Annotated in this window: 43 protein-coding genes, 1 tRNA gene and 6 pseudogenes (2 of these 50 running past the window's edge); 21 read left to right on the top strand and 29 right to left on the bottom strand. The window is 59.3% G+C overall.

From position 1 onward, the window contains the following. On the top strand, positions 1 to 1,373 hold the 3' portion of the coding sequence (locus M0746_RS11880; RefSeq protein ID WP_258449310.1) for a mechanosensitive ion channel family protein. Its footprint begins 241 nt before the window's first position; 1,373 of the gene's 1,614 nt are visible here — the last part of the coding sequence; its start codon lies beyond the left edge, outside the window; the stop codon is at positions 1,371 to 1,373. A gap of 55 nt (positions 1,374 to 1,428) precedes the next feature. Here the strand turns inward: M0746_RS11880 and proP are convergent, their stop codons facing one another. The 6 genes and pseudogenes from proP to M0746_RS11850 all read right to left on the bottom strand — a co-directional run bounded on the left by proP (position 1,429) and on the right by M0746_RS11850 (position 12,194). After that, positions 1,429 to 2,931 carry a glycine betaine/L-proline transporter ProP gene (proP, locus tag M0746_RS11875; protein ID WP_208937535.1) on the bottom strand — a complete coding sequence of 501 codons (1,503 nt, stop codon included), beginning with the start codon at positions 2,929 to 2,931 and terminating at the stop codon, positions 1,429 to 1,431. A gap of 1,091 nt (positions 2,932 to 4,022) precedes the next feature. Continuing rightward, positions 4,023 to 5,322, bottom strand: a pseudogene (locus M0746_RS11870) (carbohydrate porin). Positions 5,323 to 5,407: 85 nt separating this feature from the next. Next, positions 5,408 to 7,813 (bottom strand): glucose/quinate/shikimate family membrane-bound PQQ-dependent dehydrogenase, encoded by a 2,406-nt coding sequence (locus M0746_RS11865; RefSeq protein WP_258449309.1) that lies wholly within the window; start codon positions 7,811 to 7,813, stop codon positions 5,408 to 5,410. A 271-nt stretch (positions 7,814 to 8,084) separates the two neighbouring features. Next, entirely contained in the window at positions 8,085 to 8,987 is a 903-nt protein-coding gene (locus tag M0746_RS11860) for a bestrophin family protein (RefSeq protein WP_090283337.1), read from the bottom strand. A gap of 89 nt (positions 8,988 to 9,076) precedes the next feature. Next, a complete protein-coding gene (locus M0746_RS11855) occupies positions 9,077 to 9,955 on the bottom strand; it encodes a ZIP family metal transporter (RefSeq protein ID WP_394597869.1) in 879 nt (292 codons plus the stop codon). Positions 9,956 to 10,370: 415 nt separating this feature from the next. Next, a complete protein-coding gene (locus M0746_RS11850; protein ID WP_258449308.1) occupies positions 10,371 to 12,194 on the bottom strand; it encodes an NAD(P)/FAD-dependent oxidoreductase in 1,824 nt (607 codons plus the stop codon). 242 nt (positions 12,195 to 12,436) lie between these two features. On the opposite strand from M0746_RS11850, the gene M0746_RS11845 reads away from it, so the two are divergent. The 6 genes and pseudogenes from M0746_RS11845 (at position 12,437) to M0746_RS11820 (ending at position 20,257) form a co-directional block, all read left to right on the top strand. Further along, on the top strand, positions 12,437 to 14,323 hold the full coding sequence (locus tag M0746_RS11845) for a sigma-54-dependent Fis family transcriptional regulator (RefSeq protein WP_258449307.1): 1,887 nt from the start codon (positions 12,437 to 12,439) through the stop codon (positions 14,321 to 14,323). A gap of 142 nt (positions 14,324 to 14,465) precedes the next feature. Further along, positions 14,466 to 15,197, top strand: a complete 732-nt coding sequence (locus tag M0746_RS11840) for a GntR family transcriptional regulator (protein ID WP_258449306.1) — start codon at positions 14,466 to 14,468, stop codon at positions 15,195 to 15,197. A 131-nt stretch (positions 15,198 to 15,328) separates the two neighbouring features. After that, a pseudogene (locus M0746_RS11835) lies at positions 15,329 to 16,625 on the top strand (MFS transporter). 23 nt (positions 16,626 to 16,648) lie between these two features. Continuing rightward, positions 16,649 to 17,485, top strand: a complete 837-nt coding sequence (locus M0746_RS11830) for an amidohydrolase family protein (RefSeq protein ID WP_258449305.1) — start codon at positions 16,649 to 16,651, stop codon at positions 17,483 to 17,485. A gap of 78 nt (positions 17,486 to 17,563) precedes the next feature. Further along, positions 17,564 to 18,082 carry a DUF3833 domain-containing protein gene (locus tag M0746_RS11825; RefSeq protein ID WP_258449304.1) on the top strand — a complete coding sequence of 173 codons (519 nt, stop codon included), beginning with the start codon at positions 17,564 to 17,566 and terminating at the stop codon, positions 18,080 to 18,082. A 117-nt stretch (positions 18,083 to 18,199) separates the two neighbouring features. Continuing rightward, a complete protein-coding gene (locus M0746_RS11820; RefSeq protein WP_258449303.1) occupies positions 18,200 to 20,257 on the top strand; it encodes a 2Fe-2S iron-sulfur cluster-binding protein in 2,058 nt (685 codons plus the stop codon). Between the two features lie 17 nt (positions 20,258 to 20,274). Here the strand turns inward: M0746_RS11820 and M0746_RS11815 are convergent, their stop codons facing one another. After that, positions 20,275 to 20,733, bottom strand: coding sequence for a winged helix-turn-helix transcriptional regulator (locus tag M0746_RS11815; RefSeq protein WP_258449302.1), 459 nt, complete (start codon positions 20,731 to 20,733; stop codon positions 20,275 to 20,277). Positions 20,734 to 20,829: 96 nt separating this feature from the next. Between M0746_RS11815 and M0746_RS11810 the strand changes: the two are divergent. Then, positions 20,830 to 21,758, top strand: a pseudogene (locus M0746_RS11810) (aromatic alcohol reductase). Between the two features lie 51 nt (positions 21,759 to 21,809). On the opposite strand, the gene M0746_RS11805 reads toward M0746_RS11810, so the two are convergent. Further along, positions 21,810 to 22,547 carry an alpha/beta fold hydrolase gene (locus M0746_RS11805; protein WP_446731296.1) on the bottom strand — a complete coding sequence of 246 codons (738 nt, stop codon included), beginning with the start codon at positions 22,545 to 22,547 and terminating at the stop codon, positions 21,810 to 21,812. Between the two features lie 340 nt (positions 22,548 to 22,887). Between M0746_RS11805 and M0746_RS11800 the strand changes: the two genes are divergently transcribed. Together M0746_RS11800 and M0746_RS11795 are read left to right on the top strand one after the other, a co-directional pair. Then, positions 22,888 to 23,100, top strand: coding sequence for a hypothetical protein (locus tag M0746_RS11800; protein ID WP_208937540.1), 213 nt, complete (start codon positions 22,888 to 22,890; stop codon positions 23,098 to 23,100). A gap of 138 nt (positions 23,101 to 23,238) precedes the next feature. Beyond that, positions 23,239 to 23,868, top strand: coding sequence for a glutathione S-transferase family protein (locus tag M0746_RS11795; RefSeq protein WP_258449300.1), 630 nt, complete (start codon positions 23,239 to 23,241; stop codon positions 23,866 to 23,868). Between the two features lie 48 nt (positions 23,869 to 23,916). Here M0746_RS11795 and M0746_RS11790 read toward each other — a convergent pair whose 3' ends face one another. Further along, complete coding sequence (locus M0746_RS11790) at positions 23,917 to 24,822, bottom strand: LysR family transcriptional regulator (RefSeq protein WP_258449299.1); 906 nt, start codon at positions 24,820 to 24,822, stop codon at positions 23,917 to 23,919. 112 nt (positions 24,823 to 24,934) lie between these two features. Here M0746_RS11790 and M0746_RS11785 point away from each other — a divergent pair, with 112 nt between their 5' ends. After that, the gene (locus tag M0746_RS11785) at positions 24,935 to 25,858 is read left to right on the top strand and encodes an SDR family NAD(P)-dependent oxidoreductase (protein ID WP_258449298.1); all 924 of its coding nucleotides are present in this window, start codon (positions 24,935 to 24,937) and stop codon (positions 25,856 to 25,858) included. Here the strand turns inward: M0746_RS11785 and M0746_RS11780 are convergent. The 7 genes from M0746_RS11780 to M0746_RS11750 form a co-directional block, all read right to left on the bottom strand. Further along, complete coding sequence (locus tag M0746_RS11780; RefSeq protein WP_258449297.1) at positions 25,855 to 27,309, bottom strand: TrkH family potassium uptake protein; 1,455 nt, start codon at positions 27,307 to 27,309, stop codon at positions 25,855 to 25,857. The two genes, M0746_RS11785 and M0746_RS11780, sit on opposite strands and share 4 nt — an antisense overlap. 140 nt (positions 27,310 to 27,449) lie before the next feature. Continuing rightward, positions 27,450 to 29,417, bottom strand: a complete 1,968-nt coding sequence (gene betT / locus M0746_RS11775; protein ID WP_258449296.1) for a choline BCCT transporter BetT — start codon at positions 29,415 to 29,417, stop codon at positions 27,450 to 27,452. Positions 29,418 to 29,552: 135 nt separating this feature from the next. Further along, entirely contained in the window at positions 29,553 to 30,497 is a 945-nt protein-coding gene (locus M0746_RS11770; RefSeq protein ID WP_258449295.1) for an alpha/beta hydrolase, read from the bottom strand. Positions 30,498 to 30,559: 62 nt separating this feature from the next. Next, positions 30,560 to 31,582 carry a transketolase family protein gene (locus M0746_RS11765; RefSeq protein ID WP_090283349.1) on the bottom strand — a complete coding sequence of 341 codons (1,023 nt, stop codon included), beginning with the start codon at positions 31,580 to 31,582 and terminating at the stop codon, positions 30,560 to 30,562. Further along, positions 31,579 to 32,427 (bottom strand): transketolase, encoded by an 849-nt coding sequence (locus M0746_RS11760; RefSeq protein WP_258449294.1) that lies wholly within the window; start codon positions 32,425 to 32,427, stop codon positions 31,579 to 31,581. Before M0746_RS11760 ends, M0746_RS11765 begins: the two co-directional genes overlap by 4 nt. A 17-nt stretch (positions 32,428 to 32,444) precedes the next feature. Continuing rightward, positions 32,445 to 33,743, bottom strand: coding sequence for an MFS transporter (locus M0746_RS11755; RefSeq protein ID WP_258449293.1), 1,299 nt, complete (start codon positions 33,741 to 33,743; stop codon positions 32,445 to 32,447). A 97-nt stretch (positions 33,744 to 33,840) separates the two neighbouring features. Continuing rightward, on the bottom strand, positions 33,841 to 34,590 hold the full coding sequence (locus tag M0746_RS11750; protein ID WP_208937549.1) for an SDR family NAD(P)-dependent oxidoreductase: 750 nt from the start codon (positions 34,588 to 34,590) through the stop codon (positions 33,841 to 33,843). Positions 34,591 to 34,783: 193 nt separating this feature from the next. Here M0746_RS11750 and M0746_RS11745 point away from each other — a divergent pair, with 193 nt between their 5' ends. Continuing rightward, positions 34,784 to 35,701, top strand: a complete 918-nt coding sequence (locus M0746_RS11745) for a LysR substrate-binding domain-containing protein (RefSeq protein WP_203417900.1) — start codon at positions 34,784 to 34,786, stop codon at positions 35,699 to 35,701. A 12-nt stretch (positions 35,702 to 35,713) separates the two neighbouring features. Here the strand turns inward: M0746_RS11745 and M0746_RS11740 are convergent, their stop codons facing one another. The 3 genes from M0746_RS11740 to M0746_RS11730 all read right to left on the bottom strand — a co-directional run bounded on the left by M0746_RS11740 (position 35,714) and on the right by M0746_RS11730 (position 38,777). Further along, the gene (locus M0746_RS11740) at positions 35,714 to 37,021 is read right to left on the bottom strand and encodes a CitMHS family transporter (RefSeq protein WP_208937550.1); all 1,308 of its coding nucleotides are present in this window, start codon (positions 37,019 to 37,021) and stop codon (positions 35,714 to 35,716) included. Positions 37,022 to 37,101: 80 nt separating this feature from the next. Beyond that, positions 37,102 to 37,425 carry an AtuA-related protein gene (locus M0746_RS11735; RefSeq protein WP_208937551.1) on the bottom strand — a complete coding sequence of 108 codons (324 nt, stop codon included), beginning with the start codon at positions 37,423 to 37,425 and terminating at the stop codon, positions 37,102 to 37,104. Beyond that, positions 37,425 to 38,777, bottom strand: coding sequence for an acyclic terpene utilization AtuA family protein (locus M0746_RS11730; RefSeq protein ID WP_258449292.1), 1,353 nt, complete (start codon positions 38,775 to 38,777; stop codon positions 37,425 to 37,427). Before M0746_RS11730 ends, M0746_RS11735 begins: the two co-directional genes overlap by 1 nt. 103 nt (positions 38,778 to 38,880) lie before the next feature. On the opposite strand from M0746_RS11730, the gene M0746_RS11725 reads away from it, so the two are divergent. Beyond that, positions 38,881 to 39,627: a LysR family transcriptional regulator gene (locus tag M0746_RS11725; protein WP_258449291.1), complete on the top strand. Its 747-nt coding sequence runs from the start codon at positions 38,881 to 38,883 to the stop codon at positions 39,625 to 39,627. Between the two features lie 185 nt (positions 39,628 to 39,812). Here the strand turns inward: M0746_RS11725 and M0746_RS11720 are convergent. Next, positions 39,813 to 40,382, bottom strand: a pseudogene (locus tag M0746_RS11720) (chloride channel protein); the annotation flags it as partial. Positions 40,383 to 40,619: 237 nt separating this feature from the next. On the opposite strand from M0746_RS11720, the gene M0746_RS11715 reads away from it, so the two are divergent. Both M0746_RS11715 and M0746_RS11710 read left to right on the top strand, forming a co-directional pair. After that, positions 40,620 to 41,504: a sensor domain-containing diguanylate cyclase gene (locus M0746_RS11715; RefSeq protein WP_258449290.1), complete on the top strand. Its 885-nt coding sequence runs from the start codon at positions 40,620 to 40,622 to the stop codon at positions 41,502 to 41,504. 61 nt (positions 41,505 to 41,565) lie between these two features. Continuing rightward, positions 41,566 to 43,242 (top strand): SulP family inorganic anion transporter, encoded by a 1,677-nt coding sequence (locus M0746_RS11710; protein WP_258449289.1) that lies wholly within the window; start codon positions 41,566 to 41,568, stop codon positions 43,240 to 43,242. Positions 43,243 to 43,248: 6 nt separating this feature from the next. Here the strand turns inward: M0746_RS11710 and M0746_RS11705 are convergent, their stop codons facing one another. The 6 genes and pseudogenes from M0746_RS11705 to M0746_RS11680 all read right to left on the bottom strand — a co-directional run bounded on the left by M0746_RS11705 (position 43,249) and on the right by M0746_RS11680 (position 48,697). Continuing rightward, positions 43,249 to 43,851 carry a TetR/AcrR family transcriptional regulator gene (locus tag M0746_RS11705; protein ID WP_258449288.1) on the bottom strand — a complete coding sequence of 201 codons (603 nt, stop codon included), beginning with the start codon at positions 43,849 to 43,851 and terminating at the stop codon, positions 43,249 to 43,251. Positions 43,852 to 44,052: 201 nt separating this feature from the next. After that, a complete protein-coding gene (locus tag M0746_RS11700) occupies positions 44,053 to 44,754 on the bottom strand; it encodes a glutathione S-transferase family protein (RefSeq protein ID WP_258449287.1) in 702 nt (233 codons plus the stop codon). Positions 44,755 to 45,041: 287 nt separating this feature from the next. After that, positions 45,042 to 45,497, bottom strand: a pseudogene (locus M0746_RS11695) (metallophosphoesterase family protein); the annotation flags it as partial. A gap of 184 nt (positions 45,498 to 45,681) precedes the next feature. After that, on the bottom strand, positions 45,682 to 46,134 hold the full coding sequence (aroQ, locus tag M0746_RS11690) for a type II 3-dehydroquinate dehydratase (RefSeq protein WP_258449286.1): 453 nt from the start codon (positions 46,132 to 46,134) through the stop codon (positions 45,682 to 45,684). 19 nt (positions 46,135 to 46,153) lie between these two features. Next, on the bottom strand, positions 46,154 to 47,548 hold the full coding sequence (locus M0746_RS11685) for an MFS transporter (protein WP_258449285.1): 1,395 nt from the start codon (positions 47,546 to 47,548) through the stop codon (positions 46,154 to 46,156). A 96-nt stretch (positions 47,549 to 47,644) separates the two neighbouring features. Next, positions 47,645 to 48,697, bottom strand: coding sequence for a Gfo/Idh/MocA family protein (locus tag M0746_RS11680; RefSeq protein WP_258449284.1), 1,053 nt, complete (start codon positions 48,695 to 48,697; stop codon positions 47,645 to 47,647). Between the two features lie 109 nt (positions 48,698 to 48,806). Between M0746_RS11680 and M0746_RS11675 the strand changes: the two genes are divergently transcribed. After that, the gene (locus M0746_RS11675) at positions 48,807 to 49,748 is read left to right on the top strand and encodes a LysR family transcriptional regulator (RefSeq protein ID WP_258449283.1); all 942 of its coding nucleotides are present in this window, start codon (positions 48,807 to 48,809) and stop codon (positions 49,746 to 49,748) included. 95 nt (positions 49,749 to 49,843) lie between these two features. On the opposite strand, the pseudogene M0746_RS11670 reads toward M0746_RS11675, so the two are convergent. Then, positions 49,844 to 50,259, bottom strand: a pseudogene (locus M0746_RS11670) (DUF4113 domain-containing protein); the annotation flags it as partial. 437 nt (positions 50,260 to 50,696) lie between these two features. Here M0746_RS11670 and M0746_RS11665 point away from each other — a divergent pair. Then, positions 50,697 to 50,771: transfer RNA gene (locus M0746_RS11665), tRNA-Lys, on the top strand. A 25-nt stretch (positions 50,772 to 50,796) separates the two neighbouring features. After that, a complete protein-coding gene (locus M0746_RS11660) occupies positions 50,797 to 53,118 on the top strand; it encodes a hypothetical protein (RefSeq protein WP_258449282.1) in 2,322 nt (773 codons plus the stop codon). Positions 53,119 to 53,305: 187 nt separating this feature from the next. Here the strand turns inward: M0746_RS11660 and M0746_RS11655 are convergent, their stop codons facing one another. Both M0746_RS11655 and M0746_RS11650 read right to left on the bottom strand, forming a co-directional pair. Then, positions 53,306 to 53,821, bottom strand: coding sequence for a cupin domain-containing protein (locus tag M0746_RS11655; protein ID WP_258449281.1), 516 nt, complete (start codon positions 53,819 to 53,821; stop codon positions 53,306 to 53,308). A 116-nt stretch (positions 53,822 to 53,937) separates the two neighbouring features. Beyond that, positions 53,938 to 54,921, bottom strand: a complete 984-nt coding sequence (locus M0746_RS11650; RefSeq protein WP_258449280.1) for an NAD-dependent epimerase/dehydratase family protein — start codon at positions 54,919 to 54,921, stop codon at positions 53,938 to 53,940. Between the two features lie 555 nt (positions 54,922 to 55,476). Here M0746_RS11650 and rfaH point away from each other — a divergent pair. The 3 genes in view from rfaH to M0746_RS11635 are tightly spaced (at most 36 nt apart) and all read left to right on the top strand, a layout consistent with a single transcriptional unit that may run on beyond the window. Continuing rightward, complete coding sequence (gene rfaH, locus M0746_RS11645) at positions 55,477 to 56,010, top strand: transcription/translation regulatory transformer protein RfaH (RefSeq protein WP_258449279.1); 534 nt, start codon at positions 55,477 to 55,479, stop codon at positions 56,008 to 56,010. 36 nt (positions 56,011 to 56,046) lie between these two features. After that, entirely contained in the window at positions 56,047 to 57,207 is a 1,161-nt protein-coding gene (locus M0746_RS11640; protein ID WP_258449278.1) for an outer membrane beta-barrel protein, read from the top strand. Between the two features lie 12 nt (positions 57,208 to 57,219). Continuing rightward, a protein-coding gene (locus tag M0746_RS11635; protein ID WP_258449277.1) for a polysaccharide biosynthesis/export family protein crosses the window boundary here: on the top strand, positions 57,220 to 57,671 show its 5' portion. It continues 82 nt past the right edge of the window; the window shows 452 of its 534 coding nt (coding positions 1-452); the start codon lies at positions 57,220 to 57,222; its stop codon lies beyond the right edge, outside the window.

Below are 57,671 nucleotides of genomic sequence, written 5' to 3'. Positions count from 1 at the left end.
CGGATTCGATCCAGAACAGCTACATCGTGCTGATCGGTGATAAACGCGCCTTTATCGTTGCCCCCAAGGACATCGACAGCCTCGAATATTCCTCGGTACAGGACGCCGCCGAAGGCGCGGCCGAGCGCCTGCGCCAGGTAGTGACGGAAACCCGCGAGGCGCGCAACCTGCAGATGATCGTGCGCTCGCTGGGGCTGGCGGCAGTGGCCACGCTGATTTATCTGGGGCTGCTCTGGTGCCTGGCGTGGTTGCGGCGCAAGTTGCTCAGCAAACTACCGGCGCTGATGGATCGCCACACCCGCGCATTGAAGGTCGGGCGCGTGCAACTGATCGATGCGAATTTTCTCTATCCGCTGGTCAGCCGCTTTCTGTTGCTGCTGCGCTGGTTGCTGATTCTGTTGCTCACCTACGAGTGGCTGGGTTTTATCCTCTCGCGGTTTCCCTATACCCGGCCGTGGGGCGAGAGCCTCAACAATTACCTGTTCGAACTGGCCGGTTATCTGCTGCAAGGGATTGTCGATGCGATCCCGGGCCTCGGCGTGGCCCTGGCGATTTTCTTTATCGCCCGTGGCGTCGTGGCTTTCACCCGGCGGGTCCTGCGCCGCATGGCCACGCCGGGCACGTTCAGCTGGCTCAACCACGAAACCCTGCAACCGACGCAGCGCCTGACCGCGCTGGCGGTGTGGCTGTTTGCGTTGGCCATGGCGTATCCGTACTTGCCCGGCGCCGGCACCGATGCGTTCAAGGGTTTGTCGGTGTTGATCGGTCTGATGATTTCGCTTGGCGCGACCAGCGTGGTCGGGCAGGCAGCGGCGGGGTTGATCCTGACCTACACGCGCACGCTGCGCCCCGGCGAGTTCGTGCGCATTGGCGAGTATGAAGGCACGGTGACTGAACTGGGCATGTTCACCACGCGGATTCGCACCGGTCTGGGCGAGGTGCTGACGCTGCCCAATTCAATGATCACCGGCACCGTCACCAAGAACTATTCACGCACCGTGCAAGGCCCCGGTTATGTGGTCGACACCGTGGTGACCATCGGTTACGACACACCTTGGCGACAAGTGGAGGCGATGTTGCTGGAAGCGGCAAAACGCACGCCGGGTGTGCTGGAAGATCCACCGGCGCAGGTGTTCCAGACGGCACTCTCGGACTTTTATCCCGAGTACCGACTGGTCGCCCAGGCTATTCCAAGCCAGCCACGCCCGCGCGCCGTGCTGCTGAGCATGCTGCACGCCAATATTCAGGATGTGTTCAACGAATACGGCGTGCAGATCATGTCGCCGCATTATCTGGGCGATCCGCCGGATGAGAAGCGCGTGCCGCCGGAGAAATGGTTCACCGCGCCTGCGCAAGCACCGCGGGACCAATGACCGACGCATAAAAAAGTCCGCCACAACGGGCGGACTTATGTGCTGGGTTTTCGCCTCAATCGATACGCGGATGCTGTTGCGCCAGTTCATTACGCTTGGCTTGCAATGTAGCGATTTCGGCATCGATGTCTTCGATTTTCTGTTCGATGTTGTCGTGGTGCTCTTGCAGCAGTTCCTTGGCTTCTTCAAGGTCGGAGGCCGCAGGGGCTGCTCCGCGCAGGGGTTTGTTGGCGGTTTCCTTCATGGTCACGCCCGTGACCAGACCGACCACAGCGATGACCATCAGGTAATACGCCGGCATGTACAGGTCGTTGGTGCTTTCCACCAGCCAGGCCACAGCGGTCGGGGTCAGACCGGCTATCAGCACCGAGACGTTGAAGGCACTGGCCAGTGCGCTGTAGCGGATGTGTGTGGGGAACATCGCCGGCAGGGTCGAAGCCATCACGCCGATGAAGAAGTTCAGCAACACGGCGAGAATCAGCAGGCCGGAAAAGATCAGGCCGATGCTGCCGCTGTTGATCAGCATGAACGCCGGAATGGCAAAGATGAACAGGCCGATACTGCCGACCACGATAAATGGCTTACGGCCGATCTTGTCACTGATGAAGCCAATCAACGGCTGCACGAACAGCATGCCGACCATGATCGCGATGATGATCAGCACGCCGTGGTTTTCGCTGTAATGCAGATTGTGCGTCAGGTAGCTCGGCATGTAGGTCAGCAGCATGTAATAGGTGACGTTGGTCGCCGCCACCACACCAATGCAGGTCATCAGGCTGCGCCAGTGCTTGGTCGCGACTTCCTTGAACGAGACTTTCGGGCCGCCGGCCAGACCTTCGCGGTCGCCTTGTTCGAGTTTTTCAACGTGCTGCTGGAACGCTGGGGTTTCTTCCAGGGCATGGCGCAAATACAGGCCGATCATGCCCAGCGGCAAGGCGAGGAAGAAGGGCAGGCGCCAGCCCCATTCCTCGAAGCGCTGCTCGCCAAGAATCGTCGAGATCAACACCACGACACCGGCGCCGAACACGAACCCGGCGATCGAGCCGAAGTCCAGCCAGCTGCCGAGAAAGCCGCGCTTGCGGTCCGGTGCGTATTCGGCGACGAAGATTGAGGCGCCGGTGTACTCGCCACCGACCGAGAAACCCTGAGCCATTTTTGCCAGCAACAGCAGAATCGGCGCCCAGATGCCGATCGAGGCGTAGGACGGGATCAGGCCGATGGCAAAGGTGCTCAGCGACATGATCACAATGGTCGCGGCGAGGACTTTCTGCCGCCCGTATTTATCGCCCAGCGCACCGAAAAACAGGCCGCCCAACGGCCGGATCAGGAACGGTACGGAGAAGGTGGCGAGTGCGGCGATCATCTGTACGCCGGGATCGGCACCTGGAAAGAACACTTTGCCGAGCACATAGGCGACGAAGCCATATACACCGAAGTCGAACCATTCCATGGCGTTGCCCAGCGCGGCGGCGGTGATCGCCTTGCGCATCTTGGCATCGTCGACAATGGTGATGTCTTTCAAACCGATGGGTTTGACGGTTTTCTTGCGTGGTTTCATCCGGGTCTTCTCTTTGCTGATCCATCGTGCCGCGTAGATGCCATCTCTTTGATGGCGCGTGCTCTTTGGCTCAGATACATGAGGACACGAAATAATTCACCAATGGCGGGAATTAATTTCGGCAGGCGGGTGGTGCAGCTCCGAGCCTTGTTGGAGCTGTATTGCCTGACCCACCGCTATCGCTGGCAAGCCAGCTCCCACAAGGGTTTTGGGTGTTGCCGGAATTTATGTCCGCCGCCAAATTCTGTGGGAGCTGGCTTGCCAGCGATGGGGCCGGATCAGACAAACTTGTATTGCCTGACCCACCGCTATCGCTGGCAAGCCAGCTCCCACAAGGATTTTGGGTGTTGCCGGGATTTTGTGTCCGCCGCCAAATTCTGTGGGAGCTGGCTTGCCAGCGATGGGGCCGGATCAGACAAACTTGTATTGCCTGACCCACCGCTATCGCTGGCAAGCCAGCTCCCACAAGGATTTTGGGTGCTGCCGGAATTTATGTCCGCCGCCAAATTCTGTGGGAGCTGGCTTGCCAGCGATGAGGCCGGATCAGGCAAACTTGTATTGCCTGACCCACTGCTATCGCTGGCAAGCCAGCTACCACAAGGGTTTTGGGTGTTGCCGGGATTTTTTGTCCGCCGGCAAATTCTGTGGGAGCTGGCTTGCCAGCGATGAGGCCGGATCAGACAAACTTGTATTGCCTGACCCACCGCTATCGCTGGCAAGCCAGCTCCCACAAGGTTTTTGGGTGTTGCCGGGATTCGGTGTCCGCCGCCAAATTCTGTGGGAGCTGGCTTGCCAGCGATGAGGCCGGATCAGGCAAACTTGTATTGCCTGACCCACTGCTATCGCTGGCAAGCCAGCTCCCACAAGGATTTTGGGTGTTGCCGGGATTTTGTGTCCGCCGCCAAATTCTGTGGGGGCTGGCTTGCCAGCGATGGGGCCGGATCAGACAAACTTGTATTGCCTGACCCACCGCTATCGCTGGCAAGCCAGCTCCCACAAGGTTTTTGGGTGTTGCCGGGATTCTGTGTCCGCCGGCAAATTCTGTGGGAGCTGGCTTGCCAGCGATGACGGCATGACAGCCACTAGAAGACTTACAGCGCAGCCTTCACCTGCAACCCAAACACCAACGCATTGTCGATGTCCTGCCCGGAAAACGCCCCCGGGTTCGATGATGTATTGCAGGTTCGGCCGCAGCGTCAGCCACGGTGTGGCCTGGTAACCGTAGCCGAGTTCGATCAGTTGCTCGGCGCTGTCCAGGTTGGGAAACGTGGTGCCATTGGCCAGCGCGGCGTCTTGCTGCACGTCGCGGCTGCGCGGGTTGGGCACGGCGCGGCCGTAGCCGAGTGCGAGGGTGTCACGCGGGCGACCTTCGAACGGTTTGTACAAAACCACGCCAGTGCCGTACCACTTGCTGAACGGCGATGCCGCTTGGCTGGCCGCCGAATACTGGCCGAAAGCATGCAGGCTGCGACCTTCGGAGGATGGCGAACGCCACACCGCTTGATCGATCAGCAGGTAATGCCCGCCACGACCGGAAACGTCGTCATCGCTGCCGATGCGTTTGACGTCGGAGCTGTCGTAGTAATAGCCGACCTTGTACTCGCCCGGCAGCGCGCCGGCGTGTTTGTACACCAGCTCGATCGGCACCACGGTGCCAGTGGTGTGTTTCGGCCCCAGGTGCCACGCGCGGCTGGAGTTGCCGTTGCTCGACGGGTCGACATTGAACGCGGCGACGCGCAGTTGCCAGGCTGGCGACAGGTCGTATTTGACCCGCACGCCCAAGTGCGCGTTGGGGTAATTGGCCCAGCCGCTGCCGCCGGACATGTTCAGCGGATGGCCGCAGAAACCGGCGTTCATGAAGTTGCACAGAATGCCGCTGTCGAGACCGCCGAGGTCGTTGCCCATGGCCATGTACCCGAGTTTGACGTTCAGCGCCGGGGTGAACAGGCTGCGCTCGTAACTCAGTTCGGTCAGGCGCGTGTACAGGCCGCCGTAGTTTTCCTGGATCGGCAAGCGGTTGCCGACCAGATCTTCGGAGGCGCTGTTGCCGCGTCGGTCGTTGATGTTCAGCTGGACCTTGCCGGCATTGTCGACGCCGTAGAGTTTGCTCAGGTCGAACTGCACACCGAGCTTGATGTTCTGCGAGTAACGCGCCGAGCGATGCAGACCACCGTCGGCGTTGTAAGCGGTTTCGCCGCTGTAGTCGCCGGTGAATTTGATGCCGTCTTCGTCGAGTTGATGACGCAGGCCACCCCAGTCACCGGTAAGGGTGCTGCGGCTCAACAGATCGGAATCGTCAGCGGCGAACGCGGGGAGGGTGGCGGTGCAGGTGAGGCCCAGCAACAGGCCCTGGAACAGTGTGGAACGGGAAAAGCCAACAGCCAAAAACATCAGAAACTTCCTGCTGAAAACTTGAGCGATAGGGGAAAAGCAGCGCGGCACCCGAAGGTGCCGCGCTTGACGTGGTCGCCGTGGGTTACGGCAGGGCGTAGGCCATCACGTAGTCGCCACGATCGGTCGACTGACGTGCGCCGCCGGCGGTGACGACGATGTACTGCTTGCCGGTTTTCGGCGAAACGTAGGTCATCGGGCCGCCCTGGCTGCCGACTGGCAGACGCGCTTTCCAGACTTCTTCACCGTTGCCGCTGTTGAAGGCGCGCAGGTAGAAGTCCTGAGTGCCAGCGATGAAGATCAGGCCGCCCTGAGTCGACAGCGTGCCGCCGAGGGTTGGCAGACCGATCTTGATCGGCAAGTGCATGCGGATGCCCAGCGGACCGGTGTCTTCAACGGTGCCGACTGGAACCTGCCAGGCGACTTTCTGGGTCTTCATGTCGATTGCGGTCAGGGTGCCGAATGGCGGCGCCTGGCACGGAATGCCGGCCACCGACAGGAAGCGGTTCTTGTTCACCGCATACGGCGTGCCCTTGAGCGGCACCGCGCCCATACCGGTGTTCAGTGCTTCACCACCGCCAGCGGCCTGGCCTTTGTTCTGCGACGGGATCATCTGAATCCACAGGCCCAGACGCATGTCGTTGACGAAAATGAAACCGTGCACCGGGTCAGTGGAAATGCTGCCCCAGTTCATGCCACCCAGCGAACCCGGGAAGCTCAGCGATTTGTCGGTACCCGGCGCGGTGTACAGGCCGTCGTAGCGCATGCTCTTGAAGTCGATGCGGCAGAGCAGTTGATCGTAAGGCGTGGCGCCCCACATGTCCGACTCGGTCAGGTGCTGCGCACCGATCTGCGGCATGCCCACCGATTTTGGCTGGGTTGGCGAGTACGGCTCGTTCGGGATGTTCGCTGCTTTGACCGGCACGTCCTTGACCTCGGTCAGCGGTTTGCCGGTGGCGCGGTCGAGCACGTAGATCTGCCCGGCCTTGGTGCCGATGACCAGCGCCGGAATGCTTTTGCCGTCCTTGTCGAAGTCGATCAGGCTCGGCTGCATCGGCAAGTCGAAGTCCCAGAGATCGTTGTGCACGGTCTGGTACACCCAACGCTCTTCACCGGTGCTGGCGTCCAGCGCGAGGATCGAGGCGCCGTACTTGTGGTCCAGTTGACTGCGCTCGACCCCGTAGATGTCGGTGGACGAACTGCCCATCGGCAGGAACACGGTGTTGGTTGCCGCGTCGTAGGACATTGGCGCCCAGCTGTTCGGCGTGCTGCGCACGTAGGTGCTGCCGTCGGCCGGAGCCTTGCGGTCCTGCGGGTTGCCCGGGTCGAACGCCCAGCGCATGGCGCCGGTGATCACGTCAAAACCACGAATCACGCCGCCCGGCATGTCGCTTTGCACGTTGTCGGCGACGCGACCGCCAACCACGACGGTGGTGCCGGCCATCAATGGCGCGGACGACAACTGATAATAGCTGTCCGGCACGTCACCCAGACCGGCCTTCAGATCGACCTGACCGTTGTTACCGAACCCCTGGCAGAACTCGCCGGTGTCGGCATCGACTGCGATCAGACGAGCATCGATGGTGTTGGTCAGCAGACGGCGCTGGCAATTGGCAGCCGGCGCCGGTTTGGCTTCGATAATCGGTGAATTGGCCGGCTGCGCGATGGCCGCAGTGCTATCGAAATACGCCATGCCACGGCAACGCTGCCAGACTTTCGACTGGGCGTTGATCTGGTTTTTCCAGATTTCCTTACCAGTGTCGGCGTCCAGCGCGATCAGGTTGTTGTGCGGGGTGCAGATGAACACCTTGTTGCCGACCTGCAGCGGGGTGAGCTGATCCTCGGCGCCATTGCCATCGCTTTCGGCGATGTCGCCGGTGTGGTAGGTCCACGCGACTTTGAGCTTGTCGACGTTGTTGCGGTTGATCTGATCAAGCGCGGCAAAGCGGCTACCACCTTCGGTATTGCCGTAGTGCGCCCAGTCTTTCTGCGCCTTGGCCGGCTCGACCGGGGTCAGGCCCGGGCCGGCGCCAGTGTCGGCAACGGTCGGGTGGGCGACGAACATGTTGCCGCCTGCCACCGCCACGCCCACCGCCAACACCGCAGCCACGGCATAGGCGCCGCGACCGGCAACCTCACCGTTGGCACGCTTGAGCAGGGGATAGACCAGCGCCACGACCAGACCGATCACGCTGAACATGAACAACCGCGAGAACACTGGCCAGAACACCAGCCCGGCATCGCTCACCGCCCAAATCGCGGTACCGACGAGAAAGGCTGCAAATAGCCAGGCGCCGGCAGTCTTGCAACGAGCGATCAGCAGGCCGGAAACCGTCATGACCAAACCACCGACCAGGAAGTACCACGACCCTCCCAGGCTGACCAACTTCACGCCGCCTGCGGCGAGCGCCAGGCCGAGCAGGGCGATGACCACACCGAGCCCGACCAGAATGAACTTTGATATGCCTGAGAGGCGTTGACTCTGGTTCACGTTGAATGTCCCCGTTGAAATGAGGTGCGCAGTATATCGTTAGGTAACTACCTAGTTAAAACACAAATTTTCACGATAAAGCGTAGCCCCGCGATTCAGGCGCGGGTTCGCTGGTGTGTTGCTGAATGAGTTTGCGCCGAGGCAGCGGAGGAAAAGCCCGGTTGTGTCAGCGTCGGTGGGATTAATGACAGCTATAAGTGATAAAGCTGTTCATCCGCGACGAGGATGAACAGCTTTTGACTGGCCGACGCACGGCGGTCGATGGGAGAGATCAGGCGTTTTCTTCAATCCGGCGCACATCGCCAAGCGAATCGCGCTGCATCGACTGCAGGTTTTTCTCGATGGTTTCGCACAGCGCTTCCATTTGAATCTGGTGTTCGCTGTGGCGAAACGGACTCTGCAGGTCGGTGCCGATGCGTTCGATGGCCAACAGCATGAAGCCGACCACGGTCGAGGCCAGCGGCGTGAACCAGCCCAGCGATTCGACCAGCCCGACCGGCACGATCAGGCAGAACAGCGAAATGAACAGCCGCGGAAAATACACATAGGGGTAGGGCAGCGGCGTATTGGCAATCCGCTCCATGCCGCCCTGGCTGTTGGACAGATCCACCAGCGTCGACTCCAGCCGCGCCAGACGAATGCTGTCCAGACGCCCGGCCTTGTATTCGCGCGCCAGCAATGCCGCTGAGCCGGTAAGAATGTCGTTGGCGAAATTGTTGGTGGTGCCGCTGCGGGCGAATTCATCAGCCGGAATGAATGCGCGGACTTCATCGGGGCAGGGCAGCCCTTGCAGATGCGCGGCGAGGCAATTGACGTAGGCGACGTGACGACGCAGCAACGTCGACTTGACCGGATTGACCTCACGGCCGCCATCATCGATCAGCGTCAGCACCTGACGGGCGAAGCTGCGCGAATTGTTGATCATCGAGCCCCACAGCGTGCGCGCCTCCCACCAACGGTTGTACGCGCTGCTGTTGCGGAAACTGATCAACACCACCAGCGCCGAACCGAGCAACGTCAGCGGCATCAATGGCAGGTTCAGCTTGGCATTGAGAAACAGCATGAAATCCACGGTGACGGCGATGTCCCAGAGCAACAGCCAGAACAGCGACCAGCCCACGTAGCCGAGGGTCTTGATGATCAGACGGTACTTTTTGGCGATGGCAGCTTTCAAACCGGAACCTCATGAGCGTTGGCGATCAGGAGTGACGCCTTAACTCCGACGCTGTTTTTGCGCTAAAGGTCCGCAGCCTGCTAAATCGATTAACCCAACGCGGTATCGAGGAACATCATCACCCCGAAGCCAAGCATCAGCCCCAGCGTTGCCGGGGTTTCGTGACCGTTGCGGTGGGTTTCCGGAATCACTTCATGGGAAACGACAAAGATCATTGCGCCGGCGGCCAGCCCCAGCGCGATCGGATAGCCCAGCGCAAAGCCGCTGGAAACCCCCAACCCGATCACAGAGCCCAACGGCTCCATCAGCCCCGAGCCAATGGCGATCAGCGCCGCGCGCCAGGCCGAAATACCGGTCACGCGCAGCGCCAGGGCGATGGCCAGACCTTCGGGGATGTCCTGAATGGCGATGGCGGTGGTCAGCGGCAGGCCGACTTTCATGTCGCCGTCGGCGAAACTCACACCGATCGCCATGCCTTCGGGCAGGTTGTGCAAGGTAATGGCGAGGACGAACAGCCAGACCCGGTTGATGCGCTGCGACTCCGGCCCACGGCGGCCGCTTTTCTGGTGCTCGTGAGGCACGAAGCGATCGAGCCCGATCATCAACGCCACGCCCAGCGCCAGACCGAATACCACCACACCGGCAGCCAGCAATGAATTGCCAGTCATTTTTTCCGCGGCGTCGATGCCCGGCAGAATCAGCGAAAACGAACTGGCGGCGAGCATCATGCCGGCAGCGAAGCCGAGCATGGTGTCTTGGGTACGTGAGGCAATGTCGCGCAGGACCATGGCTGCCACTGCGCCCAATGCCGTCGCGCCGAAACCCGACAAGCCGCCCAGCACGGCCAGCCGCAGGTTGTTTTCGTCCGCGCCGACCAATGCCGCGTAGCCGCTGATGAGCAGCAATCCGGTGACGACAATCAGCGTCGCCCAGAACAACAGCCCCGGCCAGCCGCCACTCGACGCCATGCTCCACCAGCTGCGCATGGTCGTGCTTGCGGAAGACGAGGGAAGTGACATGGGGCCTCCTGTGGTTTTGGGTCGAGAATGCGGGTGTGCTCACAGATATCAGAAGCGATCGTGTGGGGAGGAATTGCAAATTTTTTGCGGAGTCGGCGACGGACGGCTAAGCCAAAGATCAAAAGCCCCTCACCTAGCCCTCTCCCGGAGGGAGAGGGGAGTGACCGTGGTGGATGAAGGAGATACGCCGACCTGGGAAACCGAGTCGAACTGAAGTCCCGAGACGGGCCGAGATCTGGTCAACGACGAAGATCGGCTCCCTTTCCCCTCGCCCCCATGGGGGAGAGGGCTGGGGTGAGGGGATCGATACCGGCCACCACACAAAACCAGCGCCGCCCCCCCACAAGCATCGGCGCCCCACAACTCAATCAGCGCGATGATCCGCGCCATCCCCATAAACACTGACATCCAGCCCTTCAAGCCGCGCCTTCAACTGCAACGCCAGATACAACGAATAATGCCGCGACTGATGCAGATTACCGCCGTGAAACCACAGATTGTCCTGCCGCGTCGGCTTCCACATATTGCGCAATTCCCCCTCGTACGGGCCCGGGTCGTTGGTCGTGCCAGACCCCAGCCCCCAGCAGCGCCCGACCTTGTCAGCCACCTCCTGGGAAATCAGCTTCGCCGCCCAGCCATTCATCGAGCCATACCCGGTGGCATAGACGATCAGGTCCGCCGCCAGCCGGCTGCCGTCATTGAGCACTACGGCGTCCGCTTCGATGCGTTCGACGCCCAGCCCCGGGGCACTCTTGAGCTTGATCGTGCCATTGGCGATGAGCTCGGAGGCACCGACATCAATGTAATACCCGGAGCCACGGCGTACGTACTTGAGGAACAGACCGGATTCGTCATCACCGAAATCGAGCATGAAACCGGCCTTTGCCAAGCGCTCGTAAAAGTCTTTGTCGCGGGTTTTGATCGCGTCGAAGATCGGTTTGTGAAAGCTCGGCATGACTTTGTACGGAATCGAAGCGAACAGCATGTCGGCCTTGTCGGTGGTCAAGCCTGCCTCCAGCGCATCTTCGGAATAGAGACCGCCAAACACCAGTTCCATCAAGCTGTCGGAGCGCACGATGTGCGTGCTCGAGCGTTGCACCATGGTCACTTCGGCGCCGTTCTCCACGAGGTCGGCGCAGATATCGTGGGCCGAGTTGTTCGCCCCGATGACCACCGCACGCTTGCCGCGCCAGGCATCGCCGCCGGGGTGACGACTGGAATGATGCTGCTGGCCCTGGAATTCGTCGGCGCCGGAAAAACGCGGCACGTTGGGCACGCCGGACATGCCGGTGGCGAGAATCAGCTGCGTCGGTTTCAACGTCAGACGCTCGCCGTCGCGCAGCACTTCTACCGTCCAGGTCTGAGTCTGCTCGTCGAACCCGGCGCTCAAACATTCGGTGCGCGACCAGTAATCGAGTTCCATGACCTTGCTGTACATCTCCAGCCAGTCGCCAATCTGGTCCTTGGGCGTGAACACCGGCCAATGATCGGGGAAGGGCAGGTACGGCATGTGGTCGTACCAGACCGGGTCGTGCAGGCACAGCGATTTGTAGCGCCCGCGCCACTGGTCGCCGGGCCGTTCGGCCTTGTCGACAATCAATGTCGGCACGCCCAAACGCTTGAGCCGCGCGGCGAGGCCCAACCCGCCCTGACCGCCGCCGACAATCAAGCAATACGGTTGGGTGGTGATGCCCAGCGCCGCTTGTTCATCGCGGCGCCGCTCCAGCCAGTTGCGTTTGTCGGCATGAGCGTGGCCATGGTTGGCGCCCATTGGCCGGCGGCGACCACTGGGTTCTTCGAAGCCCTTGAGTTCGCGCATGGTCGTCAGCAGCGTCCAGCACAAACCGTCCTTGAGTCGCACGTAACCCTTGCCGCGCGCGGCCTCGGTTTCCAGGCTCATCCAGCCTTCGAGTACGCCGTCGGTCAGTGTGGCTTCACCATCGAGTTTCCATTGTTGTGGACGGGTCTGTTCAAGGCGAGTTTCGAGCAGGTCGCGAATCGCCGGTTTGCCTTCGAGCGTCACCAGGTTCCAGCTGAACAGCAGCAGGTCACGCCAGTAGCATTCATCGGCAAACAGCTCCAGCGTTGCCTCCACGTCACGTTGAGCGAGACGCTCGCCGAGGGTCTCGATCCAGGCAGCGAGTTGCGCGGTCGGCGTTTGCAGGGGCGCATCGATAGCGATGTTCATAGGGCTTCTCCGATCTTGTTGTTGTAGGAACAACAGCCCCGGAGCAAGGCTCGGGCCAGCTTCGGCAAAGCGCCGTGGCAGAGCGGTTGGCGCTGAAGATCGCGAATCATGTATCGGCGCTGTGTCACGAATTCGGGAATGGGCGATGACACTGTGTCACGCCGGGCAAAAACCGCCGGTTTCGGACTTTTCATATAAGCTGCAAACAGTCCCGTGTCCGACCGTAGCGGAGAACAACAACAATGAAACCGGCCTTGATCAACGCCCATGCACAGCAAGTGCTGCAAGCCGTACAGGGCAGCGTCGCCAGTCCTGGTCCCGTTGCCGATCTGGCAATCACTCGCTCGTGGCGCCGCTGCCTCGATCAATACCGTCTCGATCCCGCCAGCCGCCGCGCGCCGGATGTGGTCGAGCAAGCGCGGTTGCAGGATCACCGCGCGCCGCTGGAACACATCATCGCTGTGGCGCACTGGCAGATGAACAGCCTGCACCAACAGCTCGGGCGTGACGGCCATGTGGTGTTGCTCACCGATGCGCGCGGTGTGGCGATCGACAGTGTGTTCAACGATGCCGAGCGCGCCGGGTTTCAGCGGGCCGGGCTGTGGCTGGGTTCGGTGTGGAGCGAGGAGCACGAAGGCACCAACGGCGTCGGCACCTGCCTGGTCGAGCGTCAGCACGTGACCATCCGCCGCGACGAGCATTTTCGCGGCAAGCACGTCGGCCTGACGTGCTCGGCCAGTCCGATCTTCGACCCGAGCGGCGAATTGCTCGCCGTGCTCAATCTGTCCTCTGTGCGCGAAGAACAGAGCCTCGAACAGCGTTTCAAAGCCATGGCCCTGACCAACCTGTCCGCCAAGCTGATCGAGAGCTGCTTCTTTCTTGGACATGACCCGCAGCGCTATTTGCTGCGTTTTCATGCGGACGCCGGGTTCGTCGGGCTGCTGGGCGAAGGGCTGCTCAGCTTCGATGAGAATGCGCGGATCTGCTCGATCAACGACGCGGGCCTGGAACTGCTTGGCCTCAGTCGTGAGCCGATCATCGGCCAGTCGCTGACGCTGCTACTGGAGACACCGATTGATCAACTGATCAGTCACGCCGGCGCGCAACCCAGCGTTTGCTGGCCGCTGCGCATGGCTGACGGTCGGCAGTTGTTTGCCCAGCTGCGCGAACCGCTGCGTCGGCCACAGCCCGCCATTCCCGCGATCGCGCCCATCAACGACGCGCGCGTCTGCCTCGAAGACCCGCGCCTGCAACGCGGGTTTGCCCGTGCGCTACGGGTGCTGGAACGCGACGTGCCGGTGTTTCTCCAGGGCGAAACCGGCACCGGCAAGGAAGCCTTTGCGGCGGCGCTGCACCGCGCCAGTTCCCGAGCCAGTCAGCCATTTGTGGCGATCAATTGCGCGGCGATCCCGGAGACGCTGATTGAGAGCGAGCTGTTCGGCTATCGCGGCGGCAGCTTCACCGGCGCGCGCAAGGAGGGCATGCTCGGCAAGCTCGAACAGGCTCATGGCGGCATTCTGTTTCTCGATGAAATCGCCGACATGCCGCTGGCGTTGCAGACGCGCCTGTTGCGGGTGCTGGAGGAGCGCCAGGTGGTGCCGCTGGGCGCCACAACCGCACGGCCTCTGGATATACGCCTGATCAGCGCCAGCCACCAGAATCTGCAGACTTGCGTCGCCGAAGGGCGTTTACGCGAAGACCTGTTCTACCGCATCGGCGGTTTTGCCGTGCAACTGCCGGCGCTGCGCGAGCGCTCGGACAAGGGGCAGCTGTTTGATCTGCTGCTGCGTGAAGAAGCGGCCGGCATGCGCGTCCGACTGGACGCCGGGGTCAAGGAGCGCCTGCTGAAACAGCCTTGGCCCGGCAACGTCCGGCAATTGCGCACCTGCCTGCGGACCTTGGTCGCGCTGGCCATCGATGGGCGCATCGGCCTCGATGACCTGCACGAATTGCTGCCGGACAACGCCGAGGCAGTGGAAAACCCGCTGAACGTGTCTGAACGACAAACCCTGCTGACCTTGATCAACACCGAGCATTGGCACATCGCCCGGGTCGCCGCGCGGCTGGGCATCAGCCGCAACACGCTGTATCGCAAGTTGCGCCAGCACGGGATAACCCGGCCCGGCTGATTTCCGGCTTCCCCGTTTTTCACCGAATAAAGAGGCCATTCGTCAGTCGCGCGCCTCACTGCACCTTGACAGTCACCTCTGCCAGCGAAATACTCGCCGACAGATTCATATAGATGACTAGATAACAAGGTGAATAAAGTCAATGAACCCTCTTTCCAGCGATGCTCGCCTACCGCTCTACCAACGCCTGCGTGACCAGTTGGTTGAGCAGATTGCCAACAACCGCTGGCGTCCGGGCGAGGCGATCCCCACCGAGGCCGCATTGTCGGCTGAATATCAATTGTCCACGGGCACTGTGCGCAAAGCCGTGGATGCGTTGGTCAGCGAGGGCATTCTGGAGCGGCAACAAGGCCGGGGCACGTTCATCCGCAGGCCGCAGTTTCAGTCATCACTGTTTCGTTTTTTCCGTTTCCAGACCGCTGCCGGTGAACGCCAGGTACCGGAAAGCCGCATCCTGTCGATAGAGCCCGTAGGTGCTCCTTCGGCAGTTTCGCAGGCGTTGGGGTTGCCGACAGAGGCGCCGGTGATTCGCATTAACCGCGTGCGTCTGCTCGATGTGCAGCCGGTACTTGCCGAAGAAATCTGGCTGCCTCGCGAGCGTTTTCGGGCGCTGCTGGACATCGATCTGAGTCGCGAAGGGCCGCTGCTTTATCCCATCTACGAAGCCGTTTGCGGTCAGGTTGTCGCGTCGGCACAAGAAGCACTGACTGCCGAATCGGTAAACGAGGTGCACGCCCGATTATTGCAAGTGCCAGTCAACAGTCCGGTGGTGGTGATCGAACGGCTGGCGCGCGATTACGCCGGTACGCCCCTGGAATGGCGTCGTTCGCGCGGGCATGCCGAGCATTTCCGCTACAGCGTGGATATTCGCTGACGCGCCCTGATTAGCGTTTGACCGAGCGGCGATGCAGTCGCCGCTCACTTCATTTTGTATGTCAAAACTGGCCCTGTGGCGGCGCGGTTCGCTCTCGGCTGCCTTGCGTTTCACTTATAAGGATAAGAGTCATGTTCAGTTGGTATCGCCAAGTCACTCCTCGGGAGCGCAAAACGTTTTGGGCCTGCTTCGGCGGCTGGTCGCTGGATGCACTGGAAGTACAGATGTTCGGCCTGGCGATTCCGGCGTTGATTGCCGCCTTCGCACTGACCAAGGGCGATGCCGGACTGATCAGCGCAGTCACCCTGATAACGTCGGCCATCGGTGGCTGGGTCGGGGGCACGTTGTCCGATCGCTACGGCCGGGTGCGTACGCTGCAATGGATGATCCTGTGGTTTTCGTTTTTTACGTTTCTGTCTGCCTTCGTCAGCGGTTTTCATCAGTTGCTGATCGTCAAAGCCTTGCAAGGCTTTGGCATTGGCGGTGAATGGGCGGCGGGCGCAGTGTTGATGGCCGAGACCATCAACCCCAAATACCGCGGCAAAGTAATGGGCACGGTACAAAGCGCCTGGGCGGTGGGTTGGGGCATTGCGGTGGGCGTGTTTGCCTTGATCTACACACTGGTGCCGCAGGACATGGCCTGGCGAGTAATGTTCATTGTCGGTTTGCTGCCGTCGTTCCTGATCATCTGGGTACGGCGCAACGTCGAGGAACCAGACAGCTTCAAGCGTCTGCAAAAAGAGAACGTCATTGCGCAAAGCTTCTTCAAATCCCTGGGGGGAATCTTCCGCCCCGAATTGATTCGCGTGACCCTGTTTGGCGGATTGCTGGGCCTGGCGCGCGCACGGCGGTTATCACGCAGTGATGACCTGGCTGCCAACGTTCCTCAAAACCGAACGCAATCTGTCGGTACTCAATTCCGGCGGTTACCTGGCGGTGATCATCTTCGCGTTCTGGTGTGGCTGCGTGGTCAGCGGCCTGCTGATCGACCGCATTGGCCGGCGCAAGAACATCGTGCTGTTTGCCTTGTGCTGTGTGGTCACGGTGCAATGTTACGTGTTCATGCCGCTGACCAACACCCAGATGCTGTTCCTCGGCTTCCCGTTGGGGTTTTTCGCGGCCGGCATTCCGGCCAGCCTGGGCGCGCTGTTCAATGAACTTTACCCAGCGGACGTGCGTGGGGCAGGCGTGGGTTTTTGCTACAACTTCGGTCGTGTGCTGTCTGCGGTGTTCCCGTTCCTGGTCGGACACATGAGCGACTCGATGTCGCTGGGGTCGGCAATCGGCATCGACGCCGGAATCGCCTATGGCGTGGCGGTCATCGCTGCACTGTGCCTGCCGGAAACCCGTGGCCGCAATCTCGAAGCGTGCGACGCTGCAGCTGGCACCGCCCGTGTCAAAAGCGATGAACACGCACGCGCTTCATAACCTTGATTCTGAAAGTGAACGTCATGTCTGATATCTGTTCCATGCCAGTCACTGGCATCGATTCTCATGCCCATGTGTTCAGCCGAGCGCTGAACCTGGCCGCCGCGAGGCGCTACACCCCCGACTACGATGCTAAGGTTGAGCAGTACCTGACGCAGCTGCACGCTCACGGTCTGAGCCATGGTGTGTTGGTACAACCCAGCTTTCTCGGTACCGACAACAGCTATTTGCTGGCAGCCTTGCGTCAGGCCCCGCAGCAATTACGCGGGGTAGTGGTACTGGAGCGAGATGTCAGACGCGAGACGTTGAACGAGATGGCCGCGCTGGGTGTAACAGGCGTGCGCTTGAACCTGATGGGGACGCCTTTGCCGGACTTCTCCGACGGCTCCTGGACAGACTTTTTCAGCCATATCAGCGCGCTGGGCTGGCACGTCGAGCTGCACCGTCTGGTGGCGGATTTGCCGAAGCTGATTCAGCAGTTACTGCCTTTCGGCGTCACGATTGTTGTGGATCACTTCGGCCGTCCAGATGCGAACCTTGACCTTGCCCAACCTGGCTTTTGCGAACTGTTGGAGCTGGGCGCGAGCGGTCAGGTGTGGATGAAGATTTCCGGAATCTATCGCTTGGCGAGTACGCCTCGGCAGAATCTGCAGTTCGCGCGACGTGCGTTACCGGTGTTGGAACAACATTTCCAGCGGCGGTTGGTCTGGGGCAGCGACTGGCCGCATACCCAGCATGAGCACAGCATCGCTTTCGCTACGGTCATCGAGCAGCTTCAGGCACTGGAATGCTCGAGTGAGTGCGTGCGGTCAATGTTGGTGCAAGCGCCAGCAACACTGTTCGGGTTCGCCGGACGCTGAGCTGCGATCGGACTATGCTTGAACCGATGTCGCCAGTCGGCTCCGTCGCCCGATCCTGAACCGCAGAGGCAAGCGCTCATGTTGAAAGTCTGCACCCTCCTGTTATGCCTCGCCCTGGCCAGTTGCAGCGGCGTCGACGTGCGCAGCTACAGCCAGGAAAAACCCACGCTGGGGTTGCGCGAATTCTTCGAGGGTCGGGTCGAGGCCTGGGGGATTTTTCAGAAGCGTTCGGGTGAGGTCGCCAAGCGCTTTCATGTGCTGATCAATGGTCATTCCGAAGGCGACAAGTTGATTCTCGACGAGTCGTTCACCTACAGCGATGGTACGAAACAGAAACGCGTCTGGACCCTGACCCCGGACGGCCCCGGCCAATGGCGTGGCACTGCCGGCGATGTGGTCGGCGAGGCGCGTGGCGAGACGGCCGGCAACGCCTTGCGCTGGCGGTATGTGCTGCGTTTGCCGGTGGACGGCGAGGAATACGATGTCGAGCTCGATGACTGGATGTACCTCATGGATGACAAGACCCTGATCAATCGCTCGTACATGAGCAAGTTTGGCGTTGAGGTCGGTCAGATCACGTTGTTTTTCCGTAAATGACCGCTGACGAAAGGCGCCAATCCGCAAGCCGAAACACGCGAAGCTTTGGACTACACTCGTAGCTCCAACCGGCGGGCGTGCTCGCCTGTCTCGTCGCGGCGCATGCGGAGAATGGCGATGAATCAAGTGCCTGATGCAGCGGAACCCTCTCCCTGGCATGACGGAGAGCTGGCGTTACAGCGTTCCGTGGGCGCGGTGGAGATCATGGCGGGGCCGGGGCGACGGCAAATGGCCCGCACCTGGATGCCCGATCAACACCGGGATTTTTACGCGCAATTGCCGTTTATCGTCGTCGGCGCGGTCGATCCGCAAGGCGAGCCATGGGCGACGATTCGCTGCGGTCAGCCCGGTTTTCTGAGTTCGCCAAACCCCGAAACCCTGCACATGGCCATTGCGCGCGAGCCCACCGATCCGGCGGAAAGCGGCATCAACGAGGGCGATGCAATTGGCCTGTTAGGCATCGAACTGCACACACGGCGACGCAATCGCATGAATGGCATCGTCCGGCGCCAAGGCGACGACAGCTTTGCCGTCACCGTCAGCCAGGCGTACGGCAACTGCCCGCGCTACATCAACCTGCGCCAGTTCAGCTTTGCCGATGAGCCGGCCGGCGATGTCAGCGAAACCACCACGCTGGACGCGCGCGCCCGTGAACTGATCAGCACGGCCGATTGCTTCTACGTCGCCAGCTACATCGTGCGCGACGGCGCGCGGCAGGTCGATGTTTCACACCGCGGCGGCAAACCCGGATTCGTGCGCATTGACGAGGAGGGCGTGCTGACCATTCCGGATTTCTCCGGCAACCTTTTCTTCAATACGCTGGGCAATATGCTCGTCAATCCGCGAGCGGGGCTGACGTTCATCGACTTCGACAGCGGCGATCTGCTGCAAATGAACGGTCAGGCGCAGATCATTCTCGACAGCCCGGAAATCGCCGCGTTTCAAGGCGTCGAGCGCTTGTGGCGCTTCACGCCGCAACGGATTGTCCGCCGACAGAAAGCGATCCCGCTGCGCTGGGCGAGCGTGGCCGAGGGCGACTCGCCCAACTCGTTGATGACCGGCAGTTGGGCGCAAGCCGCCGAGCGCTTGAAGGCCGAAGCGTTGCGCGATACCTGGCGCTGGTTACGGCTGGTAAGGGTCGTCGACGAGAGTCAGAGCATCCGCTCGTTCTATTTCGAATCCACCGATGGCGCGGCATTGCCTCGCTTCTCCGCCGGGCAACACCTGCCCTTGCGCTTGCAACTGGACGGCCAGAAGGCGCCGGCCATTCGCACCTACAGCCTTTCGAGCGCGCCTTCGGATGATTTTGTGCGCATCAGCGTCAAGCGCGATGGCAGTGTGTCTTCACACCTGCATGCGCATTTCAAACCCGGTGACACCATCGAAGCGCGCGCGCCGCAAGGGCATTTCACCGTTGATCCGACGCAACGGCGTCCGCTGGTGCTGATTGCCGCCGGCGTGGGCGTTACGCCGCTGTTGTCGATGCTGCGTGAAGTGATTTATGAAGGTCGGCGCATCAACCGCATACGCCCGACGTGGTTTGTCCAGAGTGCGCGATCCGTGGCCGATCTGGCCTTTGGCGAAGAAATCAGCGAACTCGCACGCCTGGGCGGCGACAAGGTGCGCGTGCTGCGCCTGATCAGTCAGCCGGAGACCGATGCGCGCGAAGGCGAGGGCTTCGAACTGGCCGGGCGGATCGACCTGCAGGTGCTGAAAAATCTGCTGCCGCTCGACGATTACGACTTTTACCTGTGCGGCCCCGGCGCCTTCACGCAAGCGCTGTATGACGGCCTGCGCTCGCTGCGCATCCATGACGAGCGCATTCACGCAGAAACCTTCGGCCCGTCGACGCTGGTGCGGGATCTGGAAACGCTGGTCCCGGCGCAGCAGCAAGTGGCGAAATCCAGCGAACCGGTGAAGGTGCTGTTCTCCAGTAGCGGCAAGGAAGCACGCTGGATGCCCGACAGCGGCACCCTGTTGCAGCTCGCCGAAAGCCGCGGGCTGAGTCCGGAATTCAGTTGTCGCGGCGGCTCATGTGGCACCTGCAAAACACGGCTGGTCAGCGGCCAGGTGCATTACCTGAACATGCCGGCGGAAACGCTGGCGGAGGGTGAGGTGCTGATCTGCTGTTCGGTGCCGGCGCAGGGCAGCGAGACGCTGGTACTGGAGATCTGACGCGAGGTCCTGGCGCGCTACTTGATCGCGTCAGGATCTCCCGCCATCGGCGTCGGAATCTGCCACGCCGGTTTTTGCCCGTCCTGACGGTCGAAAGCGCGACGCGCGGTGCGAAAGTCTTCGACGTTTTCGACCACCCACGTCCACACCGGCGACATGCGCACCAATAACCCCCGGCCCAGCGCCGTCAGTTCGTACTCGACACGCGGCGGCACCTCACCGAACTCACGACGCACCAGGAGACCGTCGCGCTCCAGCGCGCGCAGGGTCTTGGTCAACATGCGCTGGGTCACGCCGGTCATCTGGCGTTTTATCTCGGCGTGACGCATCGCGCCATACACCCCCAAGGCATGCAGGATGCCCAGTGACCAGCGGCTGCCGGCGTGTGCAAGCACTTCGCGGCGCACGCCGTCATCGTCTTTTCTGAGCGTCTGGCAGATCGCTTCGGCGTGCCTCAGCGCGTCCTGGTCCGTCATGTCTTCCCCCGGTATCACGCGTGTGCCTTCTTACGAGCGCTGACGGTTGCTGCCAGCATTGGCGCATCTTACAGGCAACGGTTTTAAGGAGACATCATGACTCACGCAGCACAATCCATTCTGGTGCTGGGCGCCGGAGAACTCGGCTTTGCGGTGTTGCGCAATCTTGCGCGAGTGGCAAAGCGCGCGCCCGGCTCGACCATCAGCGTCCTGCTCAGGGACTCGACCATCAATTCCCGAGTGGCGGAAAAAAGGCCGAAATCGATGAGCTGCGCAGCCTCGGCATCCACATGGTGGCCGCCGACCTGGTCAACGATTCGATCGAGCAACTGGCAGAAGTGTTTGCCCGGTTCGACACGGTTATCGGCTGCGCCGGCATGGTTGCCGGTCGCGAAACGCCAATGAAACTGGCGAAAGCGGCGCTCCAGTCTGGCGTGAAGCGCTATTTCCCGTGGCAGTTCGGCGTGGACTTTGAGGTGATCGGCCGTGGCAGTCCGCAGGATCTGTTCGATGCGCAGCTCGACGTGCGTGAATTGCTGCGCGCTCAAAACCAGACCGAATGGGTGATCGTCTCGACCGGCATGTTCACCAGTTTTCTGTTCGAACCGGTGTTCGAGGTGGTTGATTTCGCCAACGACACCGTCAATGCGCTGGGCAGTCTGGAAAACAGCGTGACGCTCACCACGCCCGAGGACATTGGTACGCTGACGGCGGAGATCGTGTTCTTTGAGCCTCGCTTGCGTAATGAAATTGTCTACCTGTCCGGTGACACGCTGAGCTACGGACAGGTCGCGGGCATCCTCGAACATGCGCTGGGGCGACCATTCAAGACCAACGTGTGGACCGTTCAACACCTGATGGACGAACTGCGAAAAGACCCCACCCATCACATCAAGAAATACCGCGCGGTGTTCGCCCAAGGTCGTGGCGTGGCATGGCCCAAGGCGGGGACGTTCAATGAACGGCAGGGGATCGCGGTGACCACTGCGCAGCAATGGGTTCAGCAGAATCTGGCGGGCAAGTAACGCATGAAAGGCATCCGGCAACCAGGCCGGATGCGATCAGAAGCTTTGCCATCATTGCGCGTTGGCAGCCTTTTCGATCAGGCTGGCGACGACTTTCGGGTTGGACACCATCACCACGTGCGACGCGCCTTTGACCACGACGGTCTGTTTCGCGTGCGCACGTTCGGCCATGAATGCCTGGGCTTGCGCCGGGATGTTGTGATCCTGGTCGCCGTAGACGAACCACGACGGGATGGTTTTCCACGCCGGTTGCGTTGCGGCTTCGTTGAGCGCCGCGACGGTGACCGGACGTTGCGTCGCCGCCATTACCTTCGCGTCAGCGCTGGAAACATCGGCCGCGAACTGGGCGTGGAATTTGTCCTGCTGGATATACAGATCCTTGCCGCCGTCAGCCAATGGCACAGGCGGGGCGAGGGTAGGGCCCAGCGTGCCGCCGGGGAAGCGCCCGGACAGTGCCGCGGTTGACTCGCCGGCGTCGGGCGCAATGGCTGCGACGAACACCAGCGCTTTGACATGGGCGTTGCCGTAAGCCGCTTCGCTGATCACCGGTCCGCCGTAGGAATGCCCGACCAGCACGATTGGCGTTTTGATAGTGGCAAGGATATCGGCGACCGATTGCGCATCGCCTTTGAGCGAGCGCAGCGGGTTCGACGCGGCGATGACCGGGTAGCCATCCTTTTCCAGAAGGTTGACGACGCCGTTCCAGCTGCTCGAGTCGGCAAAAGCGCCGTGGACGAGCACGACGGTCGGTTTGACCGGTGCGGCCAATGCAGCGCTGGCGGCGGCCATCGCGGCGACTAGGGCCAGGCCTGAAAATAACTTGTTCATCGGTTGTTACCTGTGGGTGAAAGGGGATGAGGCAGCGCGACCTGTTGATGCACTGCGGGACGCATGGTCTGTTGTGAATACAGAGGAAGAGAACAACCACGAACGGCAAACCACTGTTGCAGTTTTTGCAATGGCAGCGTTTGCTTTCGAACCGTCCGCCAGCGCGCTGATTGTTTCATCCAGCGCAATCAAGCCATGACATCGCTGCGCATTCTCTAAACCGCCCGCGCTGGAGAGACTGCAGCCCGGAGCGAACGACCGTCACGGTCATCGCGAATGTCACATAACCGGGAGATAACCAATGGCTGACGTCACTCCACACCGCTTTTGCCCAGCCGCCTCGCAAACGTCGCATCCGCTTGAGCGTGAGCACGAAGCCAGTTTCCTGCTGCCGCAATTCATGGGCGCGCTGGCGGGCGAGTTCAGCGCATTCGGCGTAAGCGAGCACTATCAACCGTGCGCAGATAAAAGCCTGTTGGCGAAATTCTGTGCCTTACTCAAGCGGCTGCGCTGAAGATCGGCGCCGATCATTCCATCCAGTGAAATGCTCGATTGCTGTCGGCGGTTATTCCGCTGTTTCACCACCGGGAGCAAGATCAGCCCATCGACGCGATCACCGGGTCGAACCCAATAACAACCGGAGTACGCCACCATGTCCCAGCAACCGATCAAACTGTATCGCCACCCCTTGTCCGGCCACGCCCATCGCGTCGAACTGATGCTGTCACTGCTTGGCCAGCCGACCGAGCTGGTGTTTGTCGACCTGATAAAAGGCGCGCACAAAACCCCTGAGTTTCTTGCCCTGAACCGGTTCGGCCAGGTGCCGGTGATCGACGATAACGGCACCGTGCTGGCGGACTCGAATGCGATTCTGGTGTACCTCGCCGCGAAATACGGCAACGGCGAGTGGCTGCCCAGCGATCCAGACGCCCTGGCCAAGGTTCAGCGCTGGTTGTCGGTGGCTGCCGGGCAGATCAGTTCAGGCCCGGCGACGGCGCGTTTGATTACGGTGTTCGGTGCCGGGTACAACGCCGAAGAGGCGATCAGCAAATCGCACAACCTGCTCAAGGTCATGGAAGACGAGTTGGCCAACAGCCGATTCCTTGCCGGCGACCAGCCAACTGTTGCCGATGTGGCCGCCTACACCTATGTGTCACACGCCCCGGAAGGCAATGTCGCACTGACGGATTATCCGCATGTTCGTGCCTGGCTGAGCAGTATTGAAGCGTTGCCCAACTATGTCGGCATGCAGCGCACTGCCGTTGGCTTGCAGCACGCCTGAGCCAAACAGCGAAGCCGCCCGGCCTCTGCGCCGGGCGCGCCTTTGTTCTTACTTCCCCGCAGGTGTCACAACCTCACGCACAAGGTCAATGAACGCGCGCAACCCTGCCGGCATATGCCGATTAGCCGGGTAATACAGGCGCAGGCCGGGGTACTCCGGGGTCCAGTCTTCCAGTACGCGAACCAGTTTGCCCGAGGCGATATGGGCAGCTGCGGCGAACTCATTGCTCCAGGCAATTCCCGCGCCTTGCAGGGCCGCCTCCAGCATCAGGTGATGACTGTCGAGGGTCAGCGCTCCGCTGACATCCACCGCATGCTCGATGCCTCGCTTGTGAAACTCCCACTTGTAGATCGCCCCGCTGGGAAAGCGCACGCGGATGCACTCATGCGCGAGCAGATCCGCCGGGACCTTCGGTTTAGTACGGTTGGCGAAGTACGCCGGCGCCGCGACCACGGCAAAACGCAACGGCGGGGTGATCGCCACGGCAATCATGTCCTGCGGCACGCTTTCGGCCAGACGAATGCCGGCATCGAAACCACCGGCGACGATATCCACCAGGCTGCGGTCGGTAACGATGTCGACGCGCATGTCCGGGTAGCGCTTGAGGAACTGCAGAATGATCGGCGTCAGCACCATTTCTGCGGCGCCTTCGGAGGTGTTCAGGCGCAGGGTGCCGGCCGGCGCATCGCGAAATTCGCTGACCGCGTCCATGGCGGCAGAAATATCGCGCAGGGCAGGCTGCACGCGGGCGAGAAATTGCTCACCCGCTTCGGACAGCGAAACGCTGCGCGTGGTGCGGTGGAACAGTTTCACCCCGAGGCGCTGCTCCAGCGTGGCGATCGCATGACTCAGCGCCGAAGGTGACATACCCAATTCCACGGCAGCGCGCCGGAAGCTGCGATGGGTCGACACGGCGACCATGGCATTGAGTTCGACCAGACCCGGTTTGCTCATTGTGCGAATTCCTGCATCAGTTCATCCGATATTAGCCCGATTGTTTGCCACAGTGCCGGGGCTTATTTTGCTTGCAGCAGTCGCCACCGCACTGCAGCGAGAGGAATCAGGCATGACACGCATCAGCACACCGTTCGGTTTTCATTCAACCGCGCAAGCAGTCATCGAAGGCGTCGACCTCAGCGGCAAGCGCGCGATCGTTACCGGCGGCGCGGCCGGCATCGGCGTGGAAACCGCCCGTGCCCTGATCAACGCCGGCGCACAGGTGACGCTGGCAGTGCGGCGCCCGGAAGCGGCGCAATCGATCGCCGCTGAACTCGGCGCGCAGGGCAGGGGAACGGTCGACGTCCGGGCACTGGATCTGGCGGATCTGGATTCGGTTCGCGCGTTTACCCAGGACTGGTCAGAACCGCTGCATATTCTGGTCAACAACGCCGGAATCATGGCCGTGCCGGAGCGCACGCTGAGTGCACAGGGCTGGGAAATCCAGTTCGCCACCAATTTTCTCGGCCATTTTGCGTTGGTGCTCGGGCTGCAGAGTGCGTTGATCAACGCCAACGGTGCCCGAGTCGTCTCGCTGAGCTCCAGCGCCAATCTGCTGGGCCCGGTGGTGTTCGACGACATCAACTTCGACTTTCGCGCCTACGAGGCTTTCGCCGCCTATGCCCAGGCCAAGTCAGCCTGCGCGCTGCTCGCGGTAGAAATCAGCCGACGCTGGGCACATCAGGGCGTGCTCGCCAACGCGGTGAATCCGGGCGCGATCGCCACCAATCTGCAGCAACATACCGGTGGACTGAAAACGCCGGTCGAACGGCAGAAGACCGTGCAGCAGGGCGCGGCGACCTCGGTGTTGCTGGCGGCTTCGCCATTGTTGGAAGGCGTGGGTGGCCGCTATTTCGAGGATTGCAACGAGGCGCCGGTGGTCGACCGACGTTCGGCCGATTACACCGGCGTGGCAGCTTATGCGCTCGACCCGGATAACGCGCAGCGCCTGTGGGAAACCGCCCTGCGCATGATCGGGCAAGGCGAGCGTTAGTACTTCCAGAACACCGGCGTGATCAGCACCAGCACCGTAAGGATTTCCAGTCGCCCCAATAGCATGCCGATGGTCAGCAACCACTTCGCAGCATCCGGCAGGGAAGAGAAGTTACCCGCCGGGCCGATGATCGTGCCCAGCCCCGGCCCAACGTTACACACCGCCGTGGCGGCGCTGCTCAATGCGGTTGTCCAGTCGAGGCCGATCAAGGCCAGCCCGAGAGCGATCACCGCAATGGTGATGGTGAAGAAAAACGAGAAAGTCAGCAGCGAACGCACGATCTCCTCGTCGATCGGGTGGCCGTTGTACTTTTTCTGGATCACTGCGCGCGGGTGGATCAGTTGCTTCAAGCTGCTGACCAGCAGCGCGGCGGCCACCTGAAAGCGGAAGATTTTCAGGCCGCCGGCGGTGGAGCCGGAGCATCCGCCGACGAAGGTCAGATAAAAGAACAACAGGATGGAGAAACTGCCCCACAGCGTGTAATCGCCGACGGCAATCCCGGTTGTGGTGACCACCGAGGTGACGTTGACCGCGACGATGCGAAACGCATCCCACCACGAGTAGTCGCTGTGCAGACACAGCCAGGTGCCCACCACCAGCCAGGTAATCACCAGAAATCCGATGAAGCCGCGCACCTGATGGTCCTTGAACAGGGCGCGGCGGTGGCCACGCAAGGTCGCGACATACAGGGTGAACGGCAGGCTGCCGGCAATCATGATCACCACCGCGACCCAGTGAATCGACGCCTGCGTCCAGTGCCCGAGCGAGGAATCGGAAGTCGAGAAGCCGCCCGTGGAGATCAGCGACATCGCATGATTGATTGCTTCAAACGGCGTCATGCCGCATAGCCACAGGGCCAGCGCGCCGGCAGAGGTCAGGCCGAGATACAGAAACAGAATGTATTTGGCGGCGACATGGGAGCGCGGCGTGACTTTCTCAGACCAGTCCGAGGATTCGGTCTGGAACAGCCGCATGCCACCGACCCGCAGCAGCGGCAGGATCGCCACCGCCATGCCGATGAAGCCGATGCCGCCCAGCCAGTGCAGCATCGAGCGCCACATCAGCAAGCCTGGCGAAGCGTGGTCCAGGCCACTGAGCACCGTGGAACCGGTGGTGGTAATGCCGGACATGGTTTCGAAAAAGGCGTCGGTGTAACTGATATGACTGATCAACACCATCGGCAAGGCGGCGAAGGCACACACCACCACCCAACTGGCGGTGGTCAGCAGGTACATGTCACGCGGGCGAAGCTGAGCTGTCTCGGGGCGCCCGCGCGCCACCAGCAACAGGCCACAGACGACGGTAATCACGCTCGACCAGAGAAACGCCGAAAGGTCGTCGCTGCGCTCGAACGCCACCAGCGTGAGCATGGGAATCGCCATGCTCACAGCGAGGGTGATCAGGAAGATGCCGAGGATGAAACCGATAAGCCGCAGTGCTGCAAAAGACATGGACGTTCGTCTGTTGAAATAACGGCGCGTAGTATCGGATGTCGGCATGGCGGGTGCGTAAAATTTGCGTAATTTTTTTCAGCCTTGCGCAGCCTCATTGCCGTGGCGGGTACTGACGACCCGTCACGGCAGTGCCACGATCAGCCGACCAGATGCAGAAACTGCATGTGTCGCTCGTACTGATCAAGGATGTCGCCGATCACTTCCTCGCGGGACCAGCCCATGATGTCCTGATCCTGGCCGCCTTCGCGCAAGTGCACTTCGGCGCGGAAGTATTTGCGCTCCTCATCCTGGGTATCGGCCATCACAAAGCTCGGCATGGTGTAAGGATGCGGCCGCACTTCGTAGATGAACTGTGGATTGTCAGCGCCGCCGACGCTGAGCCGCACGCTGTTGTCTTCGAGATCCTCGACGGTGCAGACATAGCCTTGCTTGCGCCATTCCTCGGCGACCGACAGGCACGCCGGTTTCGCCGTCTCCGCAATGAAGCGAAGCACATGCGCGCGGCGCGGGAACATCGCCATGGTGCGCAAGCGTCGTTGCCAGCCGCCCGGGTGGCGACTGACGCCCGGCGACATCGATTGATAGCGCAGGCCGCGCTTGGTCGCGTCCAGTTTCAAGGCCTTGAGCAAGCCGCGCATGCTGAAGAGCAGGGTGATGGTGAAGGGCAGTGCGCTGGCAATCGTTGCGGTCTGCAAGGCCTTGAGCCCGTCAGCCAACAGCAGGGCAATCGCCACCAGGCCCATGCTCGATGCCCAGAACACCCGCTGCCAGACCGGTGTGTTCGACGATCCGCCCGAGGCGAGCATGTCGACCACCATGGCGCCGGAATCCGCCGAGGTGACGAAGAACACCACAACCATGACCACCGCGACCAGCGAGATCACCCCGGAAAACGGGAAGTGCTGCAGGAACGCAAACAAGGCCAACGAGGTGTCTTTGTCGATCGCCGCGCCGAGGTCGGTGATGCCCTCGGTGAGGATCATGTGAATCGCGGTGTTGCCGAACACGGTCATCCACAGCAGCGTGAAAGCGGCGGGCACCAACAGCACGCCCATCACAAACTCGCGAATGGTGCGGCCACGGGAAATGCGCGCAATGAACAGCCCGACGAAGGGCGACCACGCCAGCCACCAGCCCCAGTAGAAAAGCGTCCAGCCGCCAATCCAGTCGGTCGGTTGGTAGGCGTACAGGTTCAAGGTGCGGCTGACGATTTCGGTCAGGTAACCGCCGGTGTTCTGCACGAACGTCTGCAGGATCAGCACGGTCGGCCCGAGCACGATCACCATCAACAGCAACAACACCGCCAGACCAAGATTGAGCTCGGAGAGCCGGCGCACGCCCTTGTCCAATCCGGTCACCACGGAAATGGTCGCAAGGCCGGTGGTGGCGACAATCAGAATGATCTGCACGGTGGTGTTGATCGGCACGCCGAACAGCGCGTTGAGCCCGGTATTGATCTGCGCCACGCCGAAACCCAGCGAGGTCGCCACGCCGAGCACGGTGCCGATGATGGCGAAAATGTCGACCGCGTGGCCGATCGGCCCATGAATGCGGTCACCGATCAACGGATACAACGCAGACCTGAGGGTCAGCGGCAGGCCGTGGCGGTAGCTGAAGTAGGCGAGGATCATCGCCACGATCGCGTAGATCGCCCAGGCATGCAGGCCCCAATGGAAAAACGTGATTTTCATCGCTTCCCGCGCGGCTTCAACGGTGCTGCCATCGCCCACCGGCGGGTTGAGAAAGTGCATGACCGGTTCAGCCACGCCGAAAAACATCAGGCCGATGCCCATGCCGGCCGAAAACAGCATGGCGAACCAGGTGGTGCTGCTGTAATCGGGGCTGCTGTGGTCGGGCCCGAGTTTGATGTCGCCGTAGCGACTGATGCCAAGAAACACCACGGTGCCGAGGATGATCGCCACGGCCAGAATGTAGAACCAGCTGACATTGGTGATGATCCAGTTCTGCACATTGGCGAATACCACTTGCGCGTGGGCCGGGAACACACTGGCGTAAATGACCAGTAAAAGCAGGAGCACGCCCGAAGTGTAGAACACCGGAGGGTTGAGTGTCGGAGCGGCGCCCGTGTCGGCCTTGTTGGTCATATAAGTCTCCTGAGGTCGGTCACAGCGCGGTATGCGACTGAAGGGAAAATCGCGCGGCGTTTCAGATGACCATAGGGGACGGGCGTCGTTCCGCAACGCCTTGGCGGCGTTTTTTTGCAGGCACGGGCAGATTATTTACGCGTTGGCGATCATCCGTTGCAGTGCACGGGCAATATCGCCGGCGGACTGCTCGGTGATCGCCCCCGGATATTGATCGAACATATGCGGGGCGCCGGGGTAGACATGCAGCTCGACGGCCACCCCGGCGCGCGACAATCTCATTGCGTAGGCGACGTCTTCTTCGAGAAACAGATCCAGCGCTCCGACCGAGATAAACGTCGGTGGCAAGTCGCTGAGGTCTGGCTGCATGGCCGGTGAAAACCAGCCTGCCTGGTGTTGATCAAGCGTCTGCTTCCCGCGCAGGCAGTTCCAGCAGAACCGGTTCGCCTGCGGCGGCCAGCCAATCACCCCCGTGGTGACGTTGCGGTGCGGCGAGTCGGCGGTGCCGGTGCGGTGGTCGAGCATCGGGTAGATCAGCACCTGACCTGTAATCGGGTAAGCGCCGCGATCCCGCGCGAGAATTGCCAGCGCGGCGGCCAGTCCGCCACCGGCACTGTGGCCCATGATCACCGACCGGCCCGTGTCGACGTTGAGCTCTTGCTGATGGGCAAATATCCAGCCGAGTGCCGTGTAGCAATCTTCAAGCGGAGTGGGGAAGGGATGTTCAGGAGCGAGTCGATAATCGACCGCGACGATCAGCACCGCCAACTGCGTGGCGAGATCGGCCAGATAATCGTCGGCCATTTCCGGTTGCCCGAGGACGAAACCGCCGCCGTGAATATAGAGGATGACCGGACAGGGTGTGCTTTGTGGGGCGCCGTCAGGCCTGTAGAGACAAAGCCGTAACCGCTCGCCGTCGTGCGCCGTGGTCCATACGCTTTTACCGCGAGCCTGTTCCGGGGTTTTGAATGTTGCATGCACGCGCGCTCTGATCGCCGGCAAGGTTTGCAGTGACCAGATGTCTTTGCCAGACGCCAAAGACTCGCGAAAGGCCGGATCCAGCAGTTCATGGGGTTGCAATGTTCTGCCTCCTTCGCTCGGTGACGGGGCGCTTTCGAGCAACGCGCCCCGTGCCCGTCAAACTACAGCCAGGCCTTGATCTGCGCACACACCGCCGGCGTCGAAATGCCGTAGCGATCATGCAGGGTCGGCAAGGCACCGGCGTCGAGGAACGCGTCGGGCAGGGCGATCTGGCGGAACGTCGGCGTCACGCCATTGCGCAACAACAACCCGGCAACCGCCTCACCCAAACCGCCGATGATCGAGCTGTTTTCTGCGGTGACCACCAGTCGCCCGGACTTGCGCGCCTCGGCAAGAATGGTCTGTTCGTCCAGCGGCTTGATGGTCGGTACGTGCAGCACGGCAACGTCGATGCCGTCGGCCTGAAGCTGCTGAGCCGCCTCGAGTGAGCGCATGGTCATCAAACCGGTGGAGATGATCAGCACATCGTTGCCGGTGCGCAGGGTCTTGGCCTTGCCGATCTCGAACTGATAGCCGTACTCGTCCAGCACCAACGGCACATTGCCGCGCAGCAAACGCATGTACACCGGGCCTTGGTGCGCAGCGATGGCCGGCACTGCCTGTTCGATTTCCAGCGCATCGCAGGGGTCGACGATCATCAGGTTGGGCATGGCGCGGAAAATCGCCAGGTCATCGGTGGCCTGATGGCTGGGGCCGTAACCGGTGGTGAGGCCAGGCAGGCCGCAGACGATTTTGACGTTGAGGTTTTCTTCGGCGATGGCCATGCAGATGAAGTCATAGGCGCGACGCGACGCGAACACCGCATAAGTCGTGGCGAACGGCACAAAACCCTCACGGGCCATCCCGGCGGCCGCGCTCATCAGCAATTGCTCGGCCATGCCCATCTGGTAGAAACGCTCCGGGTGCGCCTTGGCGAAAATGTGCAGGTCGGTGTATTTGGACAGGTCGGCGGAGAGCCCGACGATATCCGCACGCTGATCAGCGAGGGCCGCTAACGCGTGGCCGAACGGCGCCGAGCGGGTCGCCTGGCCCTCGGAGGCAATCGAAGCAATCATCGCCGACGTGGTCAGGCGCTTTTTGACCGGCTCGCCGGTTGCGGACGGAGTGTTGGCGGCGTTGCTCATTGGTCTTTTCCTTCTTCGAGGTTGCGCAGGGCCAGGTCCCATTCGTGTTCTTCGACGCGAATGAAGTGGGTTTTTTCCCGGGTTTCCAGAAACGGCACGCCTTTGCCCATTTTCGTGTCGCAGATGATCACGCGCGGCTGGCTACCGGGGTGTTTGCGCGCGGCATCGAACGCTGCGACCAGTGCGTCGAGATCGTTGCCATCGACGCGCTGCGTGAACCAGCCGAAGGCTTGCCAGCGATCGACGATGGGCTCGAACGACAGGATCTCGCTGGAGTAACCGTCGGCCTGCTGGTTGTTGACGTCGACAATCGCAATCAGGTTGTCGAGCTTCCAGTGCGACGCCGACATGACCGCTTCCCACGTCGAGCCTTCGTTCAGCTCACCGTCCGACAGCAGGTTGTAAACGAAGGAGGACGAGCCTTTGCGCTTCAGGCCCAGACAGGCACCCACCGCGATGCCCAAACCCTGACCCAGCGAACCGCCGGTGATTTCCATGCCGGGGGTGTAGGCGGCCATGCCCGACATCGGCAGGCGGCTGTCATCCGAACCGTAGGTTTCCAGTTCGTCGAGCGGAATGATCTCGGCTTCGATCAGCGCTGCGTACAACGCAATCGCGTAATGGCCGATGGAGAGATAGAAACGATCGCGCTTTTCCCATTCCGGGTCTGCCGGACGGTGGTTCATCGCATGGAAATACGAGACGGCCAGCAGGTCGGCGGCGCCCAGGGCCTGACCGACGTAACCCTGGCCCTGAACCTGACCCATGCGCAGCGCATGGCGACGAATGTTGTGCGCACGCTCCGCCAGACTCAGGGATGCAGCGTTTGAAGACTCAATAGTCATGATGAAACTCCGTTGATTCAGCGATTGACCAGGGCGGCAGGGATGCGCAGCACCAGTGCGGCGCCGGCGAACAACACGCCCGTGATCAGGTACATGCCGATGGCGCTGGAACCGGTCAGGGTGGTGACCCAGCCAATCAGATACGGCGAGCAGAAGCCGGCGAGGTTGGCAAAACTGTTGACCGCAGCGATGCCGGCAGCGGCGGAGACACCGCCGAGCAGCGTGGTGGGCAGCATCCAGAACAGCGAAGTCGCCGAGAGAATTCCCGAAGCGGCCAGGCACAGGCTGAGGATCGACAGGGTCGAGTTGCCGCCCATCATCGCCGCCAGACTCAAACCGATCGCCCCGGCAATCATCGGCACGATCAGGTGCCAGCGGCGTTCGCGGTGTTTGTCGCCACTGCGGCCGACCAGCAGCATCGCGGCAATCGCGCAGAGGTACGGCAGACTGGTGAGGAAACCGATGTGCAGCGGATCAGAGACACCCGAATTGCGCACCAGCGTCGGCAGCCAGAAGGTGATTGCGTACTGACCCATCACCACACAGAAGTAGATGCCGGCGAGCAGCCACAAACGCCGGTCGCGAATGAACTCGCCGACCGAGGCGTGGCTGACTTTTTGCTGGTCGTCCTCCGCCAGTTCGCGGCTGATCAGCGCTTTTTCGTCGTCGTTGAGCCAGGTCGCCTGATGCACGCCATCCTTCAGATAGCTCAGCACCAGCAGGCCGACGAGCACCGTAGGCACCGCTTCAAGGACGAACATCCATTGCCAGCCGGCCCAGCCGTGCACACCGGCAAAATGGTTCATGATCCAGCCGGACAGCGGGCCGCCGACCATGCCGGACAACGGAATGGCGATGAACCACAGCACGGTCATGCGTGCACGCCGGTAGGACGGGAACCAGTACGTCAGATAGAGCAACAGGCCCGGCGCCAGACCGGCCTCGGCGATCCCCAGCAGAAAGCGCAGGGCGTAGAACTGCCACGCGGTTTCGACGAAAGCGAACAGCGCCGAGACAATGCCCCAGGTGATCATGATCCGCGCGATCCAGACGCGCGCACCGACCTTGTGCAGGATGATGTTGCTGGGCACTTCGCAGAGAAAATAGCCGATGAAGAACACGCCGGCACCCAACCCGTAGACGGTTTCGCTGAGGGCCAGATCGTTCATCATCTGCAGCTTGGCAAAGCCGACGTTGACCCGATCCAGATAGGCGCACAGGTAGCACAGCATCAGGAACGGCATCAGCCGCCAGGCCGTTTTGCGATAGGCGGAAGAGCGCACGGTCGAAACCGCTTCGAGCGACAGGGTAGTCATGGTCTGATCTCTTGTTTTTATTGACCGTCAAGCCTTCAGGCCCGGCTGCGTCATCGATCCAGAACCGCACGGGCCACGCAGGCCCGCCCAGGTGTTGTCAGTGAATCAGCATGCCGCCATTCACGTCGAGGGTGACGCCGGTCAGATAAGAGGACAGGTCGCTGGCCAGAAACAGCGCCGCGTTGGCGACGTCCTGAGCCTCACCAAGACGGCCGAGCGGAATGCCGTCGATGATCGCGTGGCGGCGGTCATCCTGCATCAGGCCGCCGGTGATATCGGTGTGAATCAAACCGGGGGCGATGGAGTTGACGCGAATATTGTCCGGACCCAGTTCGCGGGCCATGGCTTTGCCCAGCCCCAGCACACCGGCCTTGGCCGCGCTGTAATGCGGGCCGCCAAAAATCCCGCCGCCACGTTGCGCCGACACCGAAGACATGCAGACGATGCTGCCTGAGGCCTGCTGGCGCATCAGCGGAATCACCGCTTGCGACATCAGCAGGGTGCCGCGCAGGCTGACATCCAGCACCTTGTCGTAATCCGAATGGCCAATCTCGAGGGTTTTCAGCGGCTGGGTGATGCCGGCGTTGTTGACCAGAATATCGATGCGCCCGAAGTGTTCGATAACGGCCGCGACGGCCTGTTGCACCTGTGCCTGATCGGCGACGTTGGCGGCGAGGCCCAGATGACCTTCGCCCAGGGACGCCGCGGCATCGCGGGCGGCGGAGGCGTCCAGATCGAGGATCACCACTCGTGCGCCGTGTTGCGCAAAGGTGGTCGCGGTAGCGCGGCCGATGCCACGGGCAGATGCGGCACCGGTGATGATTGCGACTTTGCCTTGAAGAAGCATGGAGGAGTCCCTCAAATTGTTTTTATTGGGTCGGTCCGTGAAGAACCGATGACTCAGCTTGTCTTCCGGGGCGGGGGTGAGCAATAACGCGAAAGTCATTCAATGCTGAAAAAAATTCAGCACTCGTCAATCCGGCTGGCGAGTGATTGAATGCGAACAGACCAAAAACCCTAAGAAATCTAACGGAGCCGCCATGCGCACCGATTCCGATGCCCCTGTGATCCTGCCACCGCTGAGAGCAATTCAGGCCTTCGAGCAAACCGCGCGCTTCGGCAATGTCGCTCGCGCCGCCGAAGTTCTGGACCTGACGCCGTCAGCGGTCAGCCATCAATTGGCCAAACTGGAAGGCATGATCGGCCGCCAATTGTTCGTGCGCGCCGCGCGCGGTGTGTCGCTGACGCCGGTGGGCGAGCAGTATTTGAAAGAGGTTTCCGGGATTCTCCACAGTCTGGCGGTGGCCACCGAACGCGCGGCCAGCGATGTCAGCCTCGATTGCCTGCGGCTGCATTCATCGCCGAGCTTTGGCCTGCTCTGGTTGATGCCACGCCTGGAAGCGTTTCGCGCCAGTCATCCGGACATTCAGATCAACCTGTCCTGTTCCTACGAGTCGCTGCATTTCAGCCGCGACAAGATCGACGTCGATATCCGCCATGGCACGCCGAACTGGCCGAGCTATGAAGTGCGTACGGTGCGCAATGAAAAATTCGCCGTGCTGACCTCGCCGAAGCTGCTCGCGCAGAGACCGGTCCGCGCGGCGGCGGACCTGCTCGATCATGATCTGATTCTGTCGGAAGCAACCCTGCTGAAGTGGCCGCAATGGTTTGCCCAGCACGGCCTGGCGCGACCGGAGCGGCCTTACGCGCTGAGCTTCGACCGCTCCTATATGTCACTGGAAGCCGCCAGCCACGGGCTCGGCTTTGCCCTGGAAAGCACCTTGCTGGCGCAAAAGTATCTGGCGGCCGGCACTCTCGTTGAAGTGGCACCCGAAGCACTGAGTGCTGCGGTGGCCGCCCATCATCTGGTGTTTCCCAAGGCGCATTCGACGTTTCCCCGGGTTCGGCGCTTTCTCGAGTGGATCGAAAGCGAGCTGGGCCATGGCTTCGTCTATTGAGCCGGATCGAACTCAGGTCGGGATCGCGCCGCTGAGCACGGCAAACGCCAGCATCACCAGACTCACGCCCCAGGCCCAGAAAAACGTGTACATGATGTGCTTGCGCAACTCGACCCCGGCCAGCGCCAGGGCGAGGTAGACGCTGGGCACCACCGGGCTGATGGCGAAACCGGTGTTTTCGCCGATCAACATGGCCCGTGCGACCGCTTCCAGAGGCACGCCGGCAGCGACGGCCACATCGCGGATCACTGGCAGTAACGCAAAGTAGTAGGCGTCGGGCGAAAAAATCATCCCCAGCGGCACGCCGAACGCGCCGATGATCAGGTGCAGGTATTGCGCAGAGCCGTGGGGCAGGGCGTCGATCAGCGCCAGGGCCATGCCATCGGACATTTTCGCCCCGGACAACACGCCGAGCAGTACACCGGCGGCCATCATCACCAGGACCATCTGCAACGCATCGGCCGCATGTGCCTTGATGCGCTCGGTCTGCGCTTCCAGTGAGGCAAAGTTGAGCGGCAGGGCGATGCCCAGACCGACCATGAAACAGGCGTACAACGGGAAAATCCCGCTGAACAGACAGGCGAGGATGGCGACGGTCAGGGCGACGTTGAGCCAGTAACGCCACTGGCGCGGTGACAGCGCGTGCTCACGTTCTTCTGGCTGGGCCAGTGCGACGTCAAAACTCGACGCAGCGCCCAAGGATTTCGGCAGCCGACGCTGCGCCCGCAAACCGAGCCAGCCGGCAATCAGCAGCAGGCAGGCGAAGCCCACCAGTTGCACCGGAATCAGCCCCATCCACAGCGCAGTCGCATCCAGCCCGGTGGTGGCGGCCGCGCGAGCGGTGGTGCCACCCCACGGCACCATGTTGCCGACGCCCGCCGTCGTGCCGACCAACAACAAGAGCATGTTCGGGCTCATGTTCAGGCGTTTGTACAACGGCAGCAGCGCCGGAATCGTCAGCAGAAAAGTAGCGGCGCCGACACCGTCAAGGTGCACCACAGCCGTCACCAGAACCGTGACTAACGCCACCGCCAGCGGCTTGCCGCCGGTACGGCGGATCAGGAAATTCACCAGCGGATCGAACAGGCCGCGATCGCGCATGATGCCGAAATACAGAATGGCGAACAGAAACAGCGCAGCGGTTGGCGCGACAGTGATCAAGCCGTTCTTGATGAAGTCGCCGATTTGCGGCGGTGCGAAACCGGCCACCAAGCAGACGGCGACGGGGATTGTGGTAAAGCCCACCACCGGGCTGATTCTGCGAAGCAAAATCAGCGCGATGATGCTGAACATCATGAGAAAACCCAGTGCAGTGATCATGGATATGGCATCTCGGTATCGTTTTTATTATGCGATTCGGCCTGATACGACGGCCCGGTAAACCTGTCGGAGGAGGGCGGTCAACCCGGCGCCGGCAAGCGTAACGACAGCAGCAGGTAGCTGAGGCTTTTGCCATGGCGGTCGAGCCCCGGGCTGCGATTCACCCCGCCTTCTAGCGCATCGTCGAGAACGAAATTCAGGGCCTGCAGTGTATCGATCTCGTAGCGCTGAACGTTCGAAGGTCGGCGGCTGGCGAACTGCTCGGCAACGCGCTCGACGGTCAGCTCGCGCTTGAGCCAGTCGTAGTGTGCGGCGTCCAGCGGCAGGACCACCACGCTGAGGATATTGCCTTTATCACCAGCGCGGGCATGGGCGAAATCAGCAAGCGTGACAAATGCAGTCATCAGTACCACTCCAGGCGCGTCTCGATTTGATCGCGCGCAATCAGAAAACCGTGGGTGGCAATCGACTCGCTCAAGTGCCGGCGAACGCCGCCACCGCCAGCCGGGCCGTTGGTGTAGAGGGACTCGACCTCGGCCAGCAGCAGATCGACCTGGGCGCGGTCCTTGTGTACCAGACCGACCCTGACCGTCACGTCCGCCACCTGCGGCGCTTGTGCCAGACACTGGTTGAGGTAGTCGCCACGGGCATCGTTGAACAGGCTGGCCACGCCGGCAATGTCGATCCACGGCTGCACTTGCGGGGCCAGTTGATCGAAACGTTGCAGGAGGATTTCGCGGGCAAGCTTCGCCCGATCGACCGCGCCGGGGCCGGCATAGGAGATTTCAGCCTCGCCAAACCACATGCCACGCACGCCCGCCAAACCTTTGAGCTGTGCGGGGCGCGGGTGGCCTTGTATACCGCTGATGGCCACGCGGTTGGGCGAGAGGGTGGTCACGCTGGCTTCGCCAAGGTCGAGCACCACATCCGGTGTGAGGTAACGGCGCGGGTCGTGGACTTCATACAGCAGCTGCTCTTTGACGGTGCGCTCGGTCACGCAGCCGCCGGAGCCAGCCGCTTTCGTAATGACCAGCGTGCCGTCCGCGCTGATCTCGGCGATCGGGCAGCCCAAATGCGCCGGATCGGGCACGTCCTTGATGCCGGGATGGCCAAAATAGCCGCCGGTGACTTGCGTGCAGCATTCCAGCAGATGCCCGGCCGCCGTGGCGATGGCCATTTTCTGCCAGTCATCCGCCGCCCAGCCGAGGCCATGACGGATCGGCCCCACCGCCAGCGAAGGGTCAGCAACCCGACCGCAGAGGACGATGCCGGCGCCGTCATTCAAAGCCTGAGTGATGCCGTCGGCACCGGTGTAGACGTTCACCGAAACCACATCGCGTTGCGCAACATCGAGGTCCAGCCACTGCTGAAGACGCTGCTGTTCGACGTGCAACAAGTCATCGCCGAGCACGCAGGCGATCTTCAGATCAGCGTGGCGTCCGCCCAGTTCAGCGCGCAGCCGTTGGGCGGCGGCGCGTGGATTCGCCGCGCCGCCATTGGTGATGATCGGGATGCCAGCCTCGATGCAGGTATCGAGCACCGGGCGCAGAAAGTCGAATAACCGCGCGGCATAACCGCTTTGCGGGTCAGCCTGTTTACGCAGTTGCGCCTCGGCGAGTGTGCGCTCGGCGAGCAGTTCATACATCAGATAGCGTTTGCCGCTGCGGCTGGCCAGATCCTGCGCCAGGCGCAAACCCGCGTCGGGGCGATCGTTGGCGAAACCTGCGCCACAACCGATATGAATTGTTGTTGTCATTGCGTCGGACTCGGCATGTGTTCGCGGCCATCATGCGAGCGTTGGATTGTTCTGTGAATTTTAAATATTCTAAGAATTAATCCATTAATTTTATCGGTCGAGCATGGACATCAACTTTCGCCAACTGCGCGCGTTCATCCTGATCGCCGAGACCTCAAGCTTCACCCGCACCTCAGAGAAACTGCACGTTTCACAACCGGCGCTGAGCTACATCATCCGCAAGCTCGAAGACACCATCGGCCTGCAGCTGCTGGCGCGCAACACCCGCAGCGTCGAGTTGACCCCGGCCGGCGAACACTTCCTGCCTCAGGCCCAGGCCATGCTGCGCGACATGGAAAACGCCGTGCGCGATGCCCGCGAAACGCTGAATCTCAATCGCGGCAGCATTCGTTTGGCCGCGTTACCGACTGCGGCGGCGTCGTTTCTGCCGGAAATCATTGCAGAGTTCATGCGCGAATTTCCCGGCGTGCAGGTATCGCTGCGCGATGGGCGCGCGGGGGAGGTGAGCCATTGGGTGCAAAGTGGCGAAGTTGATATCGGTATTACGTCGCGCCCGGAGGATCTGTCCGGTCTGGAATTCAAGGCGCTGATGGACGACAACCTGGTGCTGTTGGTGCGCCGGGATGCTCTGGCGGGTAGCTCTGACGAGCGTTGGCAGTCGCGGCCTTATATAGCGCTGACCCCGGACACCAGCATTCGCCCGCTGGCGGATGCGGCATTGGCGTTGTTGGGTGTGAAGGCTGAATGTTCGTGGGAAGTTGCGCACATGAGTACCGCAGCGGCGTTGGTGCGTGCAGGGTTGGGGTTTACCTTGTTGCCGGCGAGTTCTACGACGTTTTTCGCGGATTGATGCGGAGGTCGCGGTTTTGCCGATTGAACAGCCACAGCAGCGGTCGTTGGGTTTGTTGCAGAGGAAACCGTTGAAGCAAACGCCGTCGATGCAGGCGTTTGTGCGCAGGTTGAGTGGCCAGTTTTTTGAGGGTGCAGAGGAAACGGGTTTTAGGGGCCGCTGCCGGGCCGTGCAGCAGATAAGACCTATCGCGCTGGACTCTTTGGCGTGGCGGCAGATTCCGCACTCTGAAGAAAACCTCGCGCCAATTGTTGATACAACTCAGGCCCCATTCTTGAACTGACAGCCTTGGCAATCAAAGCGACCGCCATGAGACTGATCACCATACTGTGACTATCAATCATCTCCATCACAATGATTGCGGAGGTGACTGGCGACTGAGTCACGGCAGCCAGAAAACCGACCATGCACAGTGCAATAGTGGGCTGTGCGGCCAGGTGAAACAGTTCTGCGCTATTGGCACCGACGGCGGCCCCTACAGCGAGCGAGGGCGCAAAAATACCTCCGGGAATACCCGAGAAGTAGGTCACAACGGTCGCCAGGAAGCGAGTAATGGGCGCATGCCATGGCAGAACTACATCGGAGGCGATGACCTGAGAGGTAATGCCGTAACCACTACCGAACGACATTCCGCCACTCAGCCAACCCAATATAGCGACGAGCAATCCACAAATGCCGGCAAACCACACGGGATGCAGCCGCCGCCATTGCCAGATGATGAAGTGGGGATGGCGCTGCGGCCATAACAACATCCGGGGTTGCCGCGATCCACAACGTGACCCTAATGCGCCAGCGCATGGAGGCGAAGCCTCGGCGGAACAGCAATATCGGTTTGATCACCCGAAGAACTCCCCTTGAAATCGCCAATTGTTCGCAAGACTAACCAAATAAGCAGCTCCTTCCAAACAGCTTTGGCGCCGTCGCAATTCCTCGCAGTACACCGTGTAAAAGGGGATATGATCGCGCTCAACGACTCAGATCCCAAATGACTTATGGCCATCAATTTACAAACGCTCTATCCCAAACTGATCCATCTGATGCTGGATACGGTGTTTGTGGTCGATGAAAGCGACCACATTGTTTTTGTGAGTGATGCCTGTAAGACCCTGTTGGGTTACCTGCCTGATGAGCTGATTGGCACCAATATCACCCGTTACATGCATCCCGAAGACCTGGATGCAACGCGGGCTTCGATTACTCGGGTCATGAGTGGTCAACCTCATTTTGATTTCCGCAACCGTTACATCCGCAAGGATGGGGCAGTCGTGTACATCCTCTGGGCTGCATTCTGGTCGGAGGAAGTGGGTGCCAGGATTGGGGTCGCACGAAACGTTACAGCTCTAGCCAAAGCCGAAGAGGAATTACGCTTCCTCGCTCACCACGATCCGCTGACGAAATTAACCAACAGGTCGCTCTTTAATGATCGACTGATATCTGCACTGCGGACTGCACAGCGCCAAGGTAATGAGCTGGCTTTGCTGTTTCTGGATATCAATGACTTCAAGAGTATCAATGATCTTCATGGCCACGCAGCGGGGGACCGGGTTCTGTGTATTGTTGCCCAGCGTCTGAAGAGCTGTGTGCGTGAGATAGACACCGTGGCTCGCATTGGTGGCGATGAATTCACGGTGCTGCTGACAGACGTTACGTCGAGGGACGCGATTTCCCAACGGCTGGATCAGATTCACCAAGTAATGTCTGAGCCACTGCCCCCCGAATTTGCCGCACTCACGATGCCATTGTGCAGTATCGGCGTTGCCTATTATCCGGAGCACGGAAAGGATGCCGATACACTGCTCACTCATTCTGATAGTGAAATGTATCGTATGAAGAGGTATCGCAACGTGGGAAGTTTGAGGCAGATCAAGGTCGACTAAGACGTTTCAGATTATCAGTGCCTGTCAATGTCATCCGCATTCAACCACTGGGGAGCTAACCATGACTGCGATCGGTGAGGCATGGAAGGCAGGGTTGTTGGGACGAGGACATTGGATTCGCAATCTGGTGTCTGGCGTGATCGTCGGCATCGTGGCACTCCCGCTGGCCATGGCGTTTGCCATTGCATCTGGCGTCAAACCCGAGCAAGGCATCTACACCGCAATCATCGGTGGCCTGCTGGTTTCGCTCTTTGGTGGAAGCCGCTTGCAGATTGCCGGGCCGACAGGTGCGTTCATCGTAATTCTGGCGGGTGTCACGGCCGAGCATGGCGTTGACGGTCTGCAAGTCGCCACGATGATGGCCGGGGCGATATTGTTATTACTGGGGATGGCCCGGCTCGGTGCGATCATCAAGTTCATACCCGACCCGGTCATCGTCGGATTCACGGCGGGCATCGGCGTGATCATTTGGGTCGGGCAGTGGAAAGACTTTTTCGGCTTGCCGCAGGTCGGGGGAGAGCACTTCCATCAAAAGCTCTGGCATCTACTACAGGCCCTGCCGAATCTTCATCTGGCCACGACCCTGCTGGCGGTACTCAGCCTTTTTCTGGTCATCAGCGCGCCCAGAATCCCCGGTCTCAAACGAGTACCTGGTCCACTGATCGCCATGGCGGTCGCGACAGCGATACAGTCCATCTTTCATTTCGAGGGGGTCGCCACGATTGGCAGTGCCTTTGGTGGCATACCGCAAGGTTTGCCAACGGTGGGCCTGCCGGAAATCACACTGTCGCGTGTTATCGATCTGATTGGTCCGGCATTCACTATCGCCATGCTTGGGGCAATCGAATCGCTGTTGTCTGCGACGGTGGCCGATGGCATGGCAGGTACCAAACACGACTCCAATCAGGAGCTGATCGGGCAGGGCGTTGCCAACCTGGTCACGCCGTTGTTCGGCGGTTTCGCCGCTACCGGTGCGATTGCCCGCACGGCAACCAATATCCGTAACGGCGCCACCAGCCCACTGGCGGGCATTACGCATGCGCTCACCCTGGTGCTGATTATTCTGTTTCTCGCGCCTCTGGCTTCAAACATCCCGCTGTGCGCGCTGGCCGCAATTCTTTTTGTGGTGGCGTACAACATGAGCGAGCTGAAGCACTTCAAGCGCATGGTCCAGCGTGCCCCGCGAGCAGACGTTTCGATCCTGCTCATCACCTTCGTTCTTACGGTGTTCAGTGACCTGGTGATCGCCGTGAATATCGGCGTCATTCTCGCCATGCTGCATTTCATGCGCCGCATGGCCTCATCGGTGGAAGTGCAGCAGGTCGTCGAGCAAGATCTGGGGGAAGAACTGAGGGCCAACGGACAGGCTCGACTGCCAGCAGACACTTTGATTTACACGATTGAAGGGCCCTTGTTTTTCGGCGCGGCAGAGACCTTCGAACGCGTCCTGGCTCAGACGCATACCGATCCACGCCTGCTGATTATCCGTTTGAAGCGCGTACCGTTCATGGATATCACGGGCCTGCAGGTGCTGGAGGAAGTCATCGAGCAACTGCATGAACGGCATATCGTGGTGAAACTCTGCGAGGCGAATTCGACGGTGTTCAACAAGCTCGACAGGGTGGGGATCCTGCAAGCGATCGGCGCGGAGCATTACCACGCCGACTTCAAAACCGCGCTGGTTGAAGCGGCCAATTTCGCAGAGGAAGCACTGGCGCTCCGAAAACCAACTCCGTGATGACCTTCAGTCCCCGCCTGCTCGCGGAGCCGGGTCGCCGTTAGTTGCTAAACGCAGAGGCCCGAACGCTTGGTATGAATCGATCAAAGAGTCGAAAAGCGCAATATCCGAGCGACTTCTAGCAAAGAGCTGGGCACCGACAACAGCAGCGAAAATTGCACGGGCTCTGGATTCACTCTCACTTGAGTCGCACACGTTCGCAGCCAATAGAAGCTTGCTTAACCATGCAATGTTGACATCAGCAAAGGTCTGAATTTCTTTTGTCATCTCAATGGGCAAGGTATCGGTTTCAGCGCCCATGAAACTACCCAGACAAAGGCGATTGTCGGCCTCAAGCGATCTACGGAAGATTTCAGGAAAGCGATGCAGAGCGTCTATCGGAGATGGGCTTTCTGATTCGATGACTTCTAGCGCGAGCGCACCGTCCTCCCAATAACGTTTGGCAACCGCAACACCCAGATCGGCTTTGCTTGGAAAATGGTAGTAAATACTCGCCGCTTTAATACCAACATCTTGTGCAAGGTCGCGGAAATTCAAACCATTGTAGCCCTGCGATTGGGCAATCTTTTTGGCCGCCAGCAGAATGGCTTCTTTGGAGTTGACGCTCATGTTGGTGCCTTTCGTCTAGGGACGATCTCTCAAAATTGGGAAAGCTAATTTACAGCAAAGACCTACCGTGTGACAGGTAGAGTGTAGGCGGCGAGCCGTGAGCGCGACGTGACTTGGGTGCTCAAGTAGAGGCGGTTCACTACGGTCACCGAGAAGGCCAAGGCTGTGGCGATCTCGGCGCACGTAGTTTCCATTGAGATGTTACTGGGCTGGCGAATCCAGCTCGGGAATGCCGCTGTTCCGATCAGCATAGGCCGCCTGGAAGCTCGGACGTTTTGTCCAACGCTGCCAGTACGCATCCAGGAACTCAAAGCGCTCGTCCAGTGGAGTTGCATTGACCGGGAATTTCGAAAAGGCGATCGCGGTTGCCAGGGTAATGTCCGAGAAGGTCGGGGCATCGCCGCCGAGCAGCCATTCGCGGCCGTCTGACAGATGACGATTGACCAGTGCAGCGTGAGCCAAAGCTTCCTTGCGGCAGTGTTCGCCCCAAGCCTCATTCTTGGTCAGTTCCAGCTTGAAGCCCAGCCCGGTATGCAATACGTGGAACGCTGTAACGATGCGGTACAGGATGTGCACCCACACCCGATTGTCCCACATGTTATCCAGCCCCTGTTCCAGTGCTGTCGCTCCCATTATTTTCCGACCGGGATACTCCTGATCAAGATAACGAACGATGGCGGCCGTTTCGGAAATGTAGCTGCCGTCTGCCAGTTGCAGGGTGGGCGTTTCGCCCCACGGATTCATATTCAAATGACGCCAGCCACGCTGTTCGCCTACAGGGGACATGTCATAGATGGTCTCGGCAAATTGGTCGGCGATGCCTTTTTCGTGCATGAACAGACGCAGACGCTGCGGGTTTGGAAAGGCCGAAGGCGAAGTGAAAAGCTGAAGTTTATTAGTCATGGTCGATCCTGCAGAGTGGTGGCTGGGTTATCTATCTACCGTTTGGTAGGCGAACCTTAGCGAGCAATTCCGGGTGCGTCAACACCTATCTAACATTCGTTAGGTAAATTGTTTGTCGGGATTTGCTTGCTGCATCGGTCGATTGAGGTGAGTCATTGGGGGAGCCGGGGAAGGGCGCACAATCCAACATCGGTCGCGAGATAGAATTGCGTCATCCCGGCTGCGTGATTGCATCGATTTGAGCAGCCACCGTACTCGCTGCAGACCGCAGCGATTTCAGGCGGGGGATCCAGCAGGTAAATCAGGCGCGGCTCGATGTTATCGGGGTGTATCTCGAGAATTGCCAACGTGACCGGCAATTTGAAACGCCGAGGGCCGGCGCTACCAGGGTTCACGTATAGGCGATCGCCGCGCCATTCGATGCGCGGTTTGTGGGAATGGCCGGTGATGATGAGCTTTATGTCTGAATCTAAATCGGCGGGGACGTCGGCGATGTCGTGGATAAGCAGGGTGCGCCAGCCATTGACAGTGCAGGTCAGAAGGTCGGGAACGTCTTTGGCCCATGGGCTGCTCAGATCATTGTTACCGCGCACGGCGTGGACTGGAGCAATTTCGGACAATTGGGCGAGGATGTCCGGGTTGCCGATGTCGCCGGCGTGGATGATCAGGTCACAGCCTTGGAGCGCGTCGATGGCTTCGGGGCGGAGGAGATTGTGAGTGTCGGATATTACGGCGGTTTTCATGGGCCAATTCTCCGTGGACGTCTCAGGCAGGAGTGACTGTTTTCGACCCAAAGCTGCCCTTCATGAAGGGTAGGGCCTATAGCAGCCTTGTGGAAACGGCTGAAATCGACCCTAAGCATGGTAATCCATAATTTGCTGACTCTCGGCAGTGCCAGCAAGCGACTATCAATCCTTGCAGACTCCACTACACCGTAAATGGTTGCTCAAGGCAGCTTGCATAGTGCTGTATCGCCATTCGATACCCGTCGGTGCCGAATCCCGCGAGCACGCCTTTAGCAACGCGTGACACATATGAAAAGTGCCTAAAATCTTCACGCCTGTGGACATTTGAGATGTGAACCTCAATCACCGGCACCTCGGCTGCGATCAACGCATCGTGGATGGCGGCCGATGTATGAGTCCATGCTCCTGGATTGATCACAATCCCCGCTATCCTCCTGCGGGACTGGTGAATCCATTCAATCATTTGCCCTTCGTGATTGGTTTGCTGAAACTCAATCACAAGCCCATGTCTTTCGCCGTACTGACGACACGCCTGCTCAACGTCCGCCAATGTCTCCCGCCCATACACCTCGGGCTCTCTCAGTCCCAACATGTTCAGGTTAGGGCCGTTCAAAACTAGAATGATGTTCATCATGTGATCCTCGTGAGTCGCTTCAATTCTTTGCGGGACTCATGGCTGCCAGCCGTGCCTTATGATATTCACCGGCTTCTGTAGATTTGGCATCGCGGTTACCGAGGTCGGCTGTAGGGATTCGAGATGTCTCAGGTGCGCACCAGGCCGCGATACCAGCTAGCAACGTGCACACACAGGCGATCCCACCGACAATCAACGGTATGTTTTCAGTACCAGGGCCTGCGATCAGGGCAAACAGAGCAGGTAACATTGCGGTGATGAACAGTCCGAGGTTTTGCGAAATTGCCATCCCCGACACTCGGTAGCGCGTTTCAAATTGCTCTGGAAAGAAAGATGGGAACACTGCGTTGTAGCCTTGGTAGATCATTCCCCACATCAGCAGTGATGCGCCGAAAGCGAGCGGGAGGTTGTGAATGCTGATTGCGTATAGATAGGCAAAGGACATCAGCCCGCAACCAAAGGCGCTTGCGATAATCAGAGGCCGGCGCCCCACCTTGTCAGAGAGATTGCCTACGAGAGGGATGCACAGCACGGCCACGATATTGCCAACGACCGGAATCCACAGGAACACGCTTTTATCGAAGCCGATGCCATAGGCAGGTTGTACGGCATAGGCCGCTCCGAACACGGTCGTAATGACTGGAATAACATTCATCAACGAAACCCCAACTACGACCAGCATGCCTCTCCAGCTGTGTTTGAAGGCTCCGATGATCGGCGATTCAGACTTCTCATCCTTGTTTGTCTGCTCTACGAATGCTGGCGGTTCCTCAACTTCCCGGCGAATGATGAAGCCAGCAATCAGCACTACAGCGCTCAGAAGAAAGGGAATACGCCAGCCCCAGCTATTGAAGGCTTCATCGGACATGAAATAGGCGAGAGGCAAGAAAATGGCGGCTGCGAGAACCTGACCTGCCTGTACTCCTTGAAGCGTGTAGCTGCCGAAATATCCTCTTCGTCCTTGGGGTGCATGCTCCAGAATCATTGAGCTGGCTCCCGAGATCTCTCCCGCTACAGCAAACCCCTGCACGAGTCGCAGAACTACTAGCAGGACAGGTGCCCATATACCAATCTGGTGGTAGGTTGGCAGCAGGCCTACCGCCATGGTGGCGAATCCCATCAGGAACATGCACAGCAGCAGTACGTTCTTGCGGCCTCGCGTATCACCCCAGTGACCCAAGAAGAATGCGCCGATCGGGCGAGCAATGTACCCAACCCCGTAGGTCGCCATAGCCGCCACGATGGCAATCTTTGGATCGGTTGAGGGGAAGAAGAGTTGTGGAAAGATCAGGGCTGCCGCTTGGGCATAGATGAAAAAGTCGTAATACTCCAACGCGGAGCCAATCCAACCACTCGCGCTGGCTTTCTTCGCTTGCTTGGAGCGGTGCTGCTCTGTCGCTGTTGCTGTGTTCATCTGACTACTCCAGATATTGTTTTTATAAATCTGGCAGAGCAGCAAAAACCGCCCTGGTACACGTAAAGCAGGGCATGACTGGAAGTCATGCCGGGCTTAAATACGGTCGATTTCTATGATCGAGCCGCTTTTTGCGGCCAGTGATATAGCCTCAGTGATGATCAGATTCCGCAGTCCGTCGCGCACGGAGACGAGAGGCGTTTCCGTGCCTCGTATAACGTTGCAGAAGTGCTCAAGCTGGATCTCAAGTGGGTCTTTGCGGTCTACAGCGCAGTGGCCCGTTTGGAAGGGCTTCCACCATGATCTGTCTTCGGCCTTCACGTAGTATTTGAGACGCATTGTGGGCACTGACAGTGAGCCGTTTTTCCCACTGATGACGTAGCAATCCTCATCCTCGTAGGACGGGTAGCTCGCGTTCTCTTGTGATGTTTGTTCCCAACTGCGGGCACAGCCGGTGCTGTCGGAGAGCAAGAAGGAACCGAGTGCTCCATTCTCAAAGCGCAGGCCGATACACACGGTATCTTCGACAGGAAATCCACGTGCGACACTGGACTGCATTGCTTGAACGGCAACAATTTCACCGCACAACGAACGCAGGTTGCCAATCTCATGGATCATATTGATCAGAATAGGGCCACCGCCTTCCTGGCGTCGCCAGATGGCAGCGTCGAAATAGTCATCTGGTTTGTAAAACAGAGCGCTGCCTTGCACTGCAACGATGTCTCCAAGAATGTCGTCACGGATGATCTCTCGCGCCTTGGCAAGAATTGGGCTATGCGCCCGATGATGTCCTACGAGCAGCTTGGCGTCAGTTTCATCGGCGACAGCGAGTAACCGCTTGCCCTCCTCAACGCTGTGCGCCACCGGTTTCTCGATCAGCGCGGCAACACCAGCCTCAATGCACTGCAATGTCTGTGCGACATGAAGGTCGTTTGGAGTGGCGAGAATCACTCCATCAGGCTTGTCCTCGGCGAAACAAGCTAGAAGGTTTTGATACTGCGAGGCGCCCAGCGAGTCCAGGTAGCAGCCATCAAGTTCGAACGGATCGATAACGGCTGCCAGTTCGCAAGAAGAACTCGCCTGGATGAGTTCAATATGGCGTCGACCGATGAGGCCGGCGCCCGCTACTGCAATTCTGATTTTGGACATGCTTTGATCTTCGCGAGCGTTATTGTTTTGAATCTCGACGTATTGAGGTCGTGATTCGATCTGCTAGGATCAAGGTTACTATCAACCTGTAGGGCTATAATTGAGCCATATGGAAAATCAGAATTCTCCCATAGTGAATAATGATCCCTTCCTTAGGGATCTGCTTCTGTTCTCAGTCATTGCGAAACGCGGGAGTTTTAGCGCGGCCGGGACAGAGCTTGGAATTTCTCCGGCCCATGTCAGCAAACGTGTTTTGGCGTTGGAGGCAACACTTGGCTGCAAGCTCTTTAACCGGACAACCAGGCGGGTTTCAATCACCAAAGATGGCGAGACGATGCTCGTTTGGGCGCAGACGATCATGGACAACGTCAATCGGATGCTTGAGACGTCACTGGGCGACCGGGTCGAGCCCAGAGGCACGCTGCGTATCAGCACAAGCCAGCGAATGGGACGATTTCACATCGCTCCAGTTCTGGCCTTGCTTCGTAAACGCTACCCCAAGTTAGAGGTCTGGCTTGAGCTGGTTGACCGTCGAACTGATCTCATTGGTGAGCAGTTCGACATCGACATCCGAGTTGGAGAAGTCAACGAGCAGAATCTGATTATTCACAAAATCGCGGATAGCCAGAGGATTCTCTGTGCTGCTCCAAGCTACCTGGAGGAGCGTGGTAATCCAAACTCTCTGAGCGAGCTTCAGCGCCACGATTGTCTGTTGTTTCGTGGGAGGGATCAAAGCTTTGGTGTATGGCGACTTGAGGGGCCGAATGGTCTTGAGTCGGTGAAAGTCACAGGGCCAATGGCGTCCAACCACAGTGATGTAGTTCGAGAGTGGGCACATGATGGTTTCGGCATCATCATGGCATCAACCTGGGATGTGGCCCCGAGCATCAGGAATGGGACGCTCATTCGCATTCTGCCTGAGCATTTCCAGCCGGCGGATGTGTCCGCAGTCACTACGATTCGGGCTTCTGGATCGATGAAGATCAGGGTATGCCTGGAGTTTCTGAGTGCACACTTGAGTTCTGGGCCTTACGCACTACGAAATGGTTAGTCCCAGAAGGCGTTGCTACGACAGCCAACCATAGGCCGTAAGCAGCCGTTCAAGGCTGCTCATTTCTGCGGCAGTAAATGCCCATCTCGTGGTCGCTAATTTGCTCTCACCGTCCCCAACTGATCTAACTTTGTCGTATAGCTCTGAGTCATCCTCCTCGACGCATCGCCCAACCAAGTGCCGCCGGCACGCTGGCCAATCGAAGAACTCCCTTTCCCCAGCAGCCATTGATCTCATCCAGAACGCTCATCACGTTGTCCGCCATCACGGGTTGCGAATGGCCAAACAGGTCATCAGTGAATTCGCGGGGCTGTCGCAAATCTATAAGCTGCACTTCCGCCTTGCTGTATTTGTAGCCGGGACGGAAGAGACGGTTTACCGCTTCCGTAGCAGCCTTCGTTATCAACCGCACGTCGTTGGTCGGGTACGGCAACTCCACCAAGGCGCCATTCGCATATTTCGCTTCGTCAGGGTTGAACATGCCAGTTCGAATACTCACGCGGATTTTCCTGGATGCAATGGAGTCAGCGCACATTTATCACGACAGTCTCCAGTGGAAGGGCATCAAGCCTGACGTTTCATTGCTGCTGATACCTCGGGCAGACAAAGTTATGTCGCTTGTCAGCCCGACCTATCATGCGGTCTATGGGGTCGGAGCTTGGCAAATCGGGGCTGAATCAGAAGGGGAGGCGCTGGGGATTGAGCTCAAACGTATTTTGAGTGCAGTCTCAATCGCGGCCGCTCCGGCGCGTACAATTGCTACTGGAACGGCGAAGTAATCGATTTCGCACAGTAGCGCTAAACTCGCTGACAATCCCACCTCCCGAAATAAAGTCTTCGGCTTCCGGAGTATTGGTTCGCGACGCCGGTGCGACCGTTCAGGTTCACAAGCGGCAACGTTTTCGATCTTCACAATAGTTCAACGCTCGTGGACAATCCCCGCTCTGTTCCGGGGTAGTTCAGCGGTAGAACACTCGGCTCTTAACCGGGTGGGCGCTGGTTCGAATCCAGCCCCCGGACCCACAACATCGCAGGCTCGGAAGGACTCATGCTCAGGGACGGTAGGGAATCGAATGCGAACGCCGGCATAGGTGCCGGCTATGCAGCCTTTCAACTGTCTCGAGCACTCACCGCACCGGGCCTCGACAATGACGGACAGACGAGCAAGCGCATCGAGCGCTGGCGCAATGTAATCGAGCACATATTGCAGGGATCGGCGTCGTATGGCTCACGAACTCCATTCGCGGATGTGCCTGAGTGGGTCACGCTGGAAGTCGTCACTGGAGGTTTCGCCACTGGGCAGTTCTTGGCCGGCGGTGCACTGACCGAGTACGAGCGACAGTTGGCTGCTTCGATTCCTGGTATCCGTCCTGGCTTTGAGCGACTCGATCTCAACACTTGGCACCTTACGGAGGAGGGGATCGAGGTACTGCAAACGAAGCTGGCGAGCGGGGATTATCGAATCGAGGTGCCCGAAGAAGCTGCACTGCTGACCGTGGCCTGGTTGCTGGTGCAGCAACGTACAGACAGTGCATGGGACCTGGTTGAAGCGATAGCGCCTTTCTTTGAACAGCTGCGATTCTTTCCGATGGCTTCTGACGGTTTGCCGCTTTCTTCAGGGCAAGTGCAGGCTTTTACTGTCGGTGATGTCAGGGCCATGCTTTCAGATCGCCCGGCACAGGTGCGCGTGGCAGTGCAGAAGCATGTCGTTGAAACTCGTTTACCGCTTTACGATTCGGCGGTGTCGCTGTTCCTTTTAACGTATCAGGATAATTGGCCATGTCGCCGGTACCCCGAGGGCTGGTTTGAGCAGGCGAATATTCTGAAGCGGCAGTTCGATGCTTCTTGCCCCAGCGCTTCAGGTGAAGCTGAAAGCTCAAGGGATCGGGCAGGGGAGTTGTTTGCACTGCTGGGGAGTAGCGCAAGCGATGTGGCGTCGCTTACGGGACGGCAAGTCGGACGAATTCGCAAGATCGTCGACGATTTCGTACGCAAGCATGGTCATCCCGAATCCGAATCTCATCAAAAGCACAGAGACTCTCAACGCAGTCACGTGTCCGCACCCGGTCACCATCTATTTGCTAAAGCGGTTGCCGCACGTCTGAGCAGGTATCCCGGTTCGGACGGAGTTTCCGACTTTTCATCTCTGCTGCAACCCGTTACCTGCGAAGAAGCGACCGCATATTCGCTGTTAACAGGTATCGGCATCCCTCCTGATATTGGTCGACGCGTCGAGCGGTGTCGAAAGGGCACAATTGCCGAGTTGATCGAGAAGGGATTGATTACATCCGGGGATACCGTGGCGCGGCTGCTGCCAGCGATAACGGCTGAGATCTGCAGTGCAGGATTTCGCGATATGTCGCTGCGGATGCTCTCCGTAGCAACCTATCGCGCCTTTCGACAACGCCGATCATTGTTGCTGTTGGATCTGCAAAGTCAGGTCAGGATGAATGAATTGCCGTGGGTGGCGGCTGTTGAAGTCGAGCGTAAAACGGACGCGGTGCTCGCTGACGCAGCCAGACAGGTCCTGATCGAATCCGCAGCAATGACCCTTTGTGCTTTTCCTCAAGCGATCCTGCACAACAAACTGATTCAGGAATTTGCCGCGCTTGCGGCGATGGCCAAGCTGGATCTGCCTTTTGTGGAAGAGGTCGCCTCGGACATTTTCATGGGCGCTTTCTCGAACAAGTACATAAGAGCTGCCAGGCAGGCGGCATCTTTGACAGGTGGCACGCTATACGCCAATTACTACGACATTGATGCAAGCCAATTGGCGATGCTTCCTGATCAACCGAAATCCAGGCGCAAAAGGTTCTCCAGGCCTGACGCTAGTACCAGGGACGCATTGGCCAGATTGTGCTCCCAGCGCGCTAATGAGGGCCTGGGGACATGGCGACCGGCGACTAACGGGAAAATCATTGAGCAACAACAGATCCTGACGACACAAAACCTCTCGCTCTTGTTTGGTGAGCTTGGGTTGAAAACGCTATTGCAGGATCGCCTGGCTTCGATGGCCGAGGAATGCTTCAGATGGATATGCATACGCCAGCAGATGAAGTTGAGGTTTTATCACTCCAGCCTGGTGATGATCAAAAATACAGCGTACGCGTGGCGGCAGATGGTGTTTTATCTAGCGATGCTCGATGAGGCAGAAATGCAATTCGCGATTGAACGTATCGAAGCTCATTTCGCGACTCAGCCTATTGCATTTCGTGAAAGGTTCCTGCCGGCGATTAGAGGATTGCGAGTAGCTGCTTCTGGCACACCGTTGACCGAGGCTCGCCAAGCAAGCGAAGGTGCTCAGGTTTTTATCGGATGGACTACCGAGAGACATTGGTTGTTGAAGCTGCAAACGAATGGCGTTGCTTAGACTGAGAGGTTGGGAGTGGTGGATGTGATATCTGAAGCCTGAGGCTATTCGCATCCATGATTTAACATAATATACATTACACGTAACAAAGTGTTACGGGATCAGCCTCGATGTACGTGGCATTTCAATCTGCTGCGAAGCCTCAGTACGCGTTGTTGATCCACTGCCTATGCGCAATCTGCGCCGTTCAGCCTTCGTCCCGCGTCAGCATTTCAATCAGCGCACGATGCTGCGGAAACTGCGCAGTGAGTTTTCCTCGATCAGCCATCTCCATGTCAGCAAAATCAAATCCAGGCGAAACCGCCTCGCTGATCAATCCGAATCCGTGTGGGCCATTGAGCAAGCGCGAAGCTTTCCAGATGCCACCCGGTACGTGTAATTGCAGATGTTGCCCGGCAAGAATCTCGCTGCCCATCACCAGAGTCTGCAATGAACCGTCTGCATGGATCAGGCTGTATTCGATGGGATCGCCCAGATGGAAATAATGCAGGATGTCGGACCGGTTGAAATGAAACTGTCCCACCGGTGATTGCTCAGTCAACAGGTAGTAGATCGACGTCAGCAGATAGCGCGGCCCTGCGCTTGTTTCCAGCTTGGCGCGGTGATCGGATTGATAGGTTCGGCGGAAATAGCCACCTTCGGCGTGAGCTACGAGATCCAGTGCATTGATGACGTCTTGTGCATCGGGTTTAGCTTCAATCATCGCCTGCTCCCACGTTGTTGATAGGTTTTTTGTTAGCTCAACTAAAAGGTCATTTAGTGTAGCTATCAATAATCTCGCTTTATCTACCCTGCATCAGCCTTTCAGCTCATTCAATGTCAGGACAAAATTTGATAATAATCGCAATACCACCTGACAAATCGGGACACGCCATCTGCAACATCCACCTGTGGAGAAAAGCCTGTCCATTGTGCAAGTGCCGACACATCGGCCCATGTACTGACAACATCACCCGCTTGCAGCGGTAGAAAATTGTACTGTGCTTTAACGCCCAATGCTTTTTCCAGGCATTCGACAAAATCCAGTAAAGCTATCGGTTGGCCGCGGCCTATGTTGAACAGTTTGTTAACGCCCTCGCCCTCCTTCTCCGCTACCGGCGGTTTGCAACGCAACAATGCGATACCTTCGACAATGTCATCTATATAAGTGAAATCCCGCGCCATCTGGCCGTTGTTATAAATATCGATCGGCTCGCCCTGCAGCATCGCTTGAGTGAACTTGAACAGCGCCATGTCCGGTCGGCCCCAGGGCCCATAAACGGTAAAAAAGCGCAGCCCACTGGCTTTCAATCCGTAGAGATGGCAATAGCTGCTGGCTAATAATTCGTTGGCGCGTTTGGTCGCTGCGTACAGCGAAACCGGGCGTTCGACCGGGTTGTCGACACTATAAGGCAGCTCGCTGTTAGCGCCGTACACCGAACTGCTTGATGCGTAGATGAAATGCGCCGGCTGGTGAAAACGACAGGCTTCCAGTACGTTCAAAAAACCCACCAGATTCGACTGCGCATAAGCATCCGGATTGTCCAGCGAATAACGAACACCGGCCTGCGCGGCCAGATGGATAACTTCGGTGAAACGATATTGATCGAACAATGCCATAAGTGCCGGTTTATCAACTATGTCCATCCATTGAAATTCGAAATTCGGCAGTTCACTTAGTTGTTTCAATCGCGCGCGTTTAAGTTCGACGCTGTAATAGTTATTGAGGTTGTCGATACCGATTACTTGCTGACATTGTTGAGCCAATCGTTTGGCCGTGTGATACCCGATAAAGCCCGCGGCGCCAGTCACAAGAACGGTCATAGTGCCTGCTCCTCTCAATCGAATGGGCGGTGATTTATAACGTCACGCGACAGAAGCAGTCCGTAGCTTAGAAGAATTTTGCAGCAGCACAATGCTGGAGGATCTTAGCAATCTGCCTTGCCGATCAGTGTAAAAAAACCGGACACATTCGAACGTCAAAATAAAAACATCGTATAAACAATGACATAGGCAAAACAGGAGCCACTAGTCGACAAATGGCGTGGTTTTTTGACTTGGATCGTTTGACAGACTGCAAAGACTGGCCGATAACTACCAACGTCTAGCTGAACGTGGCGCGAGTCCCTTCTCGTTCGCTCCAGAAAGTTTCAGAGCTAACCACTTGGCAACCTGATATAGACACTGCAAACATGCAGACTGTGCGGTAGCTTTGTCTTTGAAAAAGTTTAGCAAGCATCGAGTAGAACAAGTGATTCATTACTGAAACACTCCAACGTTACATCATAATAAAAACATCCCCTGCCAATTGTCTTTGCACGGCCCTGAATAGAGCTTCTGCCTGCCCTAAACTTCTCGAACATCAAAGAGTTTACTCGCATGTCAGCAATCAGCTCGGATCAACCCAATTGGTATCTGTTGCAATGCAAACCACGCCAGGATGAGCGCGCACACCTCAACCTGCTCCAGCAACATTACGTGGTCTTTCACCCTCAACTCTTCACTGAGCGCGTCATTCGCGGGAAACGACAGCGCGTGATGGAGTCGTTATTCCCCGGTTATCTGTTTATCCAGCTCAGCCGTACGGACAACTGGGCACCGTTGCGCTCAACCCGCGGCGTCAGCCGGATTGTCGAGTTCAATCATGGTCCCGTGGCAGTAGCAGAGCATGTCATAGAGCACTTGCGCGAACGCTGTCTGGAATCAGATTCGGATATGCAAGGCCGCCTCGAACCCGGTGAACCTCTGCGGATCATCAGCGGCCCGCTCTCGCCACTCGAAGGTGTATTCCAGGCATTACAAGGCAACGATCGGGTGTTACTGCTTCTGCAGTTTCTCAACCGCGAACAGCCTGTGTGCCTGCCGCTTAGCGTCATCCAGCGACAACAACACAGCTTCCAGTCGTATAAATAACTGCTCGCCCCCGTGCCTTTTCTCAGGAGCCATGTCATGGCCTTGAAATCACGCTGCCCTGTTGCACTGATCATGGCCTCCTTCTACCCCGCGATGGCCTGGAGCACCGATCCGCAAGCGATAAACGTTTATGGATTCGACTTCACGCCAACGTTCATTTTTTCAGAAAGTTACGACGACAACTTCCGCGAAGTCGAAGACAACAAGCAGTCGTCGATGATCACCAAACTGGCGCCCTCCTTCGAGCTCAAGGCTGAAGACCGCAACAGCGCCACGCGAGTGATCTGGCAACCGACGCGGTACATCTATCACGACGATTCCGACGCCTCGAACACTGCGCAACGTGTGCGTGCCGAGAGCGTAATGGAGTTCACCGATCGCCATCGTTTGAAGCTGGACGCCGAATATCGCAAATGGGAGCGCACCGAGTCGACGGCGGTCGAGGGTGTGAATGACAAGCTCAACAACAAACGGGTTGGCGGGCTTTATACCTTCGGCGCGAAAAGCGCGGACAACCAGATCGATCTCGGGGTCAATTACGCGCAACTGCGCTACGACAATGGCGACGGCATCAATGCCGACAAGGAGCGCGACACCACCGCAGTGACGAGCACCTGGTACCACCGCATCGGCAGCAACACCCGAGGCTTGCTCGAATATGACCACACCGACTTCGACTACAAGCAGGCGAACAGTCCGCGCAGCAGCGTATCGGACGCCGTGCTCGCCGGTGCTGTCTGGGATTTCACGGCACGCACGACGGGCAAAGTGCGCGTCGGTTATGAAAAAAAGAACTTCGACAGCAACGAGTCCAACGACCTCGACAACCCCACCTGGCAAGTCGATCTGCAATGGAAACCGCGCACATATTCGACGTTTACCTTTGTCGCGCGTCAGGCGCTGGCCGAGGGCGACGATGGCGCGGAGGCCGTGAAGTCGACCTTCACCCAGGTCGGCTGGCGGCACGGCTGGACGGAGCGAATTACCACCGTGGCCCAAGCGGGTCTGGGCCGTTACGTCTACGAAGGACAAAGCCGCACCGACGACTTTCAGGATTACAACCTGGCGGTGATCTATGCGATGCGCCGCTGGCTGGACATCGAAGTTGGCTACCGCTTCCGCGACAACGACTCCGATGCCGACAATGAAAGTTTCACCCGCAACGTGTTTCAGATCAGTTTCAACGTCAGCCTTTAAGAGGGTTTCGACATGAACACATCCGCACTTGTCCTGTCGTTCTCGTTGCTCGCGGCATCGACTGCCTACGCGGCAGATCCCGGCACGCAATACAAACTGGCCGCTGGCGATGTGTTGCGCATCATCGTGTTTGGTGAGCCGGAGTTGAGCCTGAAAAAGATCCGGCTCAGCGACGCCGGCACCTTTTCCTACCCCTTTCTCGGCGAAATCTCCGCCAAGGGGCTGACCCCCAGCCAGGTCGAAAAAATCATTGTCGACGGGCTCAAACAAGGCTACCTGATCGACCCGAAAGTCAGTCTCAGCCAGATCGAATACCGCTCCTTCTACATCAATGGCGAGGTGAAAAAGCCCGGCAGCTATCCGTTCGTGCCGGGCCTGACACTGGAGAAAGCCATTGCCTTGGGTGGTGGCCTGACCGAGCGGGCCTCGATCAAGCGCGTCACCATCTTGCGTGGCGACAGTGG

The organism is Pseudomonas sp. S11P7, assembly GCF_023195435.1.
In the GTDB taxonomy this organism is placed as follows: domain Bacteria; phylum Pseudomonadota; class Gammaproteobacteria; order Pseudomonadales; family Pseudomonadaceae; genus Aquipseudomonas; species Aquipseudomonas fluorescens_G.
The sequence above is the reverse complement of the archived record's forward strand: the minus strand, read 5'-3'. Positions and strand labels throughout refer to the sequence as shown.

Coding starts and splice junctions, on each gene's coding strand:
- proP (WP_208937535.1), bottom strand. CDS start 2,931: ATGAAACCACGCAAGAAAACCGTCAAACCCATCGGTTTGAAAGACATC.
- M0746_RS11855 (WP_394597869.1), bottom strand. CDS start 9,955: ATGGCGTCGAGTGGCGGCTGGCCGGGGCTGTTGTTCTGGGCGACGCTG.
- M0746_RS11850 (WP_258449308.1), bottom strand. CDS start 12,194: ATGAACATCGCTATCGATGCGCCCCTGCAAACGCCGACCGCGCAACTC.
- M0746_RS11845 (WP_258449307.1), top strand. CDS start 12,437: ATGAAACCGGCCTTGATCAACGCCCATGCACAGCAAGTGCTGCAAGCC.
- M0746_RS11840 (WP_258449306.1), top strand. CDS start 14,466: ATGAACCCTCTTTCCAGCGATGCTCGCCTACCGCTCTACCAACGCCTG.
- M0746_RS11830 (WP_258449305.1), top strand. CDS start 16,649: ATGTCTGATATCTGTTCCATGCCAGTCACTGGCATCGATTCTCATGCC.
- M0746_RS11825 (WP_258449304.1), top strand. CDS start 17,564: ATGTTGAAAGTCTGCACCCTCCTGTTATGCCTCGCCCTGGCCAGTTGC.
- M0746_RS11820 (WP_258449303.1), top strand. CDS start 18,200: ATGAATCAAGTGCCTGATGCAGCGGAACCCTCTCCCTGGCATGACGGA.
- M0746_RS11815 (WP_258449302.1), bottom strand. CDS start 20,733: ATGACGGACCAGGACGCGCTGAGGCACGCCGAAGCGATCTGCCAGACG.
- M0746_RS11805 (WP_446731296.1), bottom strand. CDS start 22,547: ATGGCCGCCGCCAGCGCTGCATTGGCCGCACCGGTCAAACCGACCGTC.
- M0746_RS11800 (WP_208937540.1), top strand. CDS start 22,888: ATGGCTGACGTCACTCCACACCGCTTTTGCCCAGCCGCCTCGCAAACG.
- M0746_RS11795 (WP_258449300.1), top strand. CDS start 23,239: ATGTCCCAGCAACCGATCAAACTGTATCGCCACCCCTTGTCCGGCCAC.
- M0746_RS11790 (WP_258449299.1), bottom strand. CDS start 24,822: ATGAGCAAACCGGGTCTGGTCGAACTCAATGCCATGGTCGCCGTGTCG.
- M0746_RS11785 (WP_258449298.1), top strand. CDS start 24,935: ATGACACGCATCAGCACACCGTTCGGTTTTCATTCAACCGCGCAAGCA.
- M0746_RS11780 (WP_258449297.1), bottom strand. CDS start 27,309: ATGTCTTTTGCAGCACTGCGGCTTATCGGTTTCATCCTCGGCATCTTC.
- betT (WP_258449296.1), bottom strand. CDS start 29,417: ATGACCAACAAGGCCGACACGGGCGCCGCTCCGACACTCAACCCTCCG.
- M0746_RS11765 (WP_090283349.1), bottom strand. CDS start 31,582: ATGAGCAACGCCGCCAACACTCCGTCCGCAACCGGCGAGCCGGTCAAA.
- M0746_RS11760 (WP_258449294.1), bottom strand. CDS start 32,427: ATGACTATTGAGTCTTCAAACGCTGCATCCCTGAGTCTGGCGGAGCGT.
- M0746_RS11755 (WP_258449293.1), bottom strand. CDS start 33,743: ATGACTACCCTGTCGCTCGAAGCGGTTTCGACCGTGCGCTCTTCCGCC.
- M0746_RS11750 (WP_208937549.1), bottom strand. CDS start 34,590: ATGCTTCTTCAAGGCAAAGTCGCAATCATCACCGGTGCCGCATCTGCC.
- M0746_RS11745 (WP_203417900.1), top strand. CDS start 34,784: ATGCGCACCGATTCCGATGCCCCTGTGATCCTGCCACCGCTGAGAGCA.
- M0746_RS11740 (WP_208937550.1), bottom strand. CDS start 37,021: ATGATCACTGCACTGGGTTTTCTCATGATGTTCAGCATCATCGCGCTG.
- M0746_RS11735 (WP_208937551.1), bottom strand. CDS start 37,425: ATGACTGCATTTGTCACGCTTGCTGATTTCGCCCATGCCCGCGCTGGT.
- M0746_RS11730 (WP_258449292.1), bottom strand. CDS start 38,777: ATGACAACAACAATTCATATCGGTTGTGGCGCAGGTTTCGCCAACGAT.
- M0746_RS11725 (WP_258449291.1), top strand. CDS start 38,881: ATGGACATCAACTTTCGCCAACTGCGCGCGTTCATCCTGATCGCCGAG.
- M0746_RS11715 (WP_258449290.1), top strand. CDS start 40,620: ATGGCCATCAATTTACAAACGCTCTATCCCAAACTGATCCATCTGATG.
- M0746_RS11710 (WP_258449289.1), top strand. CDS start 41,566: ATGACTGCGATCGGTGAGGCATGGAAGGCAGGGTTGTTGGGACGAGGA.
- M0746_RS11705 (WP_258449288.1), bottom strand. CDS start 43,851: ATGAGCGTCAACTCCAAAGAAGCCATTCTGCTGGCGGCCAAAAAGATT.
- M0746_RS11700 (WP_258449287.1), bottom strand. CDS start 44,754: ATGACTAATAAACTTCAGCTTTTCACTTCGCCTTCGGCCTTTCCAAAC.
- aroQ (WP_258449286.1), bottom strand. CDS start 46,134: ATGATGAACATCATTCTAGTTTTGAACGGCCCTAACCTGAACATGTTG.
- M0746_RS11685 (WP_258449285.1), bottom strand. CDS start 47,548: ATGAACACAGCAACAGCGACAGAGCAGCACCGCTCCAAGCAAGCGAAG.
- M0746_RS11680 (WP_258449284.1), bottom strand. CDS start 48,697: ATGTCCAAAATCAGAATTGCAGTAGCGGGCGCCGGCCTCATCGGTCGA.
- M0746_RS11675 (WP_258449283.1), top strand. CDS start 48,807: ATGGAAAATCAGAATTCTCCCATAGTGAATAATGATCCCTTCCTTAGG.
- M0746_RS11660 (WP_258449282.1), top strand. CDS start 50,797: ATGCTCAGGGACGGTAGGGAATCGAATGCGAACGCCGGCATAGGTGCC.
- M0746_RS11655 (WP_258449281.1), bottom strand. CDS start 53,821: ATGATTGAAGCTAAACCCGATGCACAAGACGTCATCAATGCACTGGAT.
- M0746_RS11650 (WP_258449280.1), bottom strand. CDS start 54,921: ATGACCGTTCTTGTGACTGGCGCCGCGGGCTTTATCGGGTATCACACG.
- rfaH (WP_258449279.1), top strand. CDS start 55,477: ATGTCAGCAATCAGCTCGGATCAACCCAATTGGTATCTGTTGCAATGC.
- M0746_RS11640 (WP_258449278.1), top strand. CDS start 56,047: ATGGCCTTGAAATCACGCTGCCCTGTTGCACTGATCATGGCCTCCTTC.